Source organism: Intrasporangium zincisolvens, from assembly GCF_034724055.1.
Taxonomy (GTDB): Bacteria; Actinomycetota; Actinomycetes; order Actinomycetales; family Dermatophilaceae; genus Monashia; species Monashia zincisolvens.
This window is the reverse complement of the sequence record NZ_JAWIIL010000001.1, coordinates 1-56,085: the sequence shown is the minus strand read 5'-3', so window position 1 is coordinate 56,085 and position 56,085 is coordinate 1. Positions and strand designations below refer to the sequence as shown.

General features: G+C 73.4%; 55 protein-coding genes (1 of these 55 only partly in view). 29 read left to right on the top strand and 26 right to left on the bottom strand.

Annotation, left to right across the window (positions count from 1 at the left end; genetic code table 11):
• On the bottom strand, window positions 1-3,465 hold the 5' portion of the coding sequence (locus RY076_RS00275) for a GH36-type glycosyl hydrolase domain-containing protein (protein ID WP_323095295.1). 39 nt of this gene lie to the left of the window's left edge; 3,465 of the gene's 3,504 nt are visible here — the first part of the coding sequence; its start codon is at window positions 3,463-3,465; the stop codon falls past the left edge of the window.
• A 181-nt stretch (window positions 3,466-3,646) separates the two neighbouring features.
• On the opposite strand from RY076_RS00275, the gene RY076_RS00270 reads away from it, so the two are divergent.
• The 6 genes from RY076_RS00270 (at window position 3,647) to RY076_RS00245 (ending at window position 11,847) form a co-directional block, all read left to right on the top strand.
• Window positions 3,647-5,323 (top strand): ABC transporter substrate-binding protein, encoded by a 1,677-nt coding sequence (locus RY076_RS00270; protein ID WP_323095294.1) that lies wholly within the window; start codon window positions 3,647-3,649, stop codon window positions 5,321-5,323.
• A gap of 84 nt (window positions 5,324-5,407) precedes the next feature.
• The gene (locus RY076_RS00265; protein ID WP_323095293.1) at window positions 5,408-6,397 is read left to right on the top strand and encodes an ABC transporter permease; all 990 of its coding nucleotides are present in this window, start codon (window positions 5,408-5,410) and stop codon (window positions 6,395-6,397) included.
• Window positions 6,394-7,371, top strand: coding sequence for an ABC transporter permease (locus RY076_RS00260; protein WP_323095292.1), 978 nt, complete (start codon window positions 6,394-6,396; stop codon window positions 7,369-7,371). Before RY076_RS00265 ends, RY076_RS00260 begins: the two co-directional genes overlap by 4 nt.
• A gap of 8 nt (window positions 7,372-7,379) precedes the next feature.
• Window positions 7,380-9,233 (top strand): ABC transporter ATP-binding protein, encoded by a 1,854-nt coding sequence (locus tag RY076_RS00255; RefSeq protein ID WP_323095291.1) that lies wholly within the window; start codon window positions 7,380-7,382, stop codon window positions 9,231-9,233.
• Between the two features lie 125 nt (window positions 9,234-9,358).
• Window positions 9,359-10,375 carry a LacI family DNA-binding transcriptional regulator gene (locus RY076_RS00250; protein WP_323095290.1) on the top strand — a complete coding sequence of 339 codons (1,017 nt, stop codon included), beginning with the start codon at window positions 9,359-9,361 and terminating at the stop codon, window positions 10,373-10,375.
• 176 nt (window positions 10,376-10,551) lie between these two features.
• The gene (locus tag RY076_RS00245) at window positions 10,552-11,847 is read left to right on the top strand and encodes a glucoamylase family protein (protein ID WP_323095289.1); all 1,296 of its coding nucleotides are present in this window, start codon (window positions 10,552-10,554) and stop codon (window positions 11,845-11,847) included.
• Window positions 11,848-11,860: 13 nt separating this feature from the next.
• Here RY076_RS00245 and RY076_RS00240 read toward each other — a convergent pair whose 3' ends face one another.
• Complete coding sequence (locus tag RY076_RS00240; RefSeq protein ID WP_323095288.1) at window positions 11,861-12,778, bottom strand: SDR family oxidoreductase; 918 nt, start codon at window positions 12,776-12,778, stop codon at window positions 11,861-11,863.
• A 194-nt stretch (window positions 12,779-12,972) separates the two neighbouring features.
• Between RY076_RS00240 and RY076_RS00235 the strand changes: the two genes are divergently transcribed.
• The 4 genes from RY076_RS00235 to RY076_RS00220 all read left to right on the top strand — a co-directional run bounded on the left by RY076_RS00235 (window position 12,973) and on the right by RY076_RS00220 (window position 16,762).
• Window positions 12,973-13,449 (top strand): hypothetical protein, encoded by a 477-nt coding sequence (locus tag RY076_RS00235; RefSeq protein WP_323095287.1) that lies wholly within the window; start codon window positions 12,973-12,975, stop codon window positions 13,447-13,449.
• Between the two features lie 165 nt (window positions 13,450-13,614).
• Complete coding sequence (locus tag RY076_RS00230) at window positions 13,615-14,934, top strand: ABC transporter substrate-binding protein (RefSeq protein WP_323095286.1); 1,320 nt, start codon at window positions 13,615-13,617, stop codon at window positions 14,932-14,934.
• Window positions 14,935-14,999: 65 nt separating this feature from the next.
• Window positions 15,000-15,911, top strand: a complete 912-nt coding sequence (locus tag RY076_RS00225) for a carbohydrate ABC transporter permease (protein ID WP_323095285.1) — start codon at window positions 15,000-15,002, stop codon at window positions 15,909-15,911.
• Window positions 15,911-16,762: a carbohydrate ABC transporter permease gene (locus tag RY076_RS00220; RefSeq protein WP_323095284.1), complete on the top strand. Its 852-nt coding sequence runs from the start codon at window positions 15,911-15,913 to the stop codon at window positions 16,760-16,762. Before RY076_RS00225 ends, RY076_RS00220 begins: the two co-directional genes overlap by 1 nt.
• An 80-nt stretch (window positions 16,763-16,842) precedes the next feature.
• On the opposite strand, the gene RY076_RS00215 is transcribed toward RY076_RS00220, so the two are convergent.
• The 6 genes from RY076_RS00215 to RY076_RS00190 form a co-directional block, all read right to left on the bottom strand.
• The gene (locus RY076_RS00215) at window positions 16,843-17,580 is read right to left on the bottom strand and encodes a GTP cyclohydrolase II (protein WP_323095282.1); all 738 of its coding nucleotides are present in this window, start codon (window positions 17,578-17,580) and stop codon (window positions 16,843-16,845) included.
• Window positions 17,577-18,461 (bottom strand): RibD family protein, encoded by an 885-nt coding sequence (locus tag RY076_RS00210; RefSeq protein WP_323095281.1) that lies wholly within the window; start codon window positions 18,459-18,461, stop codon window positions 17,577-17,579. The genes RY076_RS00215 and RY076_RS00210 overlap by 4 nt, the downstream gene beginning before the upstream one ends.
• Window positions 18,454-19,458, bottom strand: a complete 1,005-nt coding sequence (locus RY076_RS00205; protein ID WP_323095280.1) for a lysylphosphatidylglycerol synthase transmembrane domain-containing protein — start codon at window positions 19,456-19,458, stop codon at window positions 18,454-18,456. The genes RY076_RS00210 and RY076_RS00205 overlap by 8 nt, the downstream gene beginning before the upstream one ends.
• A 157-nt stretch (window positions 19,459-19,615) precedes the next feature.
• Window positions 19,616-20,647, bottom strand: a complete 1,032-nt coding sequence (locus RY076_RS00200; protein ID WP_323095279.1) for a glycosyltransferase family 4 protein — start codon at window positions 20,645-20,647, stop codon at window positions 19,616-19,618.
• 10 nt (window positions 20,648-20,657) lie between these two features.
• A complete protein-coding gene (locus RY076_RS00195; protein ID WP_323095278.1) occupies window positions 20,658-21,053 on the bottom strand; it encodes a 6-pyruvoyl trahydropterin synthase family protein in 396 nt (131 codons plus the stop codon).
• Window positions 21,054-21,056: 3 nt separating this feature from the next.
• Window positions 21,057-22,058, bottom strand: a complete 1,002-nt coding sequence (locus RY076_RS00190; RefSeq protein WP_323095277.1) for a zinc-dependent alcohol dehydrogenase — start codon at window positions 22,056-22,058, stop codon at window positions 21,057-21,059.
• A gap of 154 nt (window positions 22,059-22,212) precedes the next feature.
• Between RY076_RS00190 and RY076_RS00185 the strand changes: the two genes are divergently transcribed.
• The 4 genes from RY076_RS00185 (at window position 22,213) to RY076_RS00170 (ending at window position 25,742) form a co-directional block, all read left to right on the top strand.
• On the top strand, window positions 22,213-23,055 hold the full coding sequence (locus RY076_RS00185; protein ID WP_323095276.1) for a CDP-alcohol phosphatidyltransferase family protein: 843 nt from the start codon (window positions 22,213-22,215) through the stop codon (window positions 23,053-23,055).
• Window positions 23,052-24,719: an alkaline phosphatase family protein gene (locus RY076_RS00180; RefSeq protein WP_323095275.1), complete on the top strand. Its 1,668-nt coding sequence runs from the start codon at window positions 23,052-23,054 to the stop codon at window positions 24,717-24,719. The genes RY076_RS00185 and RY076_RS00180 overlap by 4 nt, the downstream gene beginning before the upstream one ends.
• A 93-nt stretch (window positions 24,720-24,812) precedes the next feature.
• On the top strand, window positions 24,813-25,199 hold the full coding sequence (locus RY076_RS00175) for a hypothetical protein (protein ID WP_323095274.1): 387 nt from the start codon (window positions 24,813-24,815) through the stop codon (window positions 25,197-25,199).
• A 108-nt stretch (window positions 25,200-25,307) separates the two neighbouring features.
• Complete coding sequence (locus RY076_RS00170) at window positions 25,308-25,742, top strand: VOC family protein (protein WP_323095273.1); 435 nt, start codon at window positions 25,308-25,310, stop codon at window positions 25,740-25,742.
• A 34-nt stretch (window positions 25,743-25,776) separates the two neighbouring features.
• Here the strand turns inward: RY076_RS00170 and RY076_RS00165 are convergent, their stop codons facing one another.
• Window positions 25,777-26,109, bottom strand: coding sequence for a cupin domain-containing protein (locus tag RY076_RS00165; RefSeq protein ID WP_323095272.1), 333 nt, complete (start codon window positions 26,107-26,109; stop codon window positions 25,777-25,779).
• 197 nt (window positions 26,110-26,306) lie between these two features.
• On the bottom strand, window positions 26,307-27,425 hold the full coding sequence (locus RY076_RS00160; protein WP_323095271.1) for a carbohydrate kinase family protein: 1,119 nt from the start codon (window positions 27,423-27,425) through the stop codon (window positions 26,307-26,309).
• 89 nt (window positions 27,426-27,514) lie between these two features.
• Between RY076_RS00160 and RY076_RS00155 the strand changes: the two genes are divergently transcribed.
• Window positions 27,515-28,876 carry a 6-phospho-beta-glucosidase gene (locus RY076_RS00155; RefSeq protein WP_323095270.1) on the top strand — a complete coding sequence of 454 codons (1,362 nt, stop codon included), beginning with the start codon at window positions 27,515-27,517 and terminating at the stop codon, window positions 28,874-28,876.
• 242 nt (window positions 28,877-29,118) lie between these two features.
• Window positions 29,119-29,331, top strand: a complete 213-nt coding sequence (locus tag RY076_RS00150; RefSeq protein ID WP_323095269.1) for a hypothetical protein — start codon at window positions 29,119-29,121, stop codon at window positions 29,329-29,331.
• A 48-nt stretch (window positions 29,332-29,379) separates the two neighbouring features.
• On the opposite strand, the gene RY076_RS00145 is transcribed toward RY076_RS00150, so the two are convergent.
• Complete coding sequence (locus RY076_RS00145) at window positions 29,380-31,041, bottom strand: sigma-70 family RNA polymerase sigma factor (protein WP_323095268.1); 1,662 nt, start codon at window positions 31,039-31,041, stop codon at window positions 29,380-29,382.
• 206 nt (window positions 31,042-31,247) lie between these two features.
• Between RY076_RS00145 and RY076_RS00140 the strand changes: the two genes are divergently transcribed.
• From RY076_RS00140 to cobA, 8 genes are all read left to right on the top strand, one after another.
• Complete coding sequence (locus RY076_RS00140) at window positions 31,248-32,006, top strand: LamB/YcsF family protein (RefSeq protein ID WP_323095267.1); 759 nt, start codon at window positions 31,248-31,250, stop codon at window positions 32,004-32,006.
• 3 nt (window positions 32,007-32,009) lie between these two features.
• On the top strand, window positions 32,010-33,656 hold the full coding sequence (locus RY076_RS00135) for a 5-oxoprolinase subunit B/C family protein (protein ID WP_323095265.1): 1,647 nt from the start codon (window positions 32,010-32,012) through the stop codon (window positions 33,654-33,656).
• A 141-nt stretch (window positions 33,657-33,797) separates the two neighbouring features.
• Window positions 33,798-34,775 carry a lytic transglycosylase domain-containing protein gene (locus RY076_RS00130; RefSeq protein ID WP_323095264.1) on the top strand — a complete coding sequence of 326 codons (978 nt, stop codon included), beginning with the start codon at window positions 33,798-33,800 and terminating at the stop codon, window positions 34,773-34,775.
• Between the two features lie 117 nt (window positions 34,776-34,892).
• Window positions 34,893-36,608, top strand: coding sequence for a nitrite/sulfite reductase (locus RY076_RS00125; protein ID WP_323095262.1), 1,716 nt, complete (start codon window positions 34,893-34,895; stop codon window positions 36,606-36,608).
• A complete protein-coding gene (locus RY076_RS00120; RefSeq protein WP_323095261.1) occupies window positions 36,605-37,354 on the top strand; it encodes a phosphoadenylyl-sulfate reductase in 750 nt (249 codons plus the stop codon). The genes RY076_RS00125 and RY076_RS00120 overlap by 4 nt, the downstream gene beginning before the upstream one ends.
• 50 nt (window positions 37,355-37,404) lie before the next feature.
• Entirely contained in the window at window positions 37,405-38,385 is a 981-nt protein-coding gene (cysD, locus tag RY076_RS00115; RefSeq protein ID WP_413785729.1) for a sulfate adenylyltransferase subunit CysD, read from the top strand.
• Complete coding sequence (locus RY076_RS00110; protein ID WP_323095259.1) at window positions 38,385-39,752, top strand: sulfate adenylyltransferase subunit 1; 1,368 nt, start codon at window positions 38,385-38,387, stop codon at window positions 39,750-39,752. The genes cysD and RY076_RS00110 overlap by 1 nt, the downstream gene beginning before the upstream one ends.
• 19 nt (window positions 39,753-39,771) lie before the next feature.
• Window positions 39,772-40,992, top strand: a complete 1,221-nt coding sequence (gene cobA, locus RY076_RS00105; protein WP_413785728.1) for a uroporphyrinogen-III C-methyltransferase — start codon at window positions 39,772-39,774, stop codon at window positions 40,990-40,992.
• A 21-nt stretch (window positions 40,993-41,013) separates the two neighbouring features.
• Here the strand turns inward: cobA and RY076_RS00100 are convergent, their stop codons facing one another.
• The 3 genes from RY076_RS00100 to RY076_RS00090 all read right to left on the bottom strand — a co-directional run bounded on the left by RY076_RS00100 (window position 41,014) and on the right by RY076_RS00090 (window position 42,357).
• The gene (locus tag RY076_RS00100; RefSeq protein ID WP_461782303.1) at window positions 41,014-41,403 is read right to left on the bottom strand and encodes a pyridoxamine 5'-phosphate oxidase family protein; all 390 of its coding nucleotides are present in this window, start codon (window positions 41,401-41,403) and stop codon (window positions 41,014-41,016) included.
• A 77-nt stretch (window positions 41,404-41,480) separates the two neighbouring features.
• Window positions 41,481-41,891 carry a VOC family protein gene (locus RY076_RS00095; protein ID WP_323095255.1) on the bottom strand — a complete coding sequence of 137 codons (411 nt, stop codon included), beginning with the start codon at window positions 41,889-41,891 and terminating at the stop codon, window positions 41,481-41,483.
• Window positions 41,892-41,901: 10 nt separating this feature from the next.
• The gene (locus RY076_RS00090) at window positions 41,902-42,357 is read right to left on the bottom strand and encodes a helix-turn-helix transcriptional regulator (RefSeq protein WP_323095254.1); all 456 of its coding nucleotides are present in this window, start codon (window positions 42,355-42,357) and stop codon (window positions 41,902-41,904) included.
• A gap of 122 nt (window positions 42,358-42,479) precedes the next feature.
• Here RY076_RS00090 and RY076_RS00085 point away from each other — a divergent pair, with 122 nt between their 5' ends.
• Window positions 42,480-44,219, top strand: a complete 1,740-nt coding sequence (locus RY076_RS00085; protein WP_323095253.1) for an FG-GAP repeat domain-containing protein — start codon at window positions 42,480-42,482, stop codon at window positions 44,217-44,219.
• On the opposite strand, the gene RY076_RS00080 is transcribed toward RY076_RS00085, so the two are convergent.
• From RY076_RS00080 to RY076_RS00055, 6 genes are all read right to left on the bottom strand, one after another.
• Window positions 44,212-45,162, bottom strand: a complete 951-nt coding sequence (locus RY076_RS00080; protein ID WP_323095252.1) for a phosphotransferase enzyme family protein — start codon at window positions 45,160-45,162, stop codon at window positions 44,212-44,214. The two genes, RY076_RS00085 and RY076_RS00080, sit on opposite strands and share 8 nt — an antisense overlap.
• Before the next feature lie 42 nt (window positions 45,163-45,204).
• On the bottom strand, window positions 45,205-45,729 hold the full coding sequence (locus RY076_RS00075) for a hypothetical protein (protein ID WP_323095251.1): 525 nt from the start codon (window positions 45,727-45,729) through the stop codon (window positions 45,205-45,207).
• A 36-nt stretch (window positions 45,730-45,765) separates the two neighbouring features.
• Entirely contained in the window at window positions 45,766-46,419 is a 654-nt protein-coding gene (locus tag RY076_RS00070; protein WP_323095250.1) for a vWA domain-containing protein, read from the bottom strand.
• A 68-nt stretch (window positions 46,420-46,487) separates the two neighbouring features.
• On the bottom strand, window positions 46,488-46,907 hold the full coding sequence (locus RY076_RS00065; protein ID WP_323095248.1) for a hypothetical protein: 420 nt from the start codon (window positions 46,905-46,907) through the stop codon (window positions 46,488-46,490).
• A 60-nt stretch (window positions 46,908-46,967) separates the two neighbouring features.
• On the bottom strand, window positions 46,968-47,357 hold the full coding sequence (locus tag RY076_RS00060) for a pyridoxamine 5'-phosphate oxidase family protein (protein ID WP_323095246.1): 390 nt from the start codon (window positions 47,355-47,357) through the stop codon (window positions 46,968-46,970).
• Window positions 47,354-47,947 (bottom strand): dihydrofolate reductase family protein, encoded by a 594-nt coding sequence (locus RY076_RS00055; RefSeq protein WP_323095245.1) that lies wholly within the window; start codon window positions 47,945-47,947, stop codon window positions 47,354-47,356. Before RY076_RS00055 ends, RY076_RS00060 begins: the two co-directional genes overlap by 4 nt.
• 88 nt (window positions 47,948-48,035) lie before the next feature.
• Here RY076_RS00055 and RY076_RS00050 point away from each other — a divergent pair, with 88 nt between their 5' ends.
• A complete protein-coding gene (locus RY076_RS00050; RefSeq protein ID WP_323095244.1) occupies window positions 48,036-48,488 on the top strand; it encodes a winged helix-turn-helix transcriptional regulator in 453 nt (150 codons plus the stop codon).
• Window positions 48,489-48,555: 67 nt separating this feature from the next.
• Window positions 48,556-49,164 (top strand): hypothetical protein, encoded by a 609-nt coding sequence (locus RY076_RS00045; RefSeq protein ID WP_323095243.1) that lies wholly within the window; start codon window positions 48,556-48,558, stop codon window positions 49,162-49,164.
• 29 nt (window positions 49,165-49,193) lie between these two features.
• Here the strand turns inward: RY076_RS00045 and RY076_RS00040 are convergent, their stop codons facing one another.
• The 4 genes from RY076_RS00040 to RY076_RS00025 form a co-directional block, all read right to left on the bottom strand.
• Window positions 49,194-50,048 carry an anti-sigma factor gene (locus RY076_RS00040; RefSeq protein WP_323095242.1) on the bottom strand — a complete coding sequence of 285 codons (855 nt, stop codon included), beginning with the start codon at window positions 50,046-50,048 and terminating at the stop codon, window positions 49,194-49,196.
• Window positions 50,045-50,644, bottom strand: a complete 600-nt coding sequence (sigK, locus tag RY076_RS00035; RefSeq protein ID WP_323095241.1) for an ECF RNA polymerase sigma factor SigK — start codon at window positions 50,642-50,644, stop codon at window positions 50,045-50,047. Before sigK ends, RY076_RS00040 begins: the two co-directional genes overlap by 4 nt.
• 76 nt (window positions 50,645-50,720) lie before the next feature.
• Window positions 50,721-51,377 carry a fasciclin domain-containing protein gene (locus tag RY076_RS00030; RefSeq protein ID WP_413785727.1) on the bottom strand — a complete coding sequence of 219 codons (657 nt, stop codon included), beginning with the start codon at window positions 51,375-51,377 and terminating at the stop codon, window positions 50,721-50,723.
• 116 nt (window positions 51,378-51,493) lie between these two features.
• Window positions 51,494-53,026: a molybdopterin-dependent oxidoreductase gene (locus tag RY076_RS00025; RefSeq protein WP_323095239.1), complete on the bottom strand. Its 1,533-nt coding sequence runs from the start codon at window positions 53,024-53,026 to the stop codon at window positions 51,494-51,496.
• 86 nt (window positions 53,027-53,112) lie between these two features.
• Here RY076_RS00025 and RY076_RS00020 point away from each other — a divergent pair, with 86 nt between their 5' ends.
• The gene (locus RY076_RS00020) at window positions 53,113-54,129 is read left to right on the top strand and encodes an LLM class flavin-dependent oxidoreductase (RefSeq protein ID WP_323095238.1); all 1,017 of its coding nucleotides are present in this window, start codon (window positions 53,113-53,115) and stop codon (window positions 54,127-54,129) included.
• A gap of 63 nt (window positions 54,130-54,192) precedes the next feature.
• On the opposite strand, the gene RY076_RS00015 is transcribed toward RY076_RS00020, so the two are convergent.
• A complete protein-coding gene (locus RY076_RS00015) occupies window positions 54,193-54,885 on the bottom strand; it encodes an MBL fold metallo-hydrolase (protein ID WP_323095236.1) in 693 nt (230 codons plus the stop codon).
• A gap of 21 nt (window positions 54,886-54,906) precedes the next feature.
• On the bottom strand, window positions 54,907-55,350 hold the full coding sequence (locus RY076_RS00010; protein ID WP_323095235.1) for an SRPBCC family protein: 444 nt from the start codon (window positions 55,348-55,350) through the stop codon (window positions 54,907-54,909).
• 155 nt (window positions 55,351-55,505) lie between these two features.
• Here RY076_RS00010 and RY076_RS00005 point away from each other — a divergent pair.
• Window positions 55,506-56,085: DUF222 domain-containing protein (locus RY076_RS00005; RefSeq protein WP_323095234.1), on the top strand; the 580-nt coding region annotated here is incomplete at its 3' end.

Below are 56,085 nucleotides of genomic sequence, written 5' to 3'. Positions count from 1 at the left end.
GGACGCGTCGGACACGTGGGACGCGTCGGACGTGTCGGGCGCGCTTGCGGCAGAAGGGGCGTCGGGCGTCGGGACGAGGTCGGTGAGCGCGACGGCCACGCCGCCGCGACGGTAGGGGTTGGTGAGCTCGCGGGTGCTGACGTCGCGACCGCCGACGGTGACGCGTCGGACGCCGTGGCCCTCCTCGCCCGCGGTGAGCGTCAGGCGCACGCCGTGCCCGGCGAGCGGGACCGTCGCGACGAGCTCGCCCGAGCCCGGCGGCAGCACCGGGTCGATCTCGACGTCGGTGCCGCGCCGGCGCACGCCGAGGAGCACCTCGGTGACGAGCCGCAGCACGAGGCCGGGGCCCGAGGAGTAGACGCGCCAGCCGCCCTCGAGCGGCACGTCACCGGCCATGAGCGCGGCGTAGCGGTCCTGGGCGTCGTACCGGTCGGTGAAGGCGCCGTCGGACGAGGAGTAGTAGCAGCTCGTCTGGCGCGGGCGGGCCTGCGGCACGAGCGAGTCCAGGCCGACGGGGCTCGCCTTGGCCAGCGCCTCGAGCAGTGCCGCGCCGTCACCGACCCGGGCCAGCGCCTCGGCGTAGCGCAGGTGCGCGTGCATGTACATGAGGCCGATCTCGCGGCCCCAGAACGTGCTCGCCTCGGCCCGCTGGAACACGCTCATCGGGCCGCCGGCGTAGCGCACCGGCCGGTCGAAGAGGCGCGCGCCGTCGGGGCCGAGCAGGTGCTCGCCGATGAGGTCGAGGTGGTGCCGGGCCTGCTCGGGGGTCAGCAGCTCGGCACTGATGGCGTGGATCCACGGCAGGATCCCGTACTTCAGGCCGGTCATCGTGTCGGTCGGGTGGACGAGCGGCTCGAAGCCGCCGGCGTCCTGCTGCAGGAGGTAGCCGGGGAGCACCGGGTCGGCGTCGAGCTGTGCGGAGAGCGCGGCGTGCGTGGCGTCGGCCAGGGTGTCGCACTCGTCGGCGAGGCGCCCGGTCGAGCCGGCGCCGCCGGCCGCGCGCAGGCCCTCGGCGAGGGTGCGCAGTGCCTGGGTCTGCAGCACGGCGGTCCACGTCGACACCATCTTCGCGGCGAGGCGCGGGTCGGCCGGCTGGAGCGAGTCGTTCCAGTCGCCGTGGCCGTACGCCGGCAGCGGGCTGCTCGGCACCGTCGACTCGGCGATGCGGCGCACCGCGGCCGCGAGGTGCTCGGCCACCGGCAGCGGTGCGGCGAGGGCGTCGTCGCCGACGAACGGCACGAGCTCGTCGAGCAGCGACCCGTCGCCGGTGGTGCGCAGGTAGTCGCCGGCCGCGAGCACCGGCCAGAACACGACGTCGCCGTGCGAGTCGTGCTGGCCCGACTCGGGCAGCGGCGGCAGGAACTCGAACGCCTGCGGCCAGTCGCCGCGCTCGTTCTGCGCGCGGAACACCATGAGCAGCACGTCGCGCACGGCGTCCTGCCGGTCGAGCGCGGTGAGCAGACCCACCGGGCCCTGGCACACGTCGCGCGTGCCCCACGCGCCGCCGGAGAACTGCTCGAGCCCGCGCGGCGACAGGTAGTGGACGAACGCGTCGTGGGTGAACCACGGCAGCGCGGCGGCGAGGTTGCCCACCTGCGTCGCGGTCGACGCGTCGGTGCCGGTGTGGTGGTCCGTGTCCAGGGTGACCGCGTGCGCCGTCGCGTCCCAGAAGCCCGCGCCGAGCGGCGCGTCGGAGGGACGGACCTCGTGGGACGCGTCGCTGGTGGCGTCGGACGCGTCGCCCGCGGTGATCGTCACGTCGACGGCCGCCGCCGGCTCGAGCAGGACGGTGAGCCAGCCCTCGCTGCGGGTGCGCCCGTCGGACTGCAGGCGCGCGTCGCCGGCCTCGGCGTCGCCGCGCCCGGTCCATGACAGGTGCCACGCGCGGGGCGAGCCGGCGGGCGTCACCTCGGCGCCCGTGTCGTGCAGCGTGATCGCGGGGGCGTCGGTGAGGTCGTCGGCGACCTGGACGGCGAGGAGGAGGCGGCGGGGAGCCGCGTCGCCCGACTGCCCGACGGTGAGGCCGAGGCGGTGCTCGTCGGCGGGCGCGGTCGAGGTCACGGCGATGCGGCGGCCCGACGCGTCGGCGTACCACCACGTGGCGTGGTCGAGGCCGACCTTCCACGCGCTCGGCGTCTCGAGCAGCTGCCACCCGCCGGCGCCGTCGTCGGCGAAGAGCCGCAGGCCGCTGGCGCGGAGCAGTCCGAGGTAGGTGCGCCGGCCCGTGACGGCGGTCTGGCGGCCGGCGTGGCCGCGGGTCAGCTGCGAGTGGAAGGTGCCGGCCATCCACACCGTCGAGGTGAGGGTGCGGGTGTCGGGCGTCAGGGCGTCGCCGGTGCGCAGCAGCTGGCCGTGCGGGCGCAGGACGGCGAGGTCCTTGGCGGCGGTGACGAGCTGGCCGTCGGGCAGCTGCCAGGCCACCTCATCACCGTCGATCATCTCGACGTGGCGGCGATCCTGGGTCAGCCCGAGGGCGTCGAGCTCGCCGCCCGTCAGCGGGTGGGACGGGAAGCCGGGGGCGCTCGACCACAGCGTCGAGTGGGCGGGCGTGCCGCCGTCGCCCGACGCGTCGGCGTCGACGTGCGCGGACGTGCCCGACGCGTCGGGGCCGTCGGCGAGGGCCAGACGCGCCCACTCGGCGTCGGCGTCGGACGTGCCCTCGGGGTGGTCCTCGACGACGATGCCCCAGAAGCCGGTGGTGTGCGAGGCGCCGGGCGCCAGGTGCACGGCCTCGTCCTGGAGGGCGGCGAGAGTGTGCTCGTGCTGGTGGCGCACGCCCGGGAGCTCGGGTGCGTCGAGACCCGGCCAGCGGACCCCGTCGGCGCGCCGCTCGACGAGCTGGAGCGCGTCCGTGGCCCAGCCGGTGCCGCGGCCAGTCGTGCCGACGAGCAGCCACGGCACGCGCGGGCCGGGCATGTTCTGCCGCACGGCGAGGGCCGTGCCGTGGCCGTCGACGGCCACCGGCGACACGTCGAGGTACTGGGCCACGTAGTACTCGTTGGTGCGCACGGCGCCGAGCGGGGCCAGGGCGGGGTCGTGGGTCAGCACGGCGTCGACGCGGACCGCGGCGTCGGTCGTGTTGCGCGTCGTCAGGCGCCAGTGCCAGCTCGGGTGCTCGCGGCCCAGCGTCAGGGTCAGCCGGTAGGCGACGCCCTCGTGGACGCCCTCGACGACGGTGCCGTCGGTGCCGTCGGCACCGAGCGAGACGGTGCGGGAGCCGGCGTCCGGGCCCGACGCGTCGGGGCCGAGCAGCGGCAGCCGACTGACGCAGTCCGGGCGGTGCACCCGGAGGTGGACGTTGGCCAGGCCCGCCTCGGAGACGCTCGCCGGGTGGAGCAGGAGGCTCAGCCCGAAGGCCTCGAGGCGGCGCAACGCACCGTCGTCGAGCACCTCGGCGGTGAGACCGGCGGCGCTGCTGAGGGTACGGGCCGGAAGGGCGGAGAGGACGGCGTTGTCGTCGAGCACGGATCTTTCGTACCACCAGCGTCTCTCGGACCTCCACCCCCAAATGCCTTGAAAACAAATGAAAGTCAGCGTGAGCACGTCGAAGCGCATGAAAGTAGTTACATGCGTCCAAAGCGTTGACATCCGTCACGGACCGCCCCAATTCTCAGAGGAATTCCCGCCCCCCTGACGGAGGTCCGCAATGACGCGAACTCGAACCAAGACCACGTTCATCGTGGCCGGTCTGACGGCCAGCCTCGCCCTCGCCGCCTGCACCGGCAGCAAAGACGCGGCGGGCGGAGGTGACAGCGCGGACGGCATGATCAGCCAGCTGACGTTCCCCGCGGACGTCGACGCGTCGGTCGGCGGCCTCGTCAACTACAACCCGTACTCGCCGAAGCCGCTGACGACGACGTGGCTCTACGAGCCGCTCATCGTGCGCAACAACCTCACCTGTGAGGAAACCCCTTGGCTCGCAACGAAGTCCACGTGGGAGGGCGCCAACAAGCTGACGCTCGACATCCGTGACGGGGTCAAGTGGAGCGACGGCCAGGCCTTCTCGGCCAAGGACGTCGCGTTCACCTTCAACCTCATGAAGCAGTACCCGGGCCTCGACACGTCCGGCGTGTGGAACGACACCTTCGGCGCCCCCGCCACCTCCGTCACCGCCGAGGGCAACAAGGTCGTCTTCACCTTCTCCGGCAACGCCGCCGCGAAGTACGACGGCATCATCTCGACGAAGATCCTCCCGGAGCACGTCTACTCCAAGGTCGGCGACCCGACCAAGTACGTCGACAAGGCCCCCGTCTCCACCGGCCCCTACAAGGTCGGCACGTACAACGGCCGCCGCCTCGTGCTCGAGCGCCGCCCCGACTACTGGCAGGCCGACAAGGTCAAGGTCAAGAAGATCATCCTCGAGGGCACCTACGACGCCGCCCAGGCCGCGCTCAAGCTGCGCTCGGGCCAGCTCGACGCGTACTGGGGCGAGGTTCCCAACCCGAAGAAGACCTTCGTCGACGCGGACCCGAAGAACAACCACTTCTACTACGCGCCCAACGGCATGACGGTGCTCACCGGCAACGACCAGAAGCCGCCGTTCAACGACCCGAAGTTCCGCGAGGCCATCAGCTACGCGATGGACAAGCAGTCGATCTCGACCAAGGCGACGTACGGGATCATGAAGCCCGCCAGCCAGAGCGGCCTCAAGCTGCCCTCGATGCAGAGCCTGCTGCCCGCCAAGTACGCCGGCGAGGACACGGTGCTCCCGTACGACGTCAACAAGGCGAGCCAGCTGCTCGACGCAGCCGGCTACAAGAAGGGCCCCGACGGCAAGCGCACCAACCCCGACGGCACGCCGCTGGCGATCACCTTCGCGGTGCAGGCCGGCTGGATCGACTACCAGGCGATGGCCGACGTCGTCGCCAAGGGCCTCAACGACGCCGGCGTCGACACCAAGGTCACCGCGTCGGCCCCCGACTCGGTCGACGGCCAGAAGAAGTCCGGCGACTTCCAGCTGGTCCTCGAGTACCTGCACGGCGGCTGCGAGCTGGCCAAGAACATCGGCGCCAAGCTCTCGAGCAAGCAGTTCCCGACGGCGAAGGACATCCTCCCCAACGTCGGACGCTTCAGCGACCCGGCCATCGACGCCGCGGTCTCCAAGCTGGCCGGCTCCACCGGCAAGGACGAGCAGAAGGCCAACCTCGAGCCGCTCGTCGACGCGATGATGACGCAGTACCCGGTGACCCCGCTCATCTACGCCCCGGCGCGCATCCTCTACCGCACCGACAAGGCCGTCGGCTGGCCGAGCGAGCAGGACCCGTACGCCAACCCGTCCGACGACCGGCTCCTCGTGCTGACGCACCTCACCGCACCCAAGTGACCGAAGCGACCCTTCGGTGAACCCTGAAGAGGCTCGGCGCCGCGGCCACCGCCGCGGCGCCGGGCCCGACGGAAGGTCACCCCGATGAAGTACTTCCTCCGGAAGCTCGGGTTCTTCCTCGCGACGCTGTGGGCGGTCGTCACGCTGAACTTCCTCATCCCACGGCTCCAGCCGGGAGACCCCGCGGAGATCATGGTCAAGCGCCTGGCCGGCAAGGACACGGCGCTCGACCCCGCCCAGGTCAAGGCCATGCGCGCCATGCTCGGCGCCCCCGACGGCTCGCTGTGGAGCCAGTACACGCAGTACCTCGGCGAGCTCGTGCACGGCAACTTCGGCCTCAGCTACACCTACTACCCGTACAAGGTCACCGATGTCATCGGCCAGGCCCTCTGGTGGACGGTCATCCTCGTCGTCGTGACGCAGGTGCTGTCCTTCGCGATCGGCGTCGTGCTCGGCGCGTACGCCGCCTGGCGGCGCAACTCGCGCCTCGACAGCGTCGTGACGCTCGGGTCGACGTTCCTCGGCACGCTCCAGCCGTTCTGGATCGCGCTGCTGCTGCTCTACGTGTTCGGCTACAGCCTCGGCTGGTTCCCCACCTCGGGCGGCTACGAGGAGTCGACGCCGGGCTTCAACGTGCCCTTCATCCAGGAGGCGGTGTCGCACTCGTTCCTGCCGGCCGTCGCACTGCTCGTCGTGACGCCGATCGGCTGGATCCTCGGCATGCGCAACACGATGATCATGAACCTCGGCGAGGACTACATCCGGCTGGCCAAGGCCAAGGGCCTGCCCGACCGCACCGTCGCCCTCAAGTACGCGGCGCGAAACGCCTTGCTGCCCAGTGTCACCGGGTTCGCGCTCGCCCTCGGCGGCGTGCTCGGTGGCGCCATCCTCGTCGAGCAGGCCTTCGACTACCCCGGCCTCGGCCGGCTCATGGGAGAGGCCGTCGAGATGAAGGACTACCCGTTGCTCCAGACGCTGATGCTGCTCACGACGGTCGGGGTGCTGCTCGCGAACCTCGTCGCCGACCTGCTCTACGGCGTCCTCGACCCGCGAGCCAGGAGGGCGCAGTCATGAGCACCTCGAACCCGACCCCCGGCCTGCCGTCGTCCGGCGGCTCGGCCCCCGGCGGCGTCCTCGAGGCGGCCGACCCGACGCAGCAGGCGGCGGTCGACGCCCTCGAGCAGGTCTCCGACGCCGCGCGTCCCGACCGCTGGTGGGAGGTCGTCTGGGCGAGCAAGAAGGCCCGCGTCGGCGTCGTCATCGTCGCCGTCTACATCCTCGTCGGCGTCTTCGCGCCCCTCATCGCGCCGCACGACCCGCTCGACGGCTCGTTCGAGCCGCTCGCCGGGCCGAGCGGCACCAACTGGCTCGGCACGACGACGAGCGGGCAGGACATCGCGAGCCAGCTCATCTACGGCACCCGAATCTCGCTGCTCGTCGGCCTCTTCGCCGGCCTGCTGTCGACCGTCATCGCGATGGTCGTCGGCATGATCTCCGGCTACACCGAGGGCACGATCGTCGACGACGTCCTGTCGTTCCTGACGAACGTCGCGCTCGTCATCCCGGCGCTGCCGCTCATCATCACGCTCGTCGCCTACTCCGAGGTGCGCGGCGTCTGGCTCATCGTCGGCGTCATCTCGATCACCTCGTGGGCCGGCGCCGCCCGCGCCAAACGTGCCCAGATCATCACGCTGCGCAACCGCGACTTCGTCACCGCCGCCAAGTTCTCCGGCGAGAGCACGTGGCGCATCGTGTTCCGGGAGATCATGCCGAACATGACCTCGCTCGTCGCGGCGAGCTTCGTCGGGGCGGCGACCGGTGCGATCGGCGCGGAGGCGGGCCTCGCGGCGCTCGGCCTCGGCGACAGCCGCAGCGTCTCGTGGGGCACGATGCTCTACCAGGCCAACGCCCAGAGCGCGATCGCGCAGGGCCTGTGGTTGTGGGTCTTCGTGCCCGGCCTCGTGCTCGCCGTCCTCATGACCGGCATGACGTTCATCAACTTCGGCGTCGACCTCCTCTCCAACCCGCACCTGCGGGAAGACGCGTAGGAGCACCCATGGCACTGCTCGACATCCGCGACCTCTCGGTCCGCTACGAACCCAAGTCGCACCGCTCGCTCGACGCCGTCCAAGACGTGTCGTTCAGCATCGAGCCGGGCGAGTTCGTCGGTCTCATCGGCGAGTCCGGCTCCGGCAAGACGACGCTCGGCACCGCGGTGCTGCGCCTGCTCCAGCGCCCCGGGCGCATCAGCGGCGGCAGCATCACCTTCGACGGCAGGGACATCACGAACCTGTCCGAGGACGAGCTGCGGTCCCTGCGCTGGCGCGACATCTCGACCGTCTTCCAGAGCAGCATGAACTCGCTCAACCCGGTGACGCGCGTCGAGGCGCAGTTCCGCGACGTCATCGAGGAGCACTCCCAACTGCGCGGCGAGGCCGTGACGCGTCGCATCCGCGAGCTGTTCGACATGGTCATCATCGACCACAAGTTCATCGAGGCCTACCCGCACGAGCTGTCGGGCGGCATGCGCCAGCGCGTCAACCTCGCCCTGGCGCTCGCGCTGGAGCCGAAGTTCATCCTCCTCGACGAGCCGACCACCGGCCTCGACGTCGTCGTGCAGCACTCGATCCTCGAGAACGTGCGGCGGTTGCAGGCCGAGCAGGGCTTCGCGGTGCTCTTCATCAGCCACGACATCGGCACCGTGCTCGACCTGTCCGACCGGATCCTCGTCATGTACGGCGGCCGGATCGTCGAGGAGCAGACGGCGGCCGGGCTGCTGCGCGAGCCGCTGCACCCGTACTCCAAGGGCCTGCTCGGCTCCTACGGCGACCCCCGCGCCGAGACTGTCCGCATCACGTACGTGCCGGGCCGCCCGCCGGACCTGTCGCTGCCCATCACCGGCTGCAGCTTCGCGCCGCGGTGCCCCGAGCGCATCGAGCGCTGCACGAGCGTCGAGCCCGAGCTGGCGCCGCTGTCCGGCGGTCGCGCCGCCTGCCACGTGGCCCGGCTGCAGCGCACCGACGACGGCGCGCGCGAGTTCGGCGAGCCGACCCGGCACTTCGAGGGACCGCAGTTCGTCAAGACGGTCGCCGAGTCGGCCGAGGCGACGCGCGGCGAGCCGATCCTCACCGTCGAGAACGTGTCGAAGGTCTTCAGCCGCCGACGCGGCCTCACGGTCACGAAGGTCGAGGCCGTCACCGACGCGTCGTTCGTGCTGCGCAAGGGTGAGGTGACCGCCCTCGTCGGCCAGAGCGGCAGCGGCAAGTCGACCCTGGCCCGGATGATCACCGGCGTCGACAGCCCGACCTCGGGGCGCATCGTCTTCCACGGCCCGCGCGGCGACGAGACCGTCTCGGGGTTCCGCGGACGAGGCCTGCGCGACTACCGCAGCCACGTGCAGATGGTCTTCCAGGACCCGTACAGCTCGATCAACCCGGCCAAGCGGCTCGGCTACATCCTGTCCCGCCCGCTCGCGAACTACCACGGGCTCAAGGGAACCGAGCTGCGCGACCGTGTCAACGAGCTGCTCGAGAAGGTCGCGCTCACCCCGGCCGACCGCTTCGTCAACCGGTACGGCTACGAGCTGTCCGGCGGCCAGCGCCAGCGCGTCGTCATCGCCAAGGCCCTGGCCGTGCAGCCGGAGATCATCGTCGCCGACGAGCCGATCAGCAGCCTCGACGTGTCGATCCGCGCCGAGATCCTCGAGCTGCTCCACGACCTCGTCCAGGACAGCGACGTCGGCATCCTCTACATCACGCACGACCTGCTCAGCGCCCGGATGCTCGCCGACGAGGTCATCGTGCTCAACCAGGGCCGCGTCGTCGAGCAGGGCCAGACCCTCAAGGTGATCCGTGACCCGAGCGACGCCTACACGCGCAAGCTCATCGACGCCATCCCCAACCCCTTCTGACCGGAGCACCGGCCGACCGGCCGGGCGCCACCGCGCGCCCGGCTTGTCCGGTCGCCTGACGCCGTGCACAGTTGTCCCGGGACGAAAGGGCCTCGGTGACGACAAGCAGCGACGAAGCGCGCCCGGTGACGATCTACACCGTGGCCGAGCGTGCCGGTGTGTCCATCGCCACCGTCTCGCGCGTGCTCAGTGGCTCCACCCCGGCCTCGGCCCGCACCCGGCAGCGGGTGCTGCGCGCGGTCGAGGAGCTCGAGTACGTGCCGCTCCGGGCCGGCCGCCCCGTCGACGTGCCCCAGCACGAGACGCACGGCCTGATCCTGCCGGGCCTGCGCGGCCCGTACTACTCCGAGCTGCTCTCCGGCTTCGAGTCGACGGCCGCGGCCGACAACCAGTCGACGGTCGTGCTCGTCTGCGACGCGTCGAAGGACGTCGAGGCGGCGGTGCGCCGGATGCTGGCGCGGGTCGACGGCATCGTCATCGCCAACGACACGATCTCCGACGCGGCCGTGCGCCAGATCGTCCGCTCGACGCCGACGGTGCTCGTCGCGCGCGACGCCATCGAGGGTGCCGACGCCGTGCAGGTGGAGAACTTCATCAGCTCGGCCGAGCTGACGCGTCACGTGCTCGACCACGGACGCCGACGCCTCGTCTTCGTCGGCGACACCGCCACCTCGCACGACGTGTCGGAGCGCTACCGCGGCTTCCAGCACGCGCTCGCCCGCAAGAGGGGCGAGGAGGTGGCCCCGCCGATCGACGTGCCGTACGAGGAACACTCGGGTCGGGCCGTCATGGAGGGCCTGCAGGCGATCGAGGCGTCACACGGTCCGGTCGACGGGCTCGTCTGTGCCAACGACGAGCTCGCGCTCGCGACGATGGTGCTGCTGGCCCGGGAGGGGCGCGTGGTGGGGCGCGACCTCGCGGTGGTCGGCTTCGACGACATCATGACCTCCCGCTACCTCGCCCCCGGCCTCACCACGGTGCAGCAGCCGATGCGCGAGCTCGGGCGCTGGGCCGCGATCCGCCTCCACGAGCGCATCGGCGGGCGCACCACCGACGTGCACCCCCAGGTGCTGCCGACGCGTCTGGTCGTCCGCGGCTCGTGCGGCTGCGACTGGGACCAGGCGTCCGTCGCCGGCGCCTGACGCCCCCACACCCGACGCGTCCCCGCGTCCCTGCCCCCGCGCTCCTCGCGCTCGCCGACCGACCGCCACCACCCGCGTCGGCCGGCGGTTCCCGTGCTCACCCACGCCCGACGCATCACCTCGTGGCGGTCCGTCGGCCGCCACCCGCGAACCCTCCTCTCCCCCAAGGACCCTGCATGCCTGACACCGACCTGCTGACCCGCTGGGCCGCCGACACGTGCCGCTCGTTCGAGGCCATGACCGACCCCGACAGCGGCCTGCCCACGGACAGCATCGCAACCTCGCTCGACCCCACCACCCGCAGCGGCTACACCTCGCCGACCAACATCGGCGGCCTGCTGTGGTGCACCGTCGCCGCCCGCGACCTCGGCCTCGTCGACGCTGCCGAGGCCCGCGACCGGCTGCGCCGCCTCCTCGTGACCCTCGCCGGGATGGAGGTGCACGACGAGTCCGGGATGTTCTTCAACTGGTACGACGACCGCACCGGCGACCTGCTGCACCGGATGCCCGACGGCGGCACCATCCACCCGTTCCTGTCGAGCGTCGACAACGGCTGGCTCGCGGCCGGCCTCATGGTGGCGGCAGCCGCCGAGCCCGCGGTTGCTGCCGAGGCGCATCGGGTGCTCGACCGGATGCACTTCGGCGCCTTCCACGACGCCGCGGCCGGAGGTGCCGACGGCGGGCCGCGCGGCCGGCTGCGCGGCGGCTTCTGGGTGGCCGACCCCGGCCAGGAGACCGTGTCGGCCGCCTACGTCGAGGGCCACGCGCCGGTGCTGCACACCCCGCACCACTACGACCTGCTCGACTCCGAGCCGCGCATCGCCAGCTACGTCGGCATCGCCCACGGCCAGATCCCCCCCGAGCACTACGCCTCGCTCGACACCCCGGTGCGTCTCTACCGCGGCCGCGACGTCGTGCCGACGTACGGCGGCTCGATGTTCGAGGCGCTGATGCCGACGGTCTTCGTGCCCGAGGCCGCGTGGGCCCCGGACACCTGGGGCGTCAACGAGGCCCGCACGGTGGCCCTCCAGCGCGAGTACGCCCTCGACGAGAAGGCCTACGGATACTGGGGATTCAGCCCCTGCGCCAAGCCCGGCGAGGGCTACGGCGTCTTCGGAGTCCCGCCCATCGCGTGGGTCGAGGGCGGCTACCCGAGCGAGGAGGACGGCGAGGTCGTCGTGACCCCGCACGCGTCGGCGATGGCCCTCATGGTCGAGCCCGACGCCGCCACCGACAACCTGATGCGCCTCGAGCGCGACCTCGGTGCCTACGGCCCGGGCGGCTTCGTCGACGCCGTGGACGTGCGGACCGGCCGCGGCGCGGGGCGGTACCTGTCGCTCGACCAGTCGATGGTGCTCGGCTCGCTCGCCAACGTGCTGGCCGACGACTGCCTGCGCCGCTGGTTCTGCACGCCGGACGTCGAGGCCGTGCTGCGCCCGGTCGTGGAGGCGCGTCGGATGCCGATCGCCTGACGCACAGGGCGCGTCAGTCGGGCAGCGTCGTGCCGGTGAGCTTCTCGGCCACGGCCCACAGCGACGCGGCGAGCTCGGGCTTGCGCGCCGACCGCGGCTGGGGCACGAGCCTCGCCGCTCCCGCCATCCCGAACCGGCCGCCCGGCCCGTAGAAGGCACCCTGGGTGGCGGTCGGGTCGGCGATGGCGCACAGGAGCGGCTCGGTGCCCTGCTCGACCTCCTGCACAGGCAGCACCGAGATGCGGGTGTAGAGCGGCGGCTTGGCGCCCTCGCGGCCGAGGCTCGCGCCGGCGACCTGCAGGTTGGTCCGCGTGTAGCCGGGGTGGGCGAGGGTGCTGAGCAGCGGCCACTCGCGCTCGGTGGCCACCCGCGCCAGCTGCAGGCCGAAGAGGCTGTCGGCGAGCTTGGACTGGGAGTAGGAGCGCCACGGGCTCCACCGGCGCGAGGTCCACTGGAGGTCGTTGAAGTCGATCTTCCCGAACGCCGCGACACCGCTCGTCATCGTCGCCACCCGCGGCCGGTCGCCGGCGAGCACGAGCGGCAGCAGGAGGTTGGTCAGCGCGAACGGGCCGAGGAAGTTCGTGCCCATCTGCAGCTCGAAGCCGTCGACCGTCTCGAACCGCTTCGGCGGCGCCATGACCCCGGCGTTGTTGACGAGCACGTCGATGGGCCGCCCCTCGGCCAGCAGCTCGCCGGCGAAGGTCCGCACCGAGGCGAGGTCGGCGAGGTCGAGCCGGCGCACCGTGACCGAGGCGTCCGGCGTGGCCTCGAGGATCTCCGCGCGGGCGGCGTCGCCCTTGTCGGTGGAGCGCACCGCCAGAACGACCTCGGCGCCGGCGGTCGCGAGGCGTCGGGCCGCCTCCTTGCCGGTGCCGCTGTTGCTGCCGGTGACGACGACGTGGCGACCGGTGAGGTCGGGGAGCTGGTCCATGCGCGGTGCCTCTCTGGAGGGTGTGGCGGTCGGGCTGGCTGGCGGGCGGCCGCCGGGGGAGCGGGCTGGGCCCGATCCTCCCTGACAACGCGCGAGCCCGCCCGGGGATGCCCGGGCTGGGGAGCCGCTTGCCAGGCGGTCGTACGCTGGACGGGTCACCGGTCGGGTCTTCGCGGGCAGGAGGAGGTGGCGTCATGGGTCGCTGGCGGGACGAGTGGACGGCCGTCGAGTGGTTGACGCTGCGCCTCGCGCCGGTGTGGGTGCTGAGCGCCCTGGCCGGCCGGGTCCGGTTCGACGAGGACGAGCGCGGCGCGTTCTGGGACGCCGCCACGACGGCTGCCCTGCGCAGCGAGGGCCCGGGCCGCGAGGTGCTGGCCGGCGCGGCCGCCGAACGAGCTTGGCTCTTCGACGAGTTCGAGCTCGACGGGCGTAGCGTCGTGTCGGGCATGCTCGCGGTCACGCGGCTGCTCGAGCGGATGGACGTCGTCACCCGCGAGGACGTGCGCCGCACCGTGCTGCGCATCGGTGAGGGCGTGGCCCTGGCCCGCGGACCGTTCGGCCGGCGCATCCTGCCCGAGGATGAGCAGACCCTCATCCTCGTCGGCGAGCTGCTGCGCACCGCGTCCGAGACAGCGGCCGACAACCCCCTCGACTCGCCCGCCGCCATCTGACCGGCGCGCCCCGGCTCACCAAACCCCCGGAGCCCGCGAATCGTCAACGCCTGCAAAGGCGACGGTCCGATATGCGGCTTACGATCGAGCGCGGACGGGTATCTGTTCAGTCAGGGCCCGGCCGACACTCGGTGCCCGTGCCACGGGCAGGAAGGACCCAGGGGAATGACGGACCAGCAGACCCAGCTCACCCAGCTCTCCGGCGCGTTCAGCCGCCGACGCCTCCTCGGCCTCGGCGGGGCGGCGGTCGTCACCGGCGCCCTCGCCGCGTGCGGCAGCAACACCGGCCGCGAACCGGCGGCGTCCGGTGGGGCCACCGGGGGCGGAGGTGGCGGCGCGTCGATCCAGCAGTGGTACCACCAGTACGGCGAGGCCGGCACCCAGCAGGCCGTCGAGAAGTACGCCGCTGCGTACAAGGACGCCACGGTCAAGGTCAGCTGGAAGCCCGGCGACTACGACCAGTCCACCGCGGCCTCGCTGCTGACCGACGCCGGCCCGGACGTCTTCGAGTACGGAAACGGCCCGACCATCGACATGATCAAGGGCAACCAGGTCGTCGACCTCACCGACCTGCTCGGCGACGCCAGGAGCGACTTCAACCCCGGCATCCTCAAGCGGATGACCTACCAGGACAAGGTCTGGGCCATCCCGCAGGTCGTCGACATGCAGCTGCTCGTCTACCGCACGTCGATGCTCGACAAGGCCGGCATCCAGCCCCCGCAGACCATCGACGAGCTCATCGCAGCGGCCAAGAAGCTGACGCAGGGCAACGTCAAGGGCCTCTTCCTCGGCAACGACGGCGGCGCGAGCCTCATGGGCGGCCCGATGCTGTGGTCGGCAGGCCTCGACTACCTCACGGAGAGCAACGAGTTCGGCTTCGACGACCCTCGCGCCGCCACCGCCCTCGGCAAGCTGCGCGAGATGTGGGAGGCCAAGGTGCTGCTGCTCGGCGCCCCCAAGGACTGGTTCGACGCGTCGGCCCTGACCTCCGGGCTCGCAGCGATGCAGTTCACCGGCCTCTGGACCTTCCCCGACATCAAGAAGGGCCTCGGCGACGACTTCGGCGTCATGGCCTGGCCGGCCCTCGACGGCCAGGGCAAGGCGTCGGTGCCCGTCGGCGCCTACGGCTCGTGCGTCAGCGCCAAGGCCAAGGACGTCGACGCCGCGAAGAAGTTCGCCAAGTGGCTCTGGGTCGACCAGACCGCCTACCAGCTCGACTTCGCCACCGCGTACGGCTTCCACATCCCCTCGCGCACGAGCCTCATCGGACAGGCTTCGACGCTCAAGGAGGGTCAGGCCGCCGACGCCGCCAAGCTCGCCACGGACGTCGGCCACGCGCAGAGCCCGCTGCTGTGGACGCCCAAGTGCGCCACGGCCTTCGGCGACGCGATGAACCGCATCGTCAAGGAGGGCGCCGACCCCGCCGAGGAGATCGCCAAGGTCAAGGCCGTCGCCGAGCCCGAGCTCAAGCGGGTGCTCGCCTGAGCGCGCCCGCGACCACCCGGCTGGACGCGTCGCGCCCCGCGTCGACGCGTCCGCCGCGCCCTCCGGTGGGCCGGCGGCTGCGGGGCTACCAGAACCGCAACGTGTGGTTCTGGCTCTTCGTCGGGCCGTTCGTCGCCGGGCTCGTCGTCTTCGTCTACGTGCCGATCGCGTGGTCGGTCTACCTGTCGTTCTTCGAGTCCTACAACACGGTGACCCCGACGAAGTTCGTCGGCGTCGGCAACTACCTCGACATGCTGCGCGACCCTGCCTTCCGCAGCAGCCTGCTCACGTTCGTGGCTTTCGCGGTCTTCATCGTGCCGACGACGTTCGTGCTCTCCCTCGGGGCGGCGCTGCTCGTCGCGCGGACGCGGTTCATGCAGGCGTTCTTCCGCTCGGTGTTCTTCCTGCCGACGGCCTGCTCGTACGTCGTCGCGGCCCTCGTGTGGAAGATGTCGATCTTCAGCGGCATCCGCTCGGGCCTGGCCAACGCCGTGCTCGGCTGGTTCGGCGTCGACTCGATCCCGTGGCTCAGCCTCGCCGACCCGCCCTGGTACTGGCTCGTCATCGTCACGGCCCGGCTCTGGCTGCAGATCGGCTTCTACATGATCCTGTTCATCGCCGGCATCCAGCGGATCAGCCCGACGCTCTACGAGGCGGCGGCCATCGACGGCGCCGAGGGCTGGAAGGTGTTCCGGCACATCACGCTGCCGCAGCTGCGGGCGACGTCGACGGCGGTGCTGCTGCTCCTGCTCGTCAACGCGTTCCAGGCGTTCGACGAGTTCTACAACATCCTGTCGACGTTCGGCACCTACCCGCCCTACGCCCGTCCGCCGCTCGTCTACCTCTACTACACGGCTCTCGGCTCCGGTCAGGACTTCGGCCACGGCTCGGCCGGCGCCGTCATCCTGACGCTCATCATCGCGGTCGTCGCCGTCGTGCAGGGCCGGCTGCTGCGCATCGGGGAGAGGGACGCCTGATGGCCATCGTCCGCAGCAGGCGCCGGTCCCGCACCGCCGGGTGGGCCCGGTACAGCGCCCTCGTCGTCGCGGCGTTGCTGTTCCTCGTGCCGTTCTACCTCGTCGTCCGCAGCGCGTTCATGCGCGAGAAGGACCTCTCCTCGCCCGACTTCCACTGGCTGCCGCCGACGTGGAACACGGCCAACCTCACCGACCTGTTCGCCAACCCGGCGATCCCGATGGCCCGCTCGCTGCTCAACTCGGGGCTCATCGCCGTGACCCAGACGATCGGCGTCCTCGTCGTGTCCGGACTGGCCGGCTACGGCCTCGCGCGGATCCCGTACCGCTGGTCGAACGCCGTCTTCTACTCCATCACCGCGACGCTGCTCATCCCCGCGGCCGTGACCTTCGTGCCGAGCTTCGTCCTCGTGTCGACCCTCGGCTGGATCTCGACGCTGCGCGGCCTCATCATCCCGGGGCTCTTCCAGGCGCTCGCGACGTTCCTGTTCCGGCAGTTCTTCCTGAACTTCCCCAAGGAGATCGAGGAGGCCGCCTTCATCGACGGCCTCTCGTACTGGGGCACCTTCTGGCGCATCGTCGTGCCGAACTCGGGCGGCTTCGTCGCGGCCATCGGCACCATCACCTTCATCGGCTCGTGGAACGCCTTCCTCTGGCCGCTCGTCATCGGCCGTGACCAGGAGTCGTGGACGGTGCAGATCGCGCTGTCGACCTTCCTCACGGCGCAGTCGGTGCAGGTGAGCCAGCTGTTCATGGCGGCGCTCGTCGCGATCCTGCCGCTGCTACTGATGTTCCTGTTCCTCCAGCGCTGGATCGTCCAGGGCGTCGAGCGCACGGGCATCGCCGGCGACTGACGCGTCTGACCTCCCGGTTCGAGGTATCTGCGCGGCCTCCGGGACGCGCGAATACCTCGAACCGAGGTGGGGCGGCAGCTCTAGGCGGGGGGGAGTTCGAGCGTGTGGGCTCCGCGGGTGGCCTTCGTCGACAGGTACTGCGCGTTCGCGGGGGACACGTGCACACCGGTCGGCACCTGCCGGGTCACCTCGATGCCGAGCCGCTCGAGCTGGGCCGGCTTGTCGGGGTTGTTCGTCAGCACCTGCACCCGCGGCAGGTCGAGCGCGAGGAGCATCTGCGCGGCCACGGTGTAGTCGCGCTCGTCCGGGCCGAAGCCGAGCGCGACGTTGGCCTGGTAGGTGTCGAGGCCGGAGTCCTGCAGCACGTACGCGTCGAGCTTGGGGTAGAGGCCGATGCCACGGCCCTCCTGGCGCAGGTAGAGCAGGTAGCCGCCGGTGGCCGTGAGCCGGCGGACGGCCTCGTGCAGCTGCGGTCCGCAGTCGCAGCGCTGGCTGCCGAAGACGTCGCCGGTCAGGCACTCGCTGTGCAGCCGGACGAGCGGCGGCGCCTCGGGGCCGTGGGCGCGGCGGCGTGAGGCGCGGGCGGGGTCGGCGCGGTCGCCGAGGCCGAGGGCGATGTGCTCGAGCCCGTCGACGAGGCCGGTGAACGAGTGCGCCAGCGCGGTGGTCTCGAACCCGTCGGCCAGTGCGATCGGCACACGGACCGCGGCCCGGACCGACGCCGGTGGCGGGGCGCTCGCGGCGGGTCGGATCGGCGTGACCGCGCCGGTGGGCGCGGCCCCGGCGTGGCGGTGTGAGCGGGTCATGGGCTGCGTCATGCGTTCCCCCTGGTGCCGTGGTCCAAACCGTCGGCCGTCTCGTCGAAGCGGGGCGACAGGGCATAGCGCAGCAGGACGACGTCGCCGATCTGGCGCACCTCGGCCAGCCGGGCGCGCCGCCGCTCGTTGAACGGGAACGCGGCGTCGCCGACGAACCGGGTGGCGCGCGAGCTGCCGACGAAGAACGGCGCGACGACGAGCTGCAGCTCGTCGGCGAGGTCGGCGGCGAGCACCTGGGTGTGCACCGTGCCGCCACCTTCGACCATGAGCCGGCCGACGCCGCGCGCGGCGAGGTCGGCCCAGACGCGTCGGAGGTCGCAGGCGTGGCCGGCGTCGACGACGGTGGCGCGGTGCCCGACCCGGCGGCGGGCCGACTCGAGCGCGGGGGAGGCGCAGTAGACGAGCTTCTCGGCGTCGTCGGCGGCGAAGAACCGGGCCGCCGGGTCGAGGTCGGCCCGCCGGGTCAGCGTCACCTTCGTCGGTGAGGCGGGCAGGCCACGAGCGACGCGCTCGGCGCGGCGGGTGGCCGACCGGACGAGCAGGCGGGGGTCGTCGTGGCGGATCGTCGCCGCGCCGACGAGGATCGCGTCGGACGCGGCCCGCTCGGCGTCGACGCGGTCGAAGTCGTCGTCGTTCGACAGGAGCAGCCGCTGCGGCGTCGGGCTGTCGAGGTAGCCGTCGATCGACATCCCGCAGCTGAGCACGACGTACGGCCTCGCAGTGGACCGCGCCGACGCGTCGGGCGTCGTGGACGCGTCGGGCGTCGGACGCTCGCCGGCGCCGGTCGGGCGCGCAGTGGGCGCGTCCGGCCGGTGGGTTCCGGTCTTCGGGGCCGCCCGCGTGCTGCGCAGGGCCGGGGTGCCGTCTCCGACGTCAGGCACGGGCGCCTCCCACGACGCCCTCGGCGCGGTCGGGCGGGTCGACGCGCACCCGGCCACCCGCGCGGCGGGGTCGGTGCGCACCGTCGCGGAGCAGCACCACCGCTCCGGGCAGGCCGGCCACGATCACCAAGCCGCCGTAGACGACCGCGACGACGACACCCTGGGCGGCACCGAGGCCCGCCACCCCGAAGGCCCACGCGGCCGCACCCTCGCGCGGGCCCCACCCGGCGACGTTGAGGGGAAGGGCCGCCGCGAGCAGCACGACGAAGGCGATCGGCACGACCCGCATCGGGGTCACGGCCACGCCGGCGGCCCGCGCGGCGAGCAGGAAGGTGGCGAGGTGGCCGGCGACAGCGATGGCCGACGCGGCGACGACCCCGGGCCAGACACGTCGGGCGAGCAGGCCGTTGCGGACGTCGCTGGTAAGGGCACGAGCCAGGCGGCTGGCTCGGGAAGCGCTGTCGCGCAGTCGGATCCGTAGGAGGAGTGAAACGGTGACGACGAGTGCGAGCCCGACGGCGCCGATTGCCGCGACGTGGTCGGTGACCACGGACCGCAGCGGTGACGCCACCGCGACGAGCACGGCCAGCGCGAGCCCGACCTGCACCACCTGCCCGGCGGTCCGCTCCCACACCACGGCGCGCACGCCGCGGCCGACGTCACCGGCCGAGCGACCGTGCGACACCGCGCGGTGCACGTCGCCGGCCACCCCGACCGGCAGCGTCACGTTGAGGAACTGGGCCCGGTACGAGGCGGCGACGGCATCGGGCAGCGACAGCTCGAGGCCGAGACCGCGCGCCACGAGCACCCAGCGCCACGCCACGCACAACGTCGAGACCGCCGCGACGGCCAGAGCAGCGACGGCCGCGAGCGCGAGGGCCCGGGGGTCGACGCCGCGCAGCGCGTCACCCAGGGCTGCGGGTCCCACGCGCCACGCGAGCAAGGCCACGAGCGCGCCGATGCCGAGCACCCGCAGCCATCGTGGAGTCCGAGCCATCACCGCCTCCTTCGTGCACGCGGGGCCGCCGACGCCGAAGAGGCGCCATCTGCGAGGACGCCACCCGGCGCCGCCAGGTTCAGCGGCGTGGCCTCGACCTCGACCGGTCTGTTCCTCCACTACCCCGTCGGCCGTCACCCGAAGCGTCGACCGACGATCAGGGGCAGAGCGTCCCGAGCACGGCGGCTACCTGTCGTGCCGTCTCCGACCACGGTGCCAGGGTCTCGCGCCGCGCGACAGCCCCCGTCCGCAACCGTCCGCGCAGCCCCGGGTCGGTCAGCCAGGCCCGCAGCGCCCCCGCGAGGGCGGCCGGGTCGCCCGCCGGTACGAGCAGCCCGGGAGCTGGACCACCGGCGCCACGCACCGTCTGCGGCAGGCCGCCGACGTCGCTCGCGACGACCGGGAGGCCGCGGGCGAGGGCGTCGGCGACGGCCATCCCGAACGTCTCGGACCGTGAGGGCGCCACGAGCAGGTCCGCCGTCGCGTACGCGGCGCCGAGGGCGTCGGCCGTGAGCGGCCCCGCGAAGGTGACGCGGTCGGCGACCCCCGCTCGACGCGTCCGCTCCACGACGCCGGCCGCGAACGGCGCGTCGACCTCGAGCGACCCCGCCACGACGCACCGCCACGGCAGGTCGGTGAGGGTGGCCAGGGCGTCGGCGAGCACGTCGAGGCCCTTGAGCGGGGTGACGGCGCCGGCGCAGAGGAGCGACCCGCCTCCGGGTGAGCCGACCGCGAGCGGTGCCGAGTCGGTGCCGGGCTCGGCGATGTGGACGCGGGCGGGGTCGAGGCCGTGCAGGGCGACGACCCGGTCGCGTGACCACGCGCTCGTCGTGACGACCGCGGCGGTCGCGGCGAGCACCGCGCGCTCGGGCTCCCCGCCGAGGGGCAGGTGGACGAGCACGACGAGCGGCACTCGGCGCGCGAGGGGCACGAGCACGTCGGGCGAGCGTGAGGCGAGCAGGCCGTCGACGAGCACGGGCGCCCCGGCACCGACGCGTCCGACCGCGTCGGCGAGGGAGCGCCGCCCCACGGCGTCGGGCTCGGGCCACCGCCCTGCCACGAGCTGCTCGCGCACCGTCCAGCCCAGGTCGGCCAGCCCCGCGAGGACGCGTCGGTCGTAGGTGTTGCCGCCGCTCGGCCGCGCGGGGTCGTGGACCGCGTCGGGGAGGACGGCGTGGAGGGTCGGCACCCTCAGCCCCTCACACCGTGCGCTCGTACGACGCCCATGCGACGTGCGACTCGTGCAGCGTCACGACGAGCCCGGTGAGCCGGCCCGGCTCGGTGCCGAGTGCGCCGGCCGCGACGCGCTCGGCGAGGCGGTCGGCGACGAGGCGGGCGAGCACCTCGGTGGAGGTGTTGCGCACGAGATCGGGCTCGTCGTCGAGGTTGCGGTAGCTGAGCGCCCCGACGACCTCGTGCACCTGCTCGGTGGCCAGGCCGATGTCGAGCAGGATGCCGTCGGCGTCGAGCTCGGGCCCGCGGAAGGTCGCGTCGACGACGAACGTCGCGCCGTGCAGGCGCTGGGCCGGCCCGAACCGCTCGCCCTCGAAGCTGTGCGCGACCATCATGTGGTCGCGGACCGTGACGCCGAACATCGCTCAGCCCTCGCTGTCGTCGGTGGAGTAGGTGATGGCGTGGCAGATCGCCGGGAGGCTGCCGTCGGTGAGTCGAGGCAGCACGTCGGGCAGGTCCTCGAACGGCGAGCTGCCCGTGACGAGCGCGTCGAAGGCGTCGTCGTGCAGCAGGTCGAGTGCGAGGGCGAGCCGCTCCGAGGTCGAGTAGCGCGACCGCCGCGCCGGGGACACGACGCCGACCTGGCTGGCGCGGATGCCGAGCCGCCGCGAGTGGAACGCCCCGCCGAGGGCCAGCTCGACGGTCTTCTCGCCGTACCAGCTGAGCTCGATGACGGTGCCCTCCGGACGGAGCAGGTCGAGGGCGGTCTGCAACCCGACCGAGGTGGCGCTCGCGTGGACGACGAGGTCGCAGTCGCCGAGCGGAAGGCGGTCGGTCGCCGGGTTCGCGAACCCGACGCCGAGCCGCGCGGCGGTCTCGGCACGAGACGTGTCGACGTCGACGATCGTGCACTCGACGCCCGGGAACCGCCCGAGCAGACGCGCGACGCTGCAACCGACCATCCCGGCCCCGACGACGGCCACGCGGTCGCCGAGCAGGGGCGCGGCGTCCCACAGCGCGTTGACGGCGGTCTCGACGGTGCCCGCGAGGACGGCTCGCTGCGGCGGCACCCCGTCGGGCACGACGACGACGGCCGTCGCCGGCACGACGTAGGCGGTCTGGTGCGGGTGCAGGCTGAAGACGGTTCGCCCGCGCAGGGCGTCCGGCCCCTCCTCGACGACCCCGACGGACAGGTAGCCGTACTTGACCGGCGCGGGGAAGTCGCCGTCCTGGAAGGGCGCCCGCATCGCGTCCCACTGGCTGCGCGGCACGGCGCCGCGGAAGACGAGCGTCTCGGTGCCGCGGCTGACGCCGGAGTGCAGCGTGCGCACGAGCACCTCGTCGGGGCCGGGAGCGCGCACGGCCTCGGGCCGGATCTCGCCCCTGCCGGGCTCGACCAGCCAGAACGCCCTCGCGTCCGTCGCCACGGCGCCAGCGTAACCACGCCCGGCCGCCTCGCAGCCGTCGCGACGCGTGAACCGGGGGGTGGCGGTCGGCGTCCTTGGGTGCGATGCGGGCTGCGACGTGGGCTGAGATGTGGGCCCGGTGCCCGCCCGACGAGCCGGAGGTAGCGTGGGACGAATGGTTCACCGGGGCCCTGCTGTCGGGCTCGCCACGTCGGTGGCGCTCGTCCTCGCCCTGACGGTCGGGGTGGGCGTCGGGCCCGCGGGGCTCGTGGTCGGGTTCGCCTGTGCCGCGGTGCTGCTCGTGCTCGTCACCGTCGGCCTCGCGGCGTCCGGACGCCTGGCGCCGGGGCCGGCCGACGGCGTCACCCTGGCGCGGGCGGTGCTGACCTGCGGCGTCGCCGCCCTCGTGGTCGACGCGGCAGTGAGCCACGTCGACGGCGGCGCCGGGACGCGGACGGCGGCGCTCGTCGTGCTCGCGTCGGTCGGGCTGACCCTCGACGCCGTCGACGGGCGCGTCGCCCGGCGCACCGGCACCGTCAGCGCCTTCGGGGCCCGGTTCGACATGGAGTCCGATGCCGTCCTCATCCTCGTGCTCGCCGTCCACGTGGCCCGCGACCTCGGCTGGTGGGTGCTCGTGGTCGGGGCCGCCCGGTACCTGCTCCTCGCCGCCCAGCGGTTCGCGCCGTGGCTGCGTCGCGGGGTGCCGGCCAGGCGGTGGCGCAAGGCTGTCGCCGCCTACCAGGGGGTCGGGCTCACGGCGGCGGCCTCGGGGCTGCTGCAGCCGGCGGTCGCGGTCGGCGTCGTCGGGCTGGGGCTCGCGGCGCTCGCGGTGTCGTTCGGCACCGAGGCCGCGACGCTGTGGCGCCTGCGCGTCGCCATCGCAACCACCGCGGCCGACCGCGTGACCGCACCCGAGTCCACGACAGCCGCCCGGCCCGTGGCCGTGACCTCAGGACGCGCCGTCATCGTGACGATGGCCGACGCGCGGGTCCTCATCGCCCAGCGGCGGTCCGGATGACCGAGCCGGGCCCGGCAGCGGGTCGGGCGCGCCGACGCGTCGGGCCCGGCCCGCGGGTGCGCCGCGGAGCCGGCGTCGCACTCTCGGTCGTCGCCGGACTCCTCGTGTGGGTGGCGCTGACCGCACCCGAGGCCTCGGCCCTGATGCGACCGGCCGCGTTCCTCCGCGTGCCGGTCGAGGCCCTCGTGCTCGGCGCGCTCCTCCTCGCCGTGCCACGGCGGACGGGCCGGTGGGTGCGCCGCTGGCTGCTGCCGCCACTCGGACTCCTGCTCGCGGTGCTCCTGCTCGTCCGCGTCCTCGACATCGCGTTCCGTGACGTCTTCTACCGGCCCTTCAACCTGCTCAGCGACTGGCGCTACGCGTCGTCCGGGTTCGAGCTCGCCAGCGACGCGTCGGGGCAGACGGTGGCCCTGCTCGCGGCGGTGGGCGTCGCGCTGGCCCTTCTCGGGGTGCTCGTCGCCGTGCCGCTGGCGCTGCGGCGCGTCGCCGGGGTCATCGACCGGCACCGGGCGGCGGCCCGACGCGTCCTGCTGGGCATGACCGCGGTGTGGGTCGCCGCCGCGGTCTCCGGTGCGGCGCTCGCCCCGGGCCTGCCCGTCGCGGCGTCGAGCACCGTGGCCCTCGCCGACGCGCAGGCCCGCAAGGCCGTCCACGACGCGCGCGACCATGCGGTCTTCGCGTCCGCCATCGCCACCGACTCGCTCGCCGGTACCGACGCGTCGGGGCTGCTCGGCACGCTGCGCGGCAAGGACGTCGTCGTCGTCTTCGTCGAGAGCTACGGAAAGGTCGCCCTGACCGCGCCCGTCGTCGACCGCTCCCTGGCCAACGGCACGAAGGCGCTTGCCGCGCAGGGTTATTCGATACGAAGCGCCTGGCTGACGTCACCGACCTTCGGCGGCTTCAGCTGGCTGGCGCACTCGAGCATCCAGTCCGGTCTGTGGGTCGACAGCCAGCAGCGCTACGACCAGCTCGTCACGACGCACCGGCTCACCCTGAGCCACGTCTTCGCCAAGGCCGGCTACCGCACCGTCGACGTCGTGCCCGCCAACTGGCACGACTGGCCCGAGGGCCGCGACTTCTACGGCTACGACCACGTGTGGGACGCCCGCACCCTCGGCTACCGCGGCCCCGGCTTCGGCTACGCGCCCATGCCCGACCAGTACACGCTGTCGGCGCTCGACCGCCTCGAGCTCGCGCCGTCGCCCCGCAAACCGGTCCTCGCCGAGGTCGACCTCGTGACGAGCCACATCCCGTGGGCGCCCCTGCCGCGCCTCGTCGGCTGGTCGAGCCTGGGCAACGGCTCGGTCTTCGCGGCCCAGGCCGGCAAGGCCGCCCCGCGCGAGGTCGTGTGGCGCACCGACGCCGGGGTGCGCGACGCGTACGCGCAGACCGTCGCGTACTCCCTCGACAGCGTCGTGTCGTGGCTGTCGAGCACGCGCGACCGCAACCTCGTCGTGCTCGTCCTCGGCGACCACCAGCCCGCCAGCGTCGTCTCGGGCGACAACGCGTCGCACGACGTGCCCGTCGCCCTGCTGACCCGCGACGCCGGGGTCAGCAGCCGCGTCGACGCGTGGGGCTGGCACGACGGGCTGCGCCCCGACGCCGGTGCCCCGGTGTGGCCGATGAGCGCCGTCCGCGACCGCATCCTCACCGCGTTCCGCTGAACCGACCCGGCCCGGCAGGCGTCGTCAAGGGTGTCCACCGAACAGCGGGCCGCGCGCCTCACGACCGGCTGTGACACTGAAGGGAGGGTCTCGATGACCCTGCGACTCGTGGGTGCCGCGGCGCTGCTCGTCTCCGCCGGAGTGCACCTCTACCTGTGGTTCGACGGCGTGCGCAACCAGACCGTCGGGCCGATGTTCCTCGTCAACGTCGCGGCCGGCATCGTCATCGCCGTGCTGCTCGTGCGGTGGCGGCACTGGGTCCCGGCGTTCCTCACGCTCGGCTTCGGCGCCGCGACGCTCGGCGCGTTCACCATCGCCTCGACGGTCGGCCTCATGGGCGTGCACACCGAGTGGCGCGGCTGGTCGGTCTGGGCGGCCGCGATCGCCGAGGTCGTGTGCATCGTCGTCGGGGCCGTGCTGCTCGTCCAGCAGCGGGCCGAGGTCATGCACCCCACCACCCACGCGGGACGCCACGCCTGACGCGTCGGGGCTGACGCGTCGGGGCTGACGCGTCGGTGCTGACGCGTCGGGGAGCCGGCCCGGGTAAACCCCACGCGCGTCGCCGGTCGCCGCCCCTAGGGTGGCGACATGGCGACGGTGCGACAGGTCCAGGTGACGTTCGACTGCGCGGTGCCCGAGCGTGTGGCGCGCTTCTGGTGCGAGGTGCTCGGCTACGAGGTGCCCCCGCCGCCGCCCGGCTTCGACTCGTGGACCGCGTTCGACCAGTCGCTCCCCGCCGACCGCCAGGGCTCGGCCTTCGCGTGCGTCGACCCCACCGGCGTCGGCCCGCGCCTCTTCTTCCAGAAGGTCCCCGAGGGCAAGGTCGTCAAGAACCGCGTGCACCTCGACGTGCGCGTGGGCACCGGGCTCGTCGGGCAGGAGCGCCTCGACGCCCTCGAGGCCGAGGCCGTCCGACTCGAGGCGCTCGGTGCATCGCGCGTGCAGCTGCTCGTCGCGGACGGGTTCAACGAGTCGTGCCAGGTGATGCAGGACGTCGAGGGCAACGAGTTCTGCCTCGACTGAGCTCGCAGGAGGTCGGCCTCAGCCGAGCTTGGCCTCAGCCGAGCTTGGCCACGGTCAGCAGCACCGCGGAGTCCTCGAGCGCCTCGAGCGAGTGCCGGACGTCCGGCACGACGAGGAGGTCGCCGGGCGCCCCCTCCCAGTCGGCGCCGTCGGTGCTGAGCCGCACGCGTCCGCGCAGGACGTGCACCGTGGCCTCGCCGGGGTTCTCGTGCTCGGCCAGCGACTGCCCCGCCGTGAGGGCGATGACGGTCTGGCGCAGCACGTGCTCGTGGCCGCCGTACACCGTGTCGGCGCTGCGGCCGCTCGAGGCCTGGGCGGCGCGCTCGAGCAGCTCCCGGGCGAGGGCGGTCAGCGAGGACTTCTCCATGGACACACCGTGCCACCCCGGTGCCCCGCTCGTCGATGGCCGCGGCGCCGCGCGGTTTCCCTCAGAGGTGCGCGCTCCCCGCGGAGTGCGGCGTGCAGCCTGCACCTCTGAAGGGACGGTGCACCCCTGTGTCGAAGGTGCACCGGGTTGCACGGGGTGCACCGGCGAGGAACCGGTGCACGGGCGGGAAGTCGGCGTCAGTCGAGGTCGTGGACGTCGGCGCGGCGGGCGATCGTCGCCGTCGCGCGGCGGCAGGCCATCGTCGGCACGCGCGGCACGATGTCGTCGAGGAAGGCGTACCGACGCCGCAGCGACCGGTGGTACGCGTCGTCGGTCGTGTCGGCGGCGAGGGCGGTCCACCAGTCGGCGAGGTCGCCCCACCCCGGCGCGGCGAGCGACCCGCCGTACTGCTGCAGCGCGAGCCCGGCGCACAGCGTCGCGAACGTCATCCGCTGCTCGAGCGGCCACTCCGCGAGGGTGCCGACGAGCAGCGCCGCGCCGAAGACGTCGCCGGCCCCGGTCGGGTCGACCTCGTCGACGCGCAGCGAAGGCACGCGCGCCTCCTCACCGGTGCGCTGGTCGATGCCGACCGCGCCGTTCGGCCCGTCGGTGACGACCGCGACCGGCACCCGGTCGGCGAGGGCGTACAGCGCCTCGACCGTCGTGCGGGTGCCCGTGTAGGCCATCGCCTCGACCGCGTTGGGCATGAAGACGTCGCACCGCTCGAGCCGGTCGAGCACCTCGGGCGACCAGCGCTCCTTGGGGTCCCAGCCGACGTCGGCGAACACGAGCGCCCCGTCGGCGCGGGCGCGGTCGACCCACGTGCTCGTCGCCCCGAAGGCCTCGTCCTCGGCGAGGTCGACCATGACGGCGCGCGAGCGTGGCGGCGTGCCGATGAGCTCGCTGGCCGGCACCGGCGACGGGTGGCCGTGCGAGACCATGCTGCGGTCGCGGTCGACCGACATCGACACCGTGACCGGGCTGTGCCAGTCGGCGAACCGGCGGCTGCGCGAGAGGTCGATGCCCTCCTGCTCCTCGAGGGTGCGCCAGCAGAAGTCGCCGTAGTCGTCGTCGCTGAAGGCCGCGGCGAGCGACGTGCGCAGCCCGAGCCGACGCGTCGCCACCGCGAGGTTGGCGATGCCGCCCGGGCACGACGCGAGCCCCTCGGCCCACACCTCCGTGCCGGGCGAGGGTGTCGCCGGCAGTCCGGCGAAGATCATGTCGAGGAAGACCGTCCCCCAGACGAACACGTCGAGGTCCGGCCCGGCGGAGCTACGTCGGGCTGCGAGTGGGTCGAAGGCAGAGCTCGTCGGCATCGCCACCATGCTCCCATCCGCCGCAACCCTGTTAGCGTCGGTTCGGTGATGACGGGGTGGTGACCGGGTGACGGGGGGATGAGGTCGCGATGAGGCTGGTCGTGCTCGGGGGAGGCGGGTTCCGGGTCCCGCTCGTCCACGGCGCCCTGCTGGGCGACCGCACGCCCGACGCGTCCCGACGCGTCACCGAGGTCGTCCTCCACGACACCGACGCCTCCCGGCTCGACGTCGTGCGCCGGGTCCTCGACGCCCAGGCGGCGTGCGCCACCGCGGCGGACGCCCCGCCACCGCCCACGGTCCGAGCCACCACAGACCTCGACGCCGCGCTCGACGGTGCCGACTTCGTCTTCTCCGCGATCCGCGTCGGGGGTCTCGAGGGCCGCACCGCCGACGAGCGGATCGCCCTCGGCCTCGGGCTGCTCGGCCAGGAGACCACCGGCCCGGGCGGCGTCGGCTACGGCCTGCGGACCGTGCCGGTGGCGCTCGACGTCGCGCAGCGCGTCGCGCGACTCGCGCCCGGCGCGTGGGTCATCAACTTCACCAACCCCGCCGGGCTCGTGACCCAGGCGATGCAGCAGGTGCTCGGCGACCGCGTCGTCGGCATCTGCGACTCCCCGCTCGGCCTGGCCAAGCGGGCCGCCGGCGCCCTCGGCCACCATCTCGACGACGTCGAGATCGACTACGCGGGCCTCAACCACCTCGGCTGGCTCTCCGGCCTGCGCGTCGGGGGACGGGACGTGCTGCCCGACCTCCTCGCCGACCCGGCGCGGCTCGGCGGCATCGAGGAGGGCCACCTCTTCGGCGTCGACTGGCTCCAGACGCTCGGGGCGATCCCCAACGAGTACCTCTGGTACTACTACTTCGGCCGTGACGCCGTCGCGCAGATCACCGCCGCCGCCGAGACGCGTGGCGAGTACCTCGTTCGCCAGCAGGCTCAGTTCTACACGGCGGCAAGGGAATCCGATGACCCGTATGCCGTCTGGGACGCGGTGCGGCGCGAACGCAACGCGACGTACATGCAGGAGAGCCGCAACGGCGGCGGCGACGAGCGCGACGAGTCCGACGTCGAGGGCGGCGGGTACGAGGGCGTCGCGCTGGCGCTCATGGCCGCCATCGCCCGCGACGAGCCGGCGCGCCTGGTCCTCAACGTCCGCAACGGCACGACGCTGCCGGGCCTGCCCGAGGACGCCGTCGTCGAAGTCCCCTGCGCCGTCGACGCGTCCGGCCCGCGGCCGCTGCCGGTCTCACCGCTCGTCCCGGCGTCGCTCGGTCTCGCGCAGCAGGTCAAGGCCGTCGACGAGCTCGTCGTGCAGGCCGCCCGCGAGGGCTCGGCCCGGCTCGCCGTCGAGGCCTTCGCCCTGCACCCGCTCGTCGACTCGGTCACCGTGGCCCGGCAGCTGCTCGATGGCTACCGCCACCGCCTCCCCGCCTTCTACGACGCCCTGCGCTGAGCCCGCGACCCGGTGGCCCGAGGCCGAGGTGCGAACCGGACATTTCATATTCCTGCAACGGTCGGTTCGTGCCGTCGACGTGGGACGTGAGCGCCTATACCTTGACGGAACCACGTCGACGACGTGGGCAACTCACAAAGGGGATGTAGATGAAACGAATCTTCGGATCTGCTTTTGTGGCAGGCGTTTTCGCCTTGGGTGCTGTAGGTCTCACGGCGCCCCCGGCACAGGCTGACGCGACCGTGGACTACTGGTACTGCACGTCCGCGTACACCTGGAAGATGATCGACAAGACCCAGTTCATGGGCTGCCCGTTCGAGAGCATCCTGATCGTGGACCACCTGGGAAACAAGAAGCGGCTGCTCGACGGCTACTGCGCCAACCAGCTATGGAACAAGAACCGTTCATCGACGTGGTACGACGCGTACACCAAGTGCGTCATCAGGGTCTACTGACCTGAGGGACGGTCACTGACTCGGCAGGACTGCCAGGCCGAGGTGGCGTCAGCCGGCGGGCACGGGATGGGAGCCCGAGCCGGGCAGGAGGGCGCCGCCTCGGTCGGCGAAACGGGTGACGAGGGACCCCGAGCGGGCGCCCGACTGCGGCGTCACCTCGACGACGAGCGAGCCCGGCCGCAGCGTGCCCTCGAAGGTCTGCGTCGGCGCTCCCACGTGCTCCACCTGCCGGCCGCCGCGTACGTCACGGACCGAGGTGATGAGCCAGCCGGGCGGGGCGACGACCGACGCCGAGTAGCGACGGTCGCTGCTCGGCTCGAAGCCCAGGACCGTGGGCACGCCCGGCACGACCGTCGGTGACGCCTGAGGCGGCGGCGCGGTGGTCGTCGGCCGGGGGGTCCTGGTGGGCGTCGCGGTCCGCGTCGGTGCCGGTGTGGTCGCCGGGGTGCCCGCCCGCGTCCGGCGCGAGGCGACCGCCGTCGTCCCGGGCCGAGCGACCCGAGCCGCGACGCTCACCGCCTCGACGGTGGACGTGCTCAGGGCCTGGACCGCGGTCGTCACCGTGGACGGCAGGGTCGGGACCGCGACGACGACGTTGGGGAGTGGCCGCGCCACGGTGTCGGGCGCCGGACGCGTCGCCGACGTCGTGGGGCGACCGGCAGCGACGTCGGACGCGGGCGAGCCACCGCCGAGCAGCGCGAGCAGGACGGCGATGCCGGCCACCGCCACCACCGCGGCACCTCCGACGAGCACGAGCGGGAGGTCGAGGCGTCGGGCGTCGCTGCGGCCCGACGCGCCCGCCACCCCACCCGACGTCGCGGCGAGGGCCGCTCCGGGAGCGGTGACCCCGGCAAGGAGCCCCGGCCCGTCGTCGTCGCCGGTGTCATCGGTGTCGTCGGGGTCGTCCGCCGCATCGGCAGCCATGACGTCCGGGCCGGCCTCCGCGCCCTCGTCGTCCGCGCCGAAGAGGCCCGGCAGCAGGTGCGGCCCGACGCCGGCGCGGATCAGCTCGGTGACGTCGACGAGCCCGGCCACGGCCTCGCGGCACCGGTCGCACGTGTCGAGATGGGTGTCGACCCGTGCCCGTTCGCCCTCGGGGAGGGCATCGCGTCCGTACGCTCCGAACAGGCGGCGCACGGCCCGGCACTCGGCATCGGGCGCGGCGTTCACGAGGTCAGCGAGGTACGCGCGGCGCAGGCGGTCGCCGGCCCGCCGGCCGAGGGCCACGACGCCGTCCGGGGTCGTGCCGAGCACCGGCGCCAGCTCGGCCGGACTCTGCTCGTGCACGACGAGCCGCCAGAGCAGGTCGCGCTCGTCGCCGGGCAGGGACTTCCAGGCGGCCCACGCGGCGTCGCGGTCGGTGCCGACGAGCGCGAGCCCAGCATCGGGCCCGCCGCCCTCCGCGCCCACCGCGCCCGCGGCGCCCGTTGCGCCCACCGCTGCGAGGCGGCGCACCGTGGCGAGCAGGTAGGGCCGGAAGGCGTCGTCGGGGCCGCCGCCGCCCCGGATCGTCGTGAGCGTCCGGGTGAAGGCCTCCCCGACGAGGTCGGGGGCACGCGCCGGCGTCGAGACGCGTTCGGCGACCTCGCGTGCCGCGTCGACGTGGCGCAGCCACAGCGTCTCGAAGGCTGCGTCGTCCCCGTCGCGGGCACGGTCGAGGAGCACCGAGTCGGACTCGCCCGCTCGCTGCTCCTCCTCCGGTCGCGCCACCTGCCCGCTGCTTCCTGTCGCTGCCGATCGGCTCCGTCGCCGCGCCCGCCGCGCATCCGTACCCCTGCGTGGAGCCGCCCGAGAAGTCGGATCATGTCGCGGTTCGGAGGCCCTGACCAGAGGCGGCGTCCGTTTCGTGGCGTTCACGGTGGTTCGCGACGGGTCGACGCCCCGCGTACGCCCGCGACTTCGGGCAGGATCGGGGCATGCGGATCGACCTCAACGCCGACGTCGGCGAGTCGTTCGGGGCGTGGACGCTCGGTGACGACGCCGGGGTCCTCGACGTCGTGACGAGCGCCAACGTCGCGTGCGGCTTCCACGCCGGCGACCCGCTGACGCTGCGCACGACGTGCCACGACGCCGCCCGCCGGGGCGTCGTCGTCGGCGCCCAGGTGGGCTACCGCGACCTCGTCGGCTTCGGGCGCCGGTTCCTCGACGTCGCCCCCGACGACCTCGCCGCCGACGTGCTCTACCAGCTCGGCGCGCTCGAGGCGATGGCTCGCGTCGCCGGCACGCGCGTCGCGTACGTCAAGCCGCACGGCGCGCTCTACAACGCGGTCGTGCACCACGAGGCCCAGGCGGCGGCCGTGGTCGCCGCCGTCGTGGCCTACGACGCGACGCTCCCCGTGCTCGGCCTGCCCGGCAGCGTCCTGCTCGACGCCGCCGCCGACGCCGGGCTGCCCGTCGTGCGAGAAGCGTTCGCCGACCGCGCCTACACCCGCGACGGCCGGCTCGTGCCGCGCAGCGAGCCCGGCTCGGTGCTCCACGACCCCGACAAGGTGGCCGAGCGCGTCCTGCACATGGTCCGCGACGGCGTGGTCCGGTCGGTCGACGGGCACGACGTCGAGGTCGAGGCCGCGTCGGTGTGCATCCACGGCGACACCCCTGGAGCCGTCGCCATGGCCCGCCGCGTCCGCGCCGCGCTCGAGGCGGCCGGCGTCGAGATCCGCGCCTTCGCGGGCTGACGCGTGCCCCCGGAAGACGGCCGCGACGCGCGGCTGCTGCCGATGGGGGAGGACGCGGTCCTCGTCGAGGTGGGCGGCACCGTCGAGGCCGTCGCGCTGCGTGACCGGGTGCGCGCGCTCGTCGGCGCCGGTGGCTCCCCGTGGAGCTCGGTGCGGGAGGTGGTCGCGGCCGCGCGCACGGTGCTCGTGCGCACCGACGCATCGAGCCTCGACGCGCTGGGCCGGGCCTGTCTCGAGGCGGCGGCCACCCTGACGACCGACCCGCCGCCCGACGCGTCCGGCGGGTCAGAAGGCGGAGGGGGCCGCGTCGTCGAGGTGCCGGTCGTCTACGACGGTCCCGACCTCGACGAGGTCGCCGCGCTGACCGGCCTGACCCGGGACGCGGTGGCGCGTGCCCACACCGGCACGGCGTGGCGCGTCGGGTTCGGCGGGTTCGCACCCGGCTTCGCCTACCTCGTCGGCGGCGACCCGCGGCTGCGCGTGCCGCGGCGAGCGGAGCCACGGACGCGCGTGCCCGCAGGGTCGGTCGGACTGGCCGGCGAGTTCAGCGGGGTCTACCCGCAGGACTCCCCGGGCGGCTGGCAGCTGGTCGGCACGACCGACGCGGTCCTCTGGGACCCCGACCGCGACCCGCCCGCGCTCCTCGGGCCCGGCACGACGGTCCGCTTCGTCGACGTGTCGACGCGCCCCACCCCCGACGCCGACCGCGCCGTCACCGCCACGGCGCCCGTGACGACGAACGTCACGGAGTCGGACGCGGTCAGCAGGGGACTCGAGGTGCTCGCCACCGGACCGCTCGTCCTCGTCGAGGACCTCGGTCGCCCGGGGCTCGGCGACGTGGGCGTCGGCCGGTCGGGTGCGGCCGACCGCGCGGCGTACCTGCTCGGCGTCCGCCTCGTCGGCCACGCCGTCGACACGGGTGACCCCGCTGCGCCGTCGCCGGCGTCGCTCGAGGTGACGCTCGGCGGCCTCGCCGTGCGGGCCCGCGGTGACCTGCTCGTCGCGCTGACCGGGGCCTCGGGGCCGGCCACCGTCGACGGCCGCCCGGTCGGCCACGCCGCCCCGCTGCGGCTGCGCGACGGCCAGGTGCTCGAGGTCGCGACGCCGAGCGTCGGGCTGCGCACCTACCTCGCGCTGCGCGGCGGCATCGACGTGGCACCAGTGCTCAGGTCACGCTCGGTCGACACCCTGTCGGGGCTCGGACCGCCTGCCGTACGCCCGGGGGACGTGCTGCCCGTCGGCCCCGCGCCCGAGGGGTTCCCCGTCGCGGAGCAGGCGCCGCAGCGCTGGTGGCCCACCGGCGACGACGTCGTCGTGCTCGACGTGACGCCCGGCCCCCGGGCCGAGTGGTGCGACCTCGCCGACCTGCCCGCGGCGTCGTTCACCGTGTCGTCGCGGAGCAACCGCGTCGGCTTGCGGCTCGAGGGCAGCCCGGTCCGTCGCGTCGACGCGTTCGCCGACGCCGAGCTGCCGAGCGAGCCGCTGGTGGCCGGCGCCGTCCAGGTGCCCCCGGGCGGCGAGCCGGTCGTCTTCCTCGCCGACCACCCGGTGACCGGCGGCTACCCCGTCGTCGCGGTCGTGACGCGTCGCGACGTCGACCGCGCGGCCCAGCTGCGCCCCGGCGACCGCGTCCGGCTGCGCTGGGCCTGAGCCCGACCTGCGGCCGACGCAGGGTCGTGCGAACGTGTGCGGGCGGATGCACCCCGATCGGCCCCGACCCCCGACTCCCGGAGGTGTACTGGGAGCAGGACGCGGCGACGGCCGCGCCCGCGGACGGCTGGAGGTGAACCGGTGGCAGGTCGCGACCCGGCCCGCCGCACCGCCCGAGCGGCGGGTGCGCTGTCGGTCGCCGCCATGGCCACCCTCCTGGCCGGCGTCGTTCTGGGTCCCGCTGCGCTCGCCGCCGACGGGCCCCAGCCCCCGACGCCCTCCCCGTCCGCCCTGCCGAGCATCCCCGCGCTGCCGGGCCTGCCGGCCACCCCGAGCTCCCCGGCCGCCACCGGGTCGGCCCAGCAGGCCGGTGGCGATCCGGCCGGCGCCGCCGTCAGCGCCGTCATCGACGGGCTCGTCCTCCCGGCGCTCGCGAGCATCGGCAGCGCCGCGCGTGGCGCGATCGCACCGGACGCCGGAGCCGGAGCCGGCGCGGGTGCGGGCGCGGCGGCGACCCTCGAGCCGGGTGGCGGCTCGAGCGCCACACCCGAGACGTGGAAGCCCGCTGCCCCGGTCAAGGCGCCCGTGGTGCCCTTGGTCTCGGACGGCCCGGCCCCGGTGACGACCGAACAGGTCCTCTGGGCCGCCTACGTGTCCGCGGCGCAGGCCCAGGGCTCGTGCAACCTCAAGCCGATGCTGCTCGCGTCGATCGGGGAGGTGGAGTCGTCGTCGCTGCGCGGGCGCAGGCTCGACCCGTTCCACGACGCCGTGCCCCCGGTCGTCGGCCCGGCGCTCACCGGCGGCACGTACGCCCGGATCCACGACACCGACGGCGGCGCGCTCGACGGCGACCCGAACTGGGACCACGCCGTCGGGCCGATGCAGTTCATCCCGGCCACGTGGCGCATCTGGGGGGCCGACGGCAGCGGTGACGGGGTCGCGGACCCGCAGAACGTCGAGGACGCGGCGCTCGCGGCGGCGCGCTACCTCTGCGCGGGTGGCCGCGACCTGTCGCGCGACGCCGACCGCCGCGCGGCCGTCCGCTCGTACAACCACTCCGACCGGTACGTCGCGACGGTGCTCGGGCTGTACGCGTCGGCCCCGGCGAGCGCTCGCTGACGCGTCGGAGGGGCATCTCCCACGCATCTCCCACGCATCTCCCACTCGGCTGAGGGGAATGGATCGGATCGTGGACCCGCGCTGACGTCGATAATCGGTGGTTATACATTCGATTACATGACCGTCACCGACACCCCGACCGAGGCCCGCCCGGCGACCCGGCCTCCGCGCGCCGGCCGCTCCAACGGGCAGTGGAAGGTCGACGGCGCCGAGCCCCTCAACCCGAACGAGGTGTGGAAGCAGGAGGACGGCGGTCTCAACGTCCGCGAGCGGATCGAGACGATCTACGCCAAGGAGGGCTTCGCCTCCATCCCGCCGCAGGACCTCTCCGGCCGCTTCCGCTGGTGGGGCCTCTACACCCAGCGCCGGCCCGGCATCGACGGCGGGCGCACCGCCCAGCTCGACGACACCGAGCTGTCCGACGAGTACTTCATGCTCCGCGTCCGGCTCGACGGCGGCGCCCTGACCCTCGCCCAGCTGCGCACCCTCGCCGAGATCTCCACCGAGTTCGCCCGCGGCACCGCCGACATCAGCGACCGGCAGAACATCCAGTACCACTGGATCCGCGTCGAGGACGTGCCGGAGATCTGGCGCCGCCTCGAGGCCGTCGGCCTGCAGACCACCGAGGCCTGCGGCGACACCCCGCGCGTCGTGCTCGGCAGCCCGGTCGCCGGCATCGCCAAGGACGAGATCATCGACCCGACGCCGGTCATCGACGAGATCACGAGCCGCTTCATCGGCGACCCCGAGCTGGCCAACCTGCCGCGCAAGTTCAAGTCGGCGGTCACCGGGCACCCGAGCCTCGACGTCGTGCACGAGATCAACGACATCTCGCTCGTCGGCGTCGTGCACGCCGAGCTCGGCGCCGGCTACGACCTCTGGGTCGGCGGCGGCCTCTCGACGAGCCCGCGCCTCGCCGAGCGCGTCGGCGTCTTCGTCCGCCCCGAGGAGGCGGCCGAGGTGTGGCACGGCGTCATCCGCATCTTCCGCGACTACGGCTACCGGCGTCTGCGCAACAAGGCGCGCCTGAAGTTCCTCCTCGCCGAGTGGGGTGCCGACAAGTTCCGCCAGGTGCTCCAGGACGAGTACCTCGGTCGGGCGCTGCCCGACGGCCCCGCGCCCGCCCCCGCCACCGGCCCCGGCGACCACGTCGGCGTGCACCTGCAGAAGGACGGCCTGCGCTACGTCGGCGCCGCCCCGACCGTCGGGCGCATCAGCGGCGACGTGCTCGCCGGCCTCGCGGACATCATGGAGTCGGTCGGCTCGGACCGCCTGCGCCTCACCCCACACCAGAAGCTCGTGCTCCTCGACGTGCCCGGCCGGCGCGTCCGCGGGGTCGTCGGCAAGCTCGAGAAGCTCGGCCTCACCACCGCGCCGAGCCCGTTCCGGCGGCACACCATGGCCTGCACCGGCATCGAGTTCTGCAAGCTCGCCATCGTCGAGACCAAGGCCACCGCGGCCACCGCGATCGCCGAGCTCGAGCAGCGCCTCGCCGACGTCACCGAGCAGCTCGACACCCCGATCACCTTGAACGTCAACGGTTGCCCCAACTCGTGCGCCCGCATCCAGACGGCCGACATCGGGCTCAAGGGCCAGCTCGTGACGATCGAGGGCGAGCAGGTGCCGGGCTTCCAGGTGCACCTCGGCGGCGGCCTCGCCTCCGTCGACCGCGACGAGGCCGGCCTGGGCCGCACCGTCCGCGGCCTCAAGGTGACCGCCGACGACCTGCCCGACTACGTCGAGCGCGTCGTGCGCCGCTTCCTCACCGAGCGTGAGGGCGGGGAGACGTTCTCCTCCTGGACCCGCCGAGCCGACGAAGGAGCCCTCCAGTGACCGCCGTCCCCCTCGCCACGCCCACCGTGCCCCGCAAGCGTCGCTCCGAGGCCGAGCTCAAAGCGCTCGTCGACGACTTCAACGCGACGATCGGCGCCGACCCCGAGCACGAGCCGACCGCAGACGAGGTCGCCGCGTGGGCCGCGTTCCACTTCGGCGGATCGCTCGCCGTCGCGTGCTCGATGGCCGATGCCGTTCTGCCACATGTGGTCTCGCGGTTCGCGCCCGGCGTCGACGTGCTCTTCCTCGACACCGGCTACCACTTCTCCGACACGATCGTGACGCGCGACATCGTTGCCGAGGACCTGCCGATCACCCTCGTCAACGTCACGCCCGAGCTGACCGTCGCCGAGCAGGACGAGAAGTACGGCGCCCGCCTCTACGAGCGCGACCCGGCCCTCTGCTGCCAGATGCGCAAGGTCGAGCCGCTCGCCCGCACCCTGCCCACGTACGAGGCCTGGGTCACCGGCGTGCGACGCGAGGAGGCCCCGACGCGCGCCGACACCCCGCTCGTGACGTGGGACGACAAGAACGCCCTCGTCAAGATCAACCCGCTCGCGGCGTGGACCTTCGACGAGCTGCAGGCCTACGCGACCGACAACCAGGTCGAGGTCAACTCCCTTCTCTCCGATGGCTACCCGTCGATCGGCTGCGAGCCGTGCACCCGCCGGGTCGAGCCCGGCGAGGACCCCCGCGCCGGCCGCTGGGCCGGCTTCACCAAGACCGAGTGCGGACTGCACACATGACGACCACCGACACGATCCCCTCCCGGACGGACGCCATCGCCGTGACCGACATGACCCTGACCACCGCCGCCGGCGCGCCCGACGCGTCCACCGCGGTGGACCTGCCCACCGCGCCCGACGCGCCTGACGCGTCGACCCGCCGCCTCGGCCAGCTCGACGCCCTCGAGGCCGAGTCGATCCTCGTCATCCGCGAGATGGCCGCCGAGCTCGAGCGGCCGGCGCTGCTCTTCTCCGGCGGCAAGGACTCCGTCGTCATGCTGCACCTCGCCGCCAAGGCATTCTGGCCCGCGCCGATCCCGTTCCCGGTGCTGCACGTCGACACCGGCCACAACTTCCCCGAGGTGCTCGACTACCGCGACGAGACCGTCGACCGGCTCGGCCTACGCCTCGTCGTCGCGAGCGTCCAGGACTACATCGACGACGGTCGGCTGCGTGAGCGCGCCGACGGCACGCGTAACCCGCTGCAGACGCTGCCGCTGCTCGACGCGATCAACGACCACCGTTTCGACGGCGTCTTCGGCGGCGGCCGGCGCGACGAGGAGAAGGCCCGCGCCAAGGAGCGGATCGTCTCCCTTCGCGACGAGTTCGGACAGTGGGACCCGAAGAACCAGCGCCCCGAGCTGTGGAACCTCTTCAACCCGCGCCACCGTCCCGGCGAGCACGTGCGGATCTTCCCGATCAGCAACTGGACCGAGGTCGACATCTGGCGCTACATCGAGCGCGAGGACATCCCGCTCGCGCCGCTCTACTACGCCCACGAGCGCGAGGTGTTCCGTCGCGACGGCATGTGGCTCGCGGTCGGCCCGTACAGCGAGCCGCGCGAGCACGAGACCGTGGAGACGCGTCTGGTCCGGTACCGCACCGTCGGCGACATGTCGTGCACGGGCGCCGTCGAGTCGCCGGCCACGACCAACGCCGAGATCGTCGTCGAGGTGGCCGCCTCGACCCTGACCGAGCGCGGCGCCACCCGCGCCGACGACCGGATCTCCGAGGCCGCCATGGAGGACCGCAAGAAGGAGGGCTATTTCTGATGGTCACCGCCACCGCCCCCAGCACGGCTCCGACGACCGCTCCCGCGACGGCCGGCACGCTGCTGCGCCTCGCGACCGCCGGCTCCGTCGACGACGGCAAGTCGACGCTCGTCGGCCGCCTCCTGCACGACACGAAGTCGGTGCTGTCCGACCAGCTCGCCGCCGTCGAGCGGGTCTCCCGTGACCGCGGCCTCACCGCCGCCGACCTCGCCCTCCTCACCGACGGCCTGCGCGCCGAGCGCGAGCAGGGCATCACCATCGACGTCGCCTACCGCTACTTCGCCACCGCGAGCCGGTCGTTCGTGCTCGCCGACTGCCCCGGGCACGTGCAGTACACGCGCAACACGGTCACCGGCAGCTCGACGGCCGACGTCGTCGTCCTGCTCGTCGACGCGCGCAAGGGCGTGCTCGAGCAGACGCGTCGGCACCTGGCCGTGACGGCCCTGCTGCGGGTGCCGCACGTCGTCGTCGCCGTCAACAAGATCGACCTCGTCGACTTCTCGCAGGAGGTCTACGAGCAGGTCGACGCGCAGGTGCGAGCCGTGGCCCGCGAGCTCGGCGTCGAGGAGGTGACGACGGTCCCGGTCAGCGCCCTCGACGGCGACAACGTCGTCGACCGCTCGACCCGCACCGGCTGGTACGACGGCCCGACCCTCCTCGAGCTGCTCGAGGCGCTGCCGCCGTCGGACGACCCGGCGCACGAGTCGTTCCGGCTCCCGGTGCAGCTCGTCATCCGCCCGCAGGGGGCAGCCCTGCACGCCGAGCACCGCGACTACCGCGGCTACGCGGGCCAGGTGGCCTCCGGCGTCGTGCGGGTCGGCGACGAGGTCGTGGCGCTGCCGTCGGGGCGCCGCACGACGGTCACCGGCATCGACCTCGGCGACCGGTCGCTCCAGGAGGCGTTCGCGCCGCAGTCGGTGACGCTGCGCCTCGCCGACGAGATCGACATCTCGCGCGGCGACGTCATCGCCGCGGCGGCCGGCGCGCCCGAGCCGACCCAGGACGTCGAGTCGGTCGTGTGCTGGCTCGGCGACGCGCCGCTGCGGCCCGGCCAGCGCCTGCTGCTCAAGCACGGCTCGCGCACGGTGCAGACCGCGGTCCGCACCATCGACGGCGCGCTCGACCTCGACGACCTCCACGCCGTTCCGGCAGAGTCCCTGTCGCTCAACGACATCGGGCTCGTGACGCTGCGTGTGTCGCAGCCGCTGCCGATCGAGAAGTATGCCGTGTCGCGTCGCAGCGGAGCGTTCCTGCTCATCGACGCTCACGACGGGCGCACGCTCGCCGCCGGCATGGTCGGCGCGACGCTGCCCACCGCACCCGAGGCCCCCTCGTCGCCGGAAGGCGACGAGGAGTGGGACATCTGAGGCCCGCGCCGTGGCGTCCGTGAAGTCCGCGCTGCCGGTCGTCCTCGACCTCACCGGCCGGCTCGTCGTCGCCGTCGGCGGCGGCCCGGTGTCGGCCCGACGCGTTCGCGCCTTCCTCGACGAGGGTGCGGTGGTACGGGTCGTGGCGCCGTGGGCCTGCGAGGACCTGCGCGACCTCGTCAGCGCCGGGCGCGTCGAGTGGGTCGAGCGCGACTACGCCGGCCCCGCCGACCTCGACGGCGCCTGGTTCGTCCACACCGCGACCGGTGAGCCGTCCGTCGACCGCGAGGTGGCCGCCGACGCCGAGGCCCGGCGCCTCTGGTGCGTCGACGCCACCGACGCCGCGGGCACGACGGCGAGCGTCGCCGCGCGCGCCGACGTCACGACGCCCGACGGACGCGTCACCGTGTCGACGTACGCCGCCGGCGACCCCGGACTGGCCGTGACGGTGCGCGACGGCGTCGAGCTGGCCCTCGCGACCGGCCACCTCGACCTGCGACGCACCCGCACGCACGGACGCCGCGGGTGGGTCGCGCTCGTGGGTGGCGGTCCCGGCGTCGACGGCCTGCTCACCGCGCGCGGCCACGAGCTGCTCGCCTCGGCCGACGTCGTCGTGCTCGACCGCCTCGCGCCACGCGGCGTCGTCGACCGGCTGCCGGCCTCGGTGCGGGTCATCGACGTCGGCAAGACCCCCGGCCACCACGCGGTGCCGCAGTCGCGGATCAACGACGTGCTCGTCGAGGAGGCCCAGCGCGGCCTCGGCGTCGTCCGGCTCAAGGGCGGCGACCCGTACGTTCTGGGGCGTGGCGGCGAGGAGCGCGCCGCGTGCGAGGCGGCCGGAGTGCCCGTCGAGGTGGTGCCCGGGGTCACCTCGGCGGTCTCCGTGCCGGCAGCCGCAGGCATCCCGGTGACCCACCGCGGCGTCGCCCGGGGGTTCACCGTCGTCACCGGCCACGACGACGTGCCCGTCCTGCCGACGGGCGGCGACCACACCCTCGTCCTGCTCATGGGCGTGACGCAGCTGGCGCGAACCATGGACCTCCTTGCGGCACATGGCCGTTCGGCCGACTGCCCGGTGGCCGTCGTCGAGCGCGGCTTCGCCCCCGACCAGCGCGTCACCGTCGGCACGGTGGCGACGATCGCCGCCCGAGCGGCAGCGGTCGGCGTCGAGGCGCCCGCCGTCGTGGTCGTCGGAGACGTCGTGCGCCTCGCCCCCGCCTGGAGCGACGAGCCCGCCTGACGCGTCAGGCGGGTCCGTCCCTCACGCGAGCCAGACGCCGTCGCGCATCACGGTGCGACCGGGGATCTCGTTCGCCTCGCGCCACGCCTGGATGCGCTCGGGGCGCAGGAAGTACACCGCGTAGTCCGGCCGCTCGGTGCGCGGGTCCCAGTCGCAGCGGTCGATGTAGTGCTGCCACTGCTCCTCGGGCAGGTCGCCCGTCGCCACCTCGCGGGCCGACGCGTCGACCATGACGACGTCGCGGAACTCGCCGAGCGCCAGGCGTGCCCGGCCGGTCCCGCGCAGGTTGCGCCCGCAGGGCGAGCCCACCGGCGTCACGACGAGGACCTCCGTGCCGTCCCAGTCGAAGGAGAGCGGCACGAGCCCCGGCTCGCCACCACCGGCATCGGCCGTGGCGACCCAGAGGTCGATGTCGTGCTCGAGCCGGCGGCGCGTGTCGGCGACGCGCGTGGCGCGGTCGCGGGCCGGCGCCGCCGACTCCGGCGCGCTCAGCGTCGCTCCTGGATGCGCACGAGGTTGCCCGCCGGGTCGCGGAACGCCGAGTCGCGCACGCCGTACGGCTGGTCGGTCGGCTCCTGCACGACCTCGGCGCCGGTGGCCTCGATCGTCGCGAACGTCGCGTCGAGGTCGGGCGTGGCGAGCAGCAGCGAGCCGTAGGTGCCCTTGGCCATCATGTCGCCGATGGTGCGCCGCTCGTCGTCGGTCAGGCCCGGGGTCGCCTCTGGCGGATAGAGCACGACCGACGTGGCGGGCTGGTCGGGCGGGCCGACGGTGATCCACCGCATGCCGGCGTGGCCGACGTCCATGCGCACCTCGAAGCCGAGGGCGTCGCGGTAGAAGGCGATGGCGGCGTCCGGGTCGTCCTGGGGAAGGAAGCTGGAGTGAATGCTGAGGTCCATGCCGCCCACGCTAGGCGGGCGGGGGGCCGGATGCTTCTCGATTCCTGACCGGTCGCGTCACCTGTTTGGCGACGCAGGGCACGAGGCCGTCGGTGGCGCCGGCCTGCTCCTGCCGGTAGACGCTCGGCGGCACCCCGACGAGCTCGGTGAACCGGGTGCTGAAGGTGCCGAGCGAGGAGCAGCCGACCTCGAAGCACACCTCGGTGACGCTGCGGTCGCCCCGACGCAGCAGGGCCATCGCCCGCTCGATGCGACGCGTCATGAGGTACTGGTACGGCGACTCGCCGTAGGCCGCCTTGAACTGCCGGCTCAGGTGGCCGGCCGACACGTTGACGCCGCGGGCGAGCGCCTCGACGTCGAGCGGCTGCGCGTACTCGCGGTCGATGCGGTCGCGCACCTGCCGCAGCAGCGCGAGGTCGCGCCGCCGCTGCGCGTCGTCCGTGCGTGCACCCGAGCCCGTCCCCACAGCCCGATCCTCGCACCTTCGGCTGCCGACGAGCCCGACCGGTACCGCCCCGCAGCACTCGCGGCGGCTCTAGAGTGCGAGCAGCCGGTGCCGAACCCGGCGCGCCTGACAGGGGAACCACCATGACCGTGCCCGTGCCTCGACCTGCCCAGAACCCGTCGCGGAGGGCGCACCGACGCCTCCCGTGGCGTCGAGCCGCCGTGCTGGCCGCGACGCTCGCGCTCGTGGCACCCGCGCCGACCGCCGACGCGGCCGGCGACGCCGATCTCATCAGGGGCCTCAAGGCGTCCGTCAGGCTCGACGCGCCGTCCACCGTCCTCGTCCTCCCGCAGCCGGGCACCCCAGCGGGGACGACGTACACCTACGTGTGGTCGGACGAGACCGGCGAGCTCGCGCGGACCACGAGCACCTCGACGCTCGGCCAGACCGTGATCGGGCGGGAGAAGTTCGGGCGCAGGATCCGCGTGAGCGTCACGGCGACCGCCCCGGACGGCAGCACGGAGAGCGAGCTGGGTGCGTCCATGGTCGCGTCGTTGTGGCGCGACGGCGGCATCTCGTACGACACACCCAGCCGGCAGTTCCGGCTCCTGGGGCCGCACCTGCCCGCCACCTTCGACGCCGAGCTGGGGCCGGTCACGGTCTCCTACCAGTGGTCGCGGTCGGGCAGCCCCATCGCCGCCGACGCGGGCCGGGACCCGTGGGTGCACGCGCGAGTTCCCGCCGACCAGGGCCAGAGCCTCTCGGTGGTGGTGCTGGCACACCAGCCCGCGACGGGGACCGACGGCTATGCCTTCGGGTCAGTGCCGACGCCGCGGATCGGCGTCGTCACGGTCGAGTACAACGTGATCGGACAGGCGGTGTCCGGCCAGGCGCCCTACGCCACGGCCAAGCCGACGTCGTGGTACCCGGACGACCTCGTCCCGCAGCTCACCTGCGACCACCAGTGGTACCGCAACGGCACGGCGATCTACGGCGAGACCAGCTCGGCTCACTACGTCCACACCCTGGAGCGTTCGACGACGTTGCAGGTGCGCACGCGCTGCTCGAGCCCCGGCAACCTGCCCCAGACGCTCTGGTCGCAGAAGTTCGCCGTCCCGGGCGTCCCGGCGCTCGTGTCGCTGCTCGGCAACGACGCGTTGCGCGACCTCGGCGAGTACCGGAGCTGGCAGCCCGACCTGTGGCTGAACCAGGGCCGACCGGGCTCCTTCTCCTTCGGCAACCCGCTGAGCACCTCCTACCTGCCGACGCGGTCGATGACCCTGGTCTCGCTGGCCGGTGACCTCGACGACGACGGCCGCGACGACCTCGTGGCCCGCGACTCCAAGGGAGGGCTCTGGCGCTACCCGTTCGTCCGCGACCGGGTCCGGATCGGCGTCAGCGGCTGGAACTCGATGAACCTGCTCGTCGCCGGCGGCGACTTCACCGGCGACCGGTCGGCCGACCTCTTCGCCCGACGCTCCACCGGCGAGCTCGTCTTCTACGTCGGGCGCGGCCGGCAGGGCATGGCCGCCGGCAAGGTCGTGGCCACGAGCGCCTTCCGCTCGGCGCGACACATCGTGACGCTCGGCGACGCGAACGGCGACGGGCTCGCCGACCTGCACGTCGTCCGGCCCGACGGCACGCTGTGGTTCTACGCCGGCAGGGGCAACGGCGGGCTGGCCGCTCCGGTGCGGGTCGGCACCGGCTGGGGCTCGATGCGCAAGCTGCTGCCCGGGCGCGACCTCAACCGCGACGGCAGGGCCGACCTCCTCGCGCTCGACACCGCGGGCCGGCTCTGGCTGTACCCGGGCAACGGCCGCGGCGGGTTCACGGCTCGCAGCCTGACCAACGCAGGCCACCCGCTCACCACGGCGATCAGCTGACGGCGGCGAGGACCCGGTCGATCCGCGCGAGGGTCACCGGGTCCTCCGGGATCTCGAGGAACCAGTCCGCGAGCCGGTCGCGCTCGGGCCCGTCGTCGGCACCGACCCACCGCGAGCATGCGAGCTGGCCGATGTGGGCCTGCTCGGCCACGAGCATCGAGAAGTGGCCCCGACGCGTCACGCGACCGGGGCCACCCGCGGCGCGGTAGGCGTCGTGCAGGATGCGGGCGCGGGCGGGGTCGTCCTCGCCGAACTCGAAGAGCACCATGGCCAGCTCCTGGCTCGGGTCGGCGGGGCCGAGGTTCTCGAAGTCGATGACGCAGACCGCGCCGTCGGTCGTGGCGAGGACGTTGTCGGACCAGAGGTCGCGATGGCACACGAGGGGCGACTCGTGCGGTTCGATGACCGACTCGACGGCCACGAGGTCGTCGACGAGCGCGCGCAGCTGCCCGGTGAACGGCGCCTTCTCGTCGGCGACCCGTCGGGCGAGGTCGCGCCAGCTCTGCTCGCCGGCCCCGGTGGCGAACCAGTTGTCGACGGGCTCCTCGCTCGGCCGTGCCGCCCGGTGCAGGAGGGCGACGGTGCGCCCGACCTCGGCCGGGTCGAGCGACCGGGTGCGCGGCCGCAGGTCCACCCACTCGAACACGCGCGCCACGGTGCCGTCGACGTCCGCGCCCACGCGGCCGTCCGTCGTGCGCAGCACCTCGGGCGTCCGGACGCCGAGCGCCCGTGCGGCGTCGACGAACCCGGCGTCACGGCCGACCTCCTCCAGCCTGGGGCCGGCGTACCACTCCTTGACCGCGAACGACCGATCGCCGACCGTGAGCCGCCAGACGCGACCCAGCTGGCCGCGGGCCACCGGGCCGGACAGCGCCACCGCATCGCCCGGTCGCGCGAGCCCGTACGCCGCGGCGATCGCCTCTCCCTCAGAACCCCCGATCACCGGATCCCCCTGTGCCCCAGTCGTCCCAGAACGTCAGCGGCGTCAGGGGACGATGCGCCAGATCGCGACCGCGACCGTGACGACGGCCAGGGCGAGCGAGGCCCACCCGAGCAGGTCGCGACCGCGCCGACCCCGACCGAGCAGGAGAAGGAGCGCCGCGAGCACCGAGAGGACGGCAGCCACGACGGTCTCCTCGGCACCGCGGTCGATGGTGCGGATGAGGATGGTGTCGGTCAGGCCGTTGCGCGTGAACCAGCCGAGCAGGCGCACGATGACGAACACCCACCACCCGACCGTGACCCAGAAGAGGGCGACGCCGATCTGCCCGAGGAGCGGGTCGACGGCAGGTTCGGCGGCGGCGGACCCGGGCCGGCCGGTGGCGTCGGCGGGCCACACCGGCTGACCGGCGTAGGGGTTGGGCGGGACGGGCGGCGCGACCGGGAGCTCACGTGTCGGCTCGGACCGCGGGATCGCCTGCGTCACAGGGCCCGCAGGGACCGGCACGGTGAACTGCTGGTCCCACCCGCCGCCGGTCGGGTCGGGCCGTTCAGGCCCCACGTCGCTCATGCGCTCAAGGTACCCCCGCGGCCCCGCCGAAACGGCTCACTCGGTGGCCGCGCGGCGCTGCTCCTCGTCGAAGGCCAGATGGGCGGCCGCCTCCTTCACCGGGGCACCCGCGGCGACGGCGGAGCGGGTCAGCCCGATGTTGCGCGACGTCGCGGCCATCGCGGCGGCGACCCGGCCACGGCCGTACGTCATCGAGTTCGCTGCGGCGACACCGATGCTCGAGCCCACCTCGATGGCGTCCTGGTCGGCGCTCATGTAGAGGAACTGCCACGAGTACTCGGCCGTCTGCCGCTCGATCATGGCCTTGACCTGGGCGTGGGTCAGCTCGTGCGAGGCGTTCTCGTGGCCGTCGGTCATGATGCCGACGATGACGACGCCGGGACGCTCGTGCTCGGGCAGGGCGGCGAGGCGCTCGCCGGCGGCGCCGAGGAGGCGGCCGATCGAGTCGAGCAGCGCCGTGGACCCGCGCGGCGAGAGCCGTAGCGGCGGCACGTCGGCCACGGGCACGTCGCGGTAGACCTCCTCGTAACGGTCGTCGAACTGGGCCAGCGTGACCCGGCAGTCGCCCGGCTGGGTGCGCTGCTCGGCGATGAACGCGTCGAAGCCGCCCTCGGTGTCGTCCTTGATCGACTGCATCGACCCGCTGCGGTCGAGCAGGAAGTAGAGGTGCGTGAGGTTCGGGTTCGTCATGGCGGGCTCCTCGGGTCGATGGCTGGCTGATGGGCTGGCTGGTGGGTCCTCGTGGTGGTCGGGCTGGGTCAGGTGCTGCGTCGGGCACGGAAGCGCAACGGACGGCCCGACGCGTCGGGGGCGGGGCGGTGGCGCCCCTCCTCGAGGTCGTAGCGAGCGCGCTCGACGCCGGAGGCCGTGACGCGTCCGGCGTCGGAGCCGTAGGCGCCGAGCAGGCTCGTACGTGCCAGGCGCGGACCGACGGCGTTCTCGGACAGGCCCGCGAGAGCGCCGGCCGTGCGGATCGTCTCGCCGTCGGCGACGAGCACCGCGGCCATGGCCTCGTCGACAGCGGTCGTCAGATGCTCCTGGGCGACGCGCAGGAGGGGCAGCGCGTCGAGGGGGTGCGACGCGTCCGCCCGGCCCAAGGCGTCCCGGGCCGCGGCGATGGCCGTGTCGAGGGCCTGTTCCGCGTGGGCCGGCAGGGCCCGTCGTGCGTCGTCGCTCATGTCTCCACGGTAGGCGCAGTTACTGCGGCACCGCAAGAGGTGTGACCGATCCGGCGTCGGTCAGCCGATGCCGACGGCCTGGTGCTCGACCTGGATGAGGGCGACGATGCGCGTGAGCCGGCGGTCGTAGGGCTGTCCCGTGTAGGCGATCGCGATGCGGTCGACGAGCTCCCACGCGGCCTCGCCCTCCAGCCACTCGACGACCCGGCCGCGGACGGCGACGGGCGTGAAGGCGTCGTCGGCCGGGGCGACCGAGAGGGCCACCCGGGCGTCGCGGCGCAGGTTGCGGGCCTTGCGTGACGTGGGGCCGGTGAAGACGACGACGTGCTCGCCGTCGGTGCCGACGAAGACGGGCGTCACGTGCGGGGCACCGTCGGGCAGGACCGTGGCGAGGTGGGCGATCGGGGTGGCATCCAGGGCCCGGCGGACGGCGGGCTCGAGGACGCTCATCGGGTCACCGCGTAGTGCAGGTGCGTGACGCCGGGCGCGGCGACAGCCTCGAGCAGCCGCAGGTCGACGTGCCCGGGGAGCTCCTGGAAGAAGCGCCGGCCCGCGCCGAGCAGCACCGGCACCTGGTGCAGGATCACCTCGTCGACGAGGCCCGCGGCAAGCGCGGCCGTCGCGACCCCGCCACCCATGATCGCGACGTCCTTGTCGCCGGCCCGGGCCTTCGCCTCGGCGACCGCGTCCTCGATGCCGGTGGTGACGAGCGTCTGCCGGTCGTGGTCGGCGGGCAGCGGCCGGTGGCTGACGACGACCATCGGGGCGGTCGGGTGCGGCGTGCCGCCGGTGTCCCACCCCGAGTCGTCGTAGGTGTGGCGCCCGACGAGCGAGACGCCGACCCGGGCTGCGAGGGCGTCGAAGACGTTCCGGCTCGGCTCGCTCAGCGAGAACCCGTCGAACACCGCGCTGGGGGTGTCTCCGTCGAAGTACCAGTCGAAGAGCCGGCCGCCGTCGCCGAGGCCGTGGCCGGCGCGGGGGTCGCGACCGGTGATGAAGCCGTCGACGGAGACCGAGAGTGCCACGAGGACCGAAGTCATGATGCGTCCTTTCGAGTTCCTTGAGGAGACTCCACGACCGTAGCAGGCAGAGTTCCTTGAGGGAACCCCAAGCGCTAGGGTAGGCGTCATGCAGCGCACGAACTTCGGCGAGATGGCCTGCTCCATCGCGCGCACTCTCGACGTCATCGGCGAGCCCTGGTCGCCACTCGTCCTGCGCGACGTCTGGGTCGGGATCAACCGCTTCGAGCAGCTCCAGGCCGACCTCGGCATCTCGCGCAAGGTGCTGACCGAGCGCCTCAACCACCTCGTCGAGCACGGCGTCCTCGAACGCCGGCCGTACGACAACCGGCCGCGTTTCGAGTACGTCCTCACCGACAAGGGTGTCGAGCTCGTCGACGTGCTCATGGTCATGGTGGGGTGGGGCGACCGGTGGCTCGCCGGCCCGGCCGGGCCCCCGGTGCTCTACCGCCACCACGCCTGCGGCGAGGTCAGCAGCGTCGACCTGCGGTGCGCGCACTGCGGCGAGAGGATGCACGCCGACGACGTCGACGTCCTGCCCGGGCCCGGCAGCGCCGCCTGACCTTCTGCCTCGTCCGGGGCTTGGCGGGGTACGACGAGACCCGAACCGCGAGAAAGGGATCCCCCGCATGAGCCGACGCTCCGAGCCGAGGACGCTGGACCTCGAGACACTTCCGGCGGACGTCCGCACGGTCCTCGAGGCGATGCTGCTCGGCGAGGAGGCGACCCTCGTGCGCGGCCACCGCGAGCTCGGCGTCCTGTCGTTCCGCTCCACGGTCCTCGAGGGCACGCTGCTCTCCGACCCGCAGATCACCTCCTGGCGTCCGAGGCCCGTGCCCGAAGGCGTGACCGTCGTCGCCACCGCGATGCGCCTGTCGCCGGCGGCGCGTCAACGCCTCTCCGACGACTTCGGTGCCGACTACGTCGTGCTCGACTTCCACGAGGCGCCCGACACCACCGACGTCCTGCTCATCCACCCGGTGAGCCCGCAGCTGCTCGGGAGGCTGCGGTCGCGGTTCCCGCAGGCGCGGGTCGTCGTCGCCGAGATCGACGACGAGGAGCTCGGCGTCAGCTGCACCGGCCCGGTCAGTCGCCTGCTCGACGCCGGTGCCTCCGCGTACCTGCCACCGCGCCCGGTCGGCGCCGTCGCCGCGATGGTCCAGGACGTCCTGAGGGGCGACGACGTGATTCAGCTGACGGCGGCGGACCGCACGGCCCGGACCATCGGGACCGACTGACGCGCAACGCCTCCCGGCGCCGTCGAGCGTCAGGCGAAGGCGAAGAGCGCGACCGGGTCGGACGTCGGCTGGCCCGAACCGCCCGCGGGCTCGACGGTGATGCCGGCACCCGTGGCCTTGCTCGCGTCTCCGTCGAGGACGACGACCTGGTCGGTGCCCGGCGGCATGAGTCCCGCCGAGGCCATGTGACCCGTCGGGTCCTGCAGCCACAGCTGGTACACCTTGCCGTTCGGAGCCGCCGGCATGTTCGTCGTGACGAGCACGGCCTTGTGCAGCGACTCGGACCGGACGACCTTCGCCCGGGCGCCGTCGGGCAGCGTGTGCGACACCGTCGTCGCGTCGGCGGCGGCGAGCACCTGCTGGGCGATCGTCTGGTTCGGGTCGGTGTTGGCGCCGCGCCACACGGTGAAGCCAGCCACGGCGAGCACGAGCGCCGTCGCCGCCGCGACGAGACCGCGCCAGAGCGTGCGTCGACGCGGCGCGAGCGCGACGACCGTGCCACCCGACGCGCCGGCCGGCACGTCGGCACGGGCGTCGCCCGGTGCGTCGGTCTTGGCGTCGGTCTGTGGGTCGACGGGAGAGGCCGGGGTGCCCAGCGCGCCCGGCACCGGCGTCGCGTCGGACGCCTCGCCCGACGCGTCGGGCACCGTGAGCGGCGGCAGCGGGCGCACGCGGGAGATGTCGGCCATGACGCGCGCCTTGAGCGACGGCGGAGGGGCGAGCTCGGTCACCGCCGACATCTCGGCAGCGGCTGCCACGAGGCTGCCCACCTCGGCCTGGCACGCGGTGCAGCCGGCGAGGTGGCGCTCGAAGCGGGCGCGCTCGACGTCGTCGAGCGCGTCGACGGCGTAGGCACCCGACAGTGCGTGGATGTCGTCGCTCATGAGGTCACCCCCATCGTGTCTCGGAGTCTGATGAGGCCGTCCCGGATCCGCGTCTTCGCGGTACCGAGCGGCAGGTCGAGCATCGCGGCCACCTCCGTATGGGTGTAGCCGGACAGGTAGGCGAGCTCAAGGGCTCCCCGTTGGGCTTCGGTCAGCGTCCCGAGCGCCTGGTGGACGCGTTCGGCGTCGAGCCGTGCCACCGCGGCCTCGGCCGTCGCGTCGTGGTCGACGTCCTGGTGCGAGGCGCCCCACGACTCGTCGCGGTTGCGTGCCGCCTCGGAGGAGCGGACCCGGTCGACGGCCTTGCGGTGCGCGATCGTCAGCATCCACGACAGGGCGCTGCCCCGACGCGCGTCGAACCGGGCGCTGTGCCGCCAGATCTCGAGGAAGACCTCCTGGGCCACCTCCTCGGACTGCGCCGGGTCGCGCACGACCCGCCGGACGAGGCCGAAGAGCCGCGCGGACACGGCGTCGTAGAGCTCGCCGAAGGCGGCTTCGTCGCCGGTTGCCGCCCGACGCAGCAGCCGGTCGAGCGGCGGACCGCCGGGGGCCTCCTCCGACGGCTCGTCGGAGGAGACCACCTGGAACCGTGACATGGGATCCATTGTGTCGCCCTGTCTGGTCGATGTCGTCGCGGGTGTCGCGGGGGTGTGGCTGGGAGCCGGGTGCCCGTCAGGGCATCAGGACGCCGTCGATGATGTAGACGGTGGCGTTGGCGGTCGGGACGTTGCCGCAGATGATCTTGGCGTCGGCCTTGCCCACCGTGAAGTTCTCGCCCGAGCCCTTGACGGTGATCGTCGTGCCGGCGAGCGTCTTGTGGTCGCCCGCGAGCTGGTCCGGCGAGAGCTTGCCCGCGACGACGTGGTTGGTGAGGATCTTCGTCAGCGTCGGCTTGTCGGCGAGGACCTTCTTGAGGTCGGCCGCCGGGATCTTGGCGAACGCGTCGTTGACCGGCGCGAAGACGGTGACCTCGGGGGCCGAGTTCAGGGTGTCGACGAGCCCGGCGGTCTTGACCGCGGTGACGAGGGTCGACAGCAGTGGGTTGTTGCTCGCGGCGGTCGCGACGGGGTCGGTCGCCATGCCGTTGAACGAGCCCTTGCCGTCCTTCGGCACGGCAGCGCAGCCCGCGCCGAAGACGGCCGAGGAGGCGTCCATCGACGAGGACGAGCTCATCGTGTCGGACGGGGTCATCGCGTCCGAGCTCGTCGCCATCGGCGTCGAGCCGCCGGCGGAGGTCGTGGTGTTGTCCGTGTTGCTGCCGCAGGCCGACAGGGCCAGCGGGACGGCGAGGGCGAGGGCCACGAGGCCGGTGCGGGTCTTGTTCACGATCTGCTCCTTGAGAGGTGGTGCACGGTCATCAGTCGTTCGGTGCCGTGCGCTGGGTGGATTGCTCTGGGCTGCAAGAAGTTCGGAGATGTGTGGATCGGTGGGTACGCGGGTCGGCGTCACGCGACGGTGACGACGACCTCCTGGATGCCGCTGGACCCGTTGGGGAACGGGCGTGCCCGCTCGGCGGTCTGCACGGCGCCCTTCTCGTCGACGGCGCGGACCGCGAGGCGGTGCAGGCCGGTCCTCGCGTCCCACGGCAGGTACCACTGGCGCCAGTAGTCGACGCCGACGTCGGGGCCGAGCTTCGCCTCGTGCCAGGGGCCGCCGTCGATGCTCACCTCTACCTTGCCGACGCCGCGGTGCTGCGCCCAGGCGACGCCACCGATGGCGACGCGTCCGGGCTGGATCGTCGACAGCGGCGCCGGGGTGTCGATGCGCGCGCTCGTCTTGATGGGGGCGTCGGTGGCCCACTGGCGCTCGGTCCAGTACGCCTGGTCCCGCTGGTAGGTGCTCAGGGTGAGCTTGGCCAGCCACTTCGTCGCCCCGACGAAACCGTAGAGGCCGGGCGTGATGAGCCGGGCGGGGAAGCCGTGGACGTCGGTCAGCTGCCGGCCGTTCATGCCGATCGCGATCATCGCGTCGCGCCCGTCACGGACGGCGGCGAGCGGGGTGCTGATGGTGAACCCGTCGACGGCGGTGCTGAAGACCTGGTCGGGGTCGCCCTTGACGCCGGCGCGGTCGAGCACGTCGGTGAGCCGGACGCCGAGCCAACGGGCGGCGCCGACGTAGCCGCCGCCCACCTCGTTGGACACGCACGTCATCGTGATGTCGCGCTCGATGAGCGGCATCGCCGACAGCTCGGCGAAGGACATGGTGAAGGGCCGCTCGACCATGCCGTCGACCTGCAGCGTCCACGTGTCGACGTCGACCTGGGGCACGGTGAGGTTGGTGTCGACCCGGTAGAACGTCGAGGTCGGGGTGCGCAGCGGGCTGATGCCCTTGACCTGGCCGTCGAGGCCGGTCGGGAACGCCTTGGCCGGGCTGGCCGGCCGGGGCAGCAGGAGGTCGCGGGCCTTGCGTGCGCCGATCCGCAGCTGGCCTCCCGTGGCGGCGAGGGCCGATAGCACCACGACGCCGGCCGAGCCGAGCACGAAGCGGCGCCGGGCGAAGCCGCCGGCTGCCGGGCCGCCGACTGCCGGGCCGCCGCCGGTCGAGACGCGGGCGTCGGCGTCGATGGCGCGCACCAGGCCGACGAGCACGGCCACGCCGACGGCGAGCGCGACGAGCGACGGGACGGCGTCCAGGACCCCTGCGGTCGGACGGGCCACGGCCGCCGCGCCGGCGAGGCCGACGAGCACGACGAGGCCGGTGACTGACATCCAGAGGCGACGCCGGGCCAGCAGCCCGACGAGCGCCGACAGCACGAGCGTCACCACGAGGACCGACGCCTGCAGCACGAGCTTGTCGTTGGTGCCGAAGTGCTCGATCGCCCACTCCTTGAGGGGCTGCGGCGTCAGGTCGATGACCGTCGAGCCGATCGCGAGCACCGGTGAGGCCGCCGGTTGCACGAAGCCGGCCACGAGGTGGCCGGCGGCGATGCCGGCGACCGCGGCGAGCAGGCCGGTCAGGGCGAACCGTAGGCGTGTCATGGGCGTGGTTCGGGGCACTCGGTGTCCGCGGATGGTTCCGGCACGCGTCGCGGAAGGCTTTGGGCCCCTCGTGCGTTGGAGGGGACGTGAAGAACATCGGCTTCCTCTCCTTCGGCCACTGGAGCCCGACGCCGCACTCGCAGACGCGCTCGGCGTCCGACACGCTGCTCCAGTCCATCGACCTCGCCGTCGCCGCCGAGGAGCTCGGCGCCGACGGGGCCTACTTCCGCGTGCACCACTTCGCGCGCCAGCTCGCGTCGCCGTTCCCGCTCCTCGCAGCCGTCGGTGCGCGCACGAGCCGCATCGAGATCGGCACCGGCGTCATCGACATGCGGTACGAGAACCCGCTCTACATGGCCGAGGACGCCGGCGCGGCCGACCTCATCTCCGGCGGCCGGCTCCAGCTCGGCATCAGCCGTGGGTCGCCCGAGCAGGTCGTCGACGGCTTCCGCTACTTCGGCTACGAGCCCGAGGACGGCGACCACGCCGCGATGGCACGCCAGCACACCGAGGTGTTCCTCGACGTGCTGTCCGGCAAGGGGTTCGCCGAGCCGAGCCCGCGCCCGATGTTCCCCAACCCGCCGGGCCTGCTCCGCATCGAGCCGTACTCGGAGGGGCTGCGCGAGCGGATCTGGTGGGGCGCCGGGTCGCGCGCCACGGCCGAGTGGACCGCGCAGCAGGGCCTGAACCTCATGAGCTCGACGCTGCTGACCGAGGACACCGGCGTGCCCTTCCACCAGCTGCAGGCCGAGCAGATCCAGCGGTTCCGCGACGCGTGGAAGGCAGCCGGGCACGAGCGCGAGCCGCGGGTCTCGGTGAGCCGCAGCGTCTTTCCCATCGTCAACGACATGGACCGCGCCTACTTCGGGCGCGAGTCGGGGAGCAGCGACCAGGTCGGGATCATCGACGGCGGCACGGCGCGCTTCGGCAAGACGTACGCGGGGGAGCCGGACCAGCTGGTGCGCGACCTCGCCGAGGACGAGGCGATCGCCGCGGCCGACACGCTGCTGCTGACGGTCCCCAACCAGCTCGGCGTCGACTACAACGCGCACGTCATCGAGAGTCTCCTGACGCACGTCGCACCCGAGCTCGGCTGGCGCTGAGCAGAGTTCACCGACGCGTCGCCGGCTTGGTCGTCGACGCGTCGGTGCGCGTGTGGCTCAGGCTCAGGGCTCCCACACGGCGGCGTCGTGCGCGAACACGACCCGACGCGGGTCGAGCTCGAGGATGCGTGCCATCCACGGACTCGGCTCGGGCAGCGGCGGTTCGTGGCCGAGGGCCTCGGCCTGTGCGGCGAGGGCGTCGGCCGACCAGTCCGACGCCGTGTCGTGCGACTGTCCGGCCAGCACGACGGTGCCGTCGTCGCAGCGCAGCAGCACCGACTGGTGCCCGTCGACGTGCCCCGGCGTCGGTAGCACGTGGACGCCGGGGGCGACCTCGGCCTCGCCGTCGAGCAGCTCGTAGCGGGCGCCCTCGAAGTCGACGAGCGCGTCGACCGTGTAGTCGCCGGCCCGGGCCGTCTCGAGCTCGGAGCGCTGGCACAGGATCGGGCGTCCCGCGAAGCTCGGGTTGCCGCCGATGTGGTCGAAGTGCAGGTGGCAGTTGACGACGATCGCGACGTCGTCGACGGTGACCCCGACCGACGCCAGCGCGTCGGCCACGTGGACGCGTCGCGGGCGGTACCAGGCGTCGGTCTCCTCGTCGGCCTCGCCGAGCCCGGTGTCGAGCAGGAGCAGGCCGGCCGGCGTGCGGGCCAGGTAGCCGTAGACGGGTTCGACGCGTGGACTGCCGGTGCCGGTCTCCTCCGCGGGGCGCACGAAGGTGCCGAGCCCGACCCGCACCACGTCGTCCACGCGCATGGGACCCACCCTAGGAGCGGGTCAGCTGCGACGCAGCAGCTCGAGCAGGGTGCGCCGGTAGGCGGACCTGGCGACGCGCGCGACCGCGACGTCGGCGAAGCCCGGGACCCGGCGCACGCCGATGCGCTGCTTCCACATGACGACGCAGCCGTCGTCGGTGGGGGCCACCCGGAGTGTGATGCGCCCCGTGACGGTGCGGCCCTCCTTGCGGATGTGCGCGACGCCGGGGTCGTGCTCGGTGGGCGGTGTGTACGACTCGATGACCATGACGTCGTCGAAGCCGATCGGGCCGAGCCCGGTACGTGCGACGAAGCGGGCCCCCGGCGTCAGCTCGGAGGTGTCGAGCGCCGCCCCGGTCACGGTGGTGAGCGGGATGACCTCGCTGTGCGCGCGCAGGTTGAGGATGCGCCGCCAGGCCTCGGGGGCGGGCAGCGACGACACGAGGGTCATCTCGAACCGGGCCATGTCGACAGTGTTCCGTACGCAGGCGCTGGGTGTCGGGAGGTGACTGTCGCACGCGGTGTTGCGCGAGGATGCGCATACCGAAACGGACTGTGGTCCAAAGGGATTGGGTGTGGACAGGCCTTTTCCACTCGTTCGAACACCTGTACGATTGGGGTATGTCGCAAGCAGTGATCGAGCAGGACTGGGACCTCGTCGCGTCCTTGGCTGCCGACCTGCACGACGCGCACGGCCGGCTCGTGGACGCCGTCGCGGTGGCGCTGGTGGAGGGGTCGTGGCAGGCGGCCGGGATCCGGTCGCCGGAGCACTGGCTCGTGGTCCGGGCGGGTCTGTCGCGGGGGCACGCGGCCGCGGTGGTGCTGATGGCGCGCCGGACTGGTGAGCTGCCGGAGACGGCGGCTGCGTTGCGGGACGGGCGGATCAGCCTGGACCAGGCGGCCGTCGTGGCGCGGCACGCGCCGGCGGCGTTCGATGCGACGGTGGCCGAGTTCGCCCGGCACGCGACGGTGCCGCAGCTGCAGCGTTCGGTCGCCCGGTACGACTTCACCCTCGAACCGCGGACCTTCGACGAGGAGGGCCGGCTCCTGCCCGCCGAGGTGACCGCCGACGTGACCGCCGGCGGCGAGGACGAGGCGCCGGCATGCGTGCCTGGGCCGGTCCAGCCCGCGACGCTGAGCATGGGCATCGACGCGGACGGCCGGTTCCGGCTGCGGTACGACGCCCCGGCCGAGGTCGGCG

Coding starts and splice junctions, on each gene's coding strand:
- RY076_RS00045 (WP_323095243.1), top strand. CDS start 48,556: ATGAGCCGACGCTCCGAGCCGAGGACGCTGGACCTCGAGACACTTCCG.
- RY076_RS00160 (WP_323095271.1), bottom strand. CDS start 27,425: ATGCCGACGAGCTCTGCCTTCGACCCACTCGCAGCCCGACGTAGCTCC.
- RY076_RS00125 (WP_323095262.1), top strand. CDS start 34,893: ATGACCGTCACCGACACCCCGACCGAGGCCCGCCCGGCGACCCGGCCT.
- RY076_RS00175 (WP_323095274.1), top strand. CDS start 24,813: ATGACCCTGCGACTCGTGGGTGCCGCGGCGCTGCTCGTCTCCGCCGGA.
- RY076_RS00060 (WP_323095246.1), bottom strand. CDS start 47,357: ATGAGCGTCCTCGAGCCCGCCGTCCGCCGGGCCCTGGATGCCACCCCG.
- RY076_RS00050 (WP_323095244.1), top strand. CDS start 48,036: ATGCAGCGCACGAACTTCGGCGAGATGGCCTGCTCCATCGCGCGCACT.
- RY076_RS00095 (WP_323095255.1), bottom strand. CDS start 41,891: ATGGACCTCAGCATTCACTCCAGCTTCCTTCCCCAGGACGACCCGGAC.
- RY076_RS00170 (WP_323095273.1), top strand. CDS start 25,308: ATGGCGACGGTGCGACAGGTCCAGGTGACGTTCGACTGCGCGGTGCCC.
- RY076_RS00025 (WP_323095239.1), bottom strand. CDS start 53,026: ATGACACGCCTACGGTTCGCCCTGACCGGCCTGCTCGCCGCGGTCGCC.
- RY076_RS00245 (WP_323095289.1), top strand. CDS start 10,552: ATGCCTGACACCGACCTGCTGACCCGCTGGGCCGCCGACACGTGCCGC.
- RY076_RS00255 (WP_323095291.1), top strand. CDS start 7,380: ATGGCACTGCTCGACATCCGCGACCTCTCGGTCCGCTACGAACCCAAG.
- RY076_RS00165 (WP_323095272.1), bottom strand. CDS start 26,109: ATGGAGAAGTCCTCGCTGACCGCCCTCGCCCGGGAGCTGCTCGAGCGC.
- RY076_RS00260 (WP_323095292.1), top strand. CDS start 6,394: ATGAGCACCTCGAACCCGACCCCCGGCCTGCCGTCGTCCGGCGGCTCG.
- RY076_RS00075 (WP_323095251.1), bottom strand. CDS start 45,729: ATGAGCGACGTGGGGCCTGAACGGCCCGACCCGACCGGCGGCGGGTGG.
- RY076_RS00015 (WP_323095236.1), bottom strand. CDS start 54,885: ATGCGCGTGGACGACGTGGTGCGGGTCGGGCTCGGCACCTTCGTGCGC.
- RY076_RS00205 (WP_323095280.1), bottom strand. CDS start 19,458: ATGGCTCGGACTCCACGATGGCTGCGGGTGCTCGGCATCGGCGCGCTC.
- RY076_RS00220 (WP_323095284.1), top strand. CDS start 15,911: ATGGCCATCGTCCGCAGCAGGCGCCGGTCCCGCACCGCCGGGTGGGCC.
- RY076_RS00235 (WP_323095287.1), top strand. CDS start 12,973: ATGGGTCGCTGGCGGGACGAGTGGACGGCCGTCGAGTGGTTGACGCTG.
- sigK (WP_323095241.1), bottom strand. CDS start 50,644: ATGTCACGGTTCCAGGTGGTCTCCTCCGACGAGCCGTCGGAGGAGGCC.
- RY076_RS00085 (WP_323095253.1), top strand. CDS start 42,480: ATGACCGTGCCCGTGCCTCGACCTGCCCAGAACCCGTCGCGGAGGGCG.
- RY076_RS00065 (WP_323095248.1), bottom strand. CDS start 46,907: ATGAGCGACGACGCACGACGGGCCCTGCCGGCCCACGCGGAACAGGCC.
- RY076_RS00055 (WP_323095245.1), bottom strand. CDS start 47,947: ATGACTTCGGTCCTCGTGGCACTCTCGGTCTCCGTCGACGGCTTCATC.
- cysD (WP_413785729.1), top strand. CDS start 37,405: ATGACCCTGACCACCGCCGCCGGCGCGCCCGACGCGTCCACCGCGGTG.
- RY076_RS00155 (WP_323095270.1), top strand. CDS start 27,515: ATGAGGCTGGTCGTGCTCGGGGGAGGCGGGTTCCGGGTCCCGCTCGTC.
- RY076_RS00230 (WP_323095286.1), top strand. CDS start 13,615: ATGACGGACCAGCAGACCCAGCTCACCCAGCTCTCCGGCGCGTTCAGC.
- RY076_RS00180 (WP_323095275.1), top strand. CDS start 23,052: ATGACCGAGCCGGGCCCGGCAGCGGGTCGGGCGCGCCGACGCGTCGGG.
- RY076_RS00240 (WP_323095288.1), bottom strand. CDS start 12,778: ATGGACCAGCTCCCCGACCTCACCGGTCGCCACGTCGTCGTCACCGGC.
- RY076_RS00140 (WP_323095267.1), top strand. CDS start 31,248: ATGCGGATCGACCTCAACGCCGACGTCGGCGAGTCGTTCGGGGCGTGG.
- RY076_RS00270 (WP_323095294.1), top strand. CDS start 3,647: ATGACGCGAACTCGAACCAAGACCACGTTCATCGTGGCCGGTCTGACG.
- RY076_RS00110 (WP_323095259.1), top strand. CDS start 38,385: ATGGTCACCGCCACCGCCCCCAGCACGGCTCCGACGACCGCTCCCGCG.
- RY076_RS00185 (WP_323095276.1), top strand. CDS start 22,213: ATGGTTCACCGGGGCCCTGCTGTCGGGCTCGCCACGTCGGTGGCGCTC.
- RY076_RS00215 (WP_323095282.1), bottom strand. CDS start 17,580: ATGACGCAGCCCATGACCCGCTCACACCGCCACGCCGGGGCCGCGCCC.
- RY076_RS00195 (WP_323095278.1), bottom strand. CDS start 21,053: ATGTTCGGCGTCACGGTCCGCGACCACATGATGGTCGCGCACAGCTTC.
- RY076_RS00070 (WP_323095250.1), bottom strand. CDS start 46,419: ATGACGAACCCGAACCTCACGCACCTCTACTTCCTGCTCGACCGCAGC.
- RY076_RS00010 (WP_323095235.1), bottom strand. CDS start 55,350: ATGGCCCGGTTCGAGATGACCCTCGTGTCGTCGCTGCCCGCCCCCGAG.
- RY076_RS00265 (WP_323095293.1), top strand. CDS start 5,408: ATGAAGTACTTCCTCCGGAAGCTCGGGTTCTTCCTCGCGACGCTGTGG.
- RY076_RS00040 (WP_323095242.1), bottom strand. CDS start 50,048: ATGAGCGACGACATCCACGCACTGTCGGGTGCCTACGCCGTCGACGCG.